General features: G+C 66.4%; 49 protein-coding genes. 28 read left to right on the forward strand and 21 right to left on the reverse strand.

The genetic code is table 11. The features are described 5' to 3' along the window. Positions 1 to 201: 201 nt before the first annotated feature. The 12 genes from CHU93_RS06505 to CHU93_RS17495 all read right to left on the reverse strand — a co-directional run bounded on the left by CHU93_RS06505 (position 202) and on the right by CHU93_RS17495 (position 4,568). Positions 202 to 639 carry a PaaI family thioesterase gene (locus CHU93_RS06505; RefSeq protein ID WP_086115605.1) on the reverse strand — a complete coding sequence of 146 codons (438 nt, stop codon included), beginning with the start codon at positions 637 to 639 and terminating at the stop codon, positions 202 to 204. Then, entirely contained in the window at positions 636 to 1,088 is a 453-nt protein-coding gene (locus tag CHU93_RS06510; RefSeq protein WP_094473304.1) for a PaaI family thioesterase, read from the reverse strand. Before CHU93_RS06510 ends, CHU93_RS06505 begins: the two co-directional genes overlap by 4 nt. Continuing rightward, positions 1,085 to 1,495, reverse strand: a complete 411-nt coding sequence (locus CHU93_RS06515) for a SufE family protein (protein WP_094473305.1) — start codon at positions 1,493 to 1,495, stop codon at positions 1,085 to 1,087. The genes CHU93_RS06510 and CHU93_RS06515 overlap by 4 nt, the downstream gene beginning before the upstream one ends. Positions 1,496 to 1,534: 39 nt before the next feature. Continuing rightward, the gene (locus CHU93_RS06520; protein WP_094473306.1) at positions 1,535 to 1,786 is read right to left on the reverse strand and encodes a hypothetical protein; all 252 of its coding nucleotides are present in this window, start codon (positions 1,784 to 1,786) and stop codon (positions 1,535 to 1,537) included. 21 nt (positions 1,787 to 1,807) lie between these two features. Next, on the reverse strand, positions 1,808 to 2,068 hold the full coding sequence (locus CHU93_RS06525) for a hypothetical protein (RefSeq protein ID WP_094473307.1): 261 nt from the start codon (positions 2,066 to 2,068) through the stop codon (positions 1,808 to 1,810). A 43-nt stretch (positions 2,069 to 2,111) separates the two neighbouring features. After that, positions 2,112 to 2,438, reverse strand: coding sequence for a hypothetical protein (locus CHU93_RS06530; RefSeq protein WP_207759241.1), 327 nt, complete (start codon positions 2,436 to 2,438; stop codon positions 2,112 to 2,114). Between the two features lie 11 nt (positions 2,439 to 2,449). Further along, a complete protein-coding gene (locus CHU93_RS06535) occupies positions 2,450 to 2,728 on the reverse strand; it encodes a hypothetical protein (RefSeq protein ID WP_094473308.1) in 279 nt (92 codons plus the stop codon). A gap of 10 nt (positions 2,729 to 2,738) precedes the next feature. Further along, positions 2,739 to 3,119, reverse strand: coding sequence for an envelope stress response membrane protein PspC (gene pspC / locus CHU93_RS06540; protein ID WP_094473309.1), 381 nt, complete (start codon positions 3,117 to 3,119; stop codon positions 2,739 to 2,741). 43 nt (positions 3,120 to 3,162) lie between these two features. Continuing rightward, a complete protein-coding gene (locus CHU93_RS06545; RefSeq protein ID WP_094473310.1) occupies positions 3,163 to 3,351 on the reverse strand; it encodes a PspC domain-containing protein in 189 nt (62 codons plus the stop codon). 24 nt (positions 3,352 to 3,375) lie between these two features. Further along, positions 3,376 to 3,639 (reverse strand): envelope stress response membrane protein PspB, encoded by a 264-nt coding sequence (pspB, locus tag CHU93_RS06550; RefSeq protein ID WP_094473311.1) that lies wholly within the window; start codon positions 3,637 to 3,639, stop codon positions 3,376 to 3,378. 3 nt (positions 3,640 to 3,642) lie between these two features. Continuing rightward, positions 3,643 to 4,320, reverse strand: coding sequence for a phage shock protein PspA (gene pspA, locus CHU93_RS06555; protein ID WP_094473337.1), 678 nt, complete (start codon positions 4,318 to 4,320; stop codon positions 3,643 to 3,645). 110 nt (positions 4,321 to 4,430) lie between these two features. Further along, positions 4,431 to 4,568, reverse strand: coding sequence for a hypothetical protein (locus tag CHU93_RS17495; RefSeq protein WP_165768631.1), 138 nt, complete (start codon positions 4,566 to 4,568; stop codon positions 4,431 to 4,433). Positions 4,569 to 4,748: 180 nt separating this feature from the next. Here CHU93_RS17495 and pspF point away from each other — a divergent pair, with 180 nt between their 5' ends. Continuing rightward, positions 4,749 to 5,786, forward strand: coding sequence for a phage shock protein operon transcriptional activator (gene pspF, locus CHU93_RS06560; protein WP_094473312.1), 1,038 nt, complete (start codon positions 4,749 to 4,751; stop codon positions 5,784 to 5,786). Between the two features lie 49 nt (positions 5,787 to 5,835). On the opposite strand, the gene CHU93_RS06565 is transcribed toward pspF, so the two are convergent. Next, complete coding sequence (locus CHU93_RS06565) at positions 5,836 to 6,459, reverse strand: inner membrane-spanning protein YciB (protein ID WP_165768632.1); 624 nt, start codon at positions 6,457 to 6,459, stop codon at positions 5,836 to 5,838. Positions 6,460 to 6,532: 73 nt separating this feature from the next. Here CHU93_RS06565 and ccmA point away from each other — a divergent pair, with 73 nt between their 5' ends. From ccmA to CHU93_RS06585, 4 genes are all read left to right on the forward strand, one after another. Further along, the gene (gene ccmA / locus CHU93_RS06570; protein ID WP_094473314.1) at positions 6,533 to 7,105 is read left to right on the forward strand and encodes a heme ABC exporter ATP-binding protein CcmA; all 573 of its coding nucleotides are present in this window, start codon (positions 6,533 to 6,535) and stop codon (positions 7,103 to 7,105) included. After that, positions 7,105 to 7,731: a heme exporter protein CcmB gene (gene ccmB / locus CHU93_RS06575; protein WP_086115619.1), complete on the forward strand. Its 627-nt coding sequence runs from the start codon at positions 7,105 to 7,107 to the stop codon at positions 7,729 to 7,731. The genes ccmA and ccmB overlap by 1 nt, the downstream gene beginning before the upstream one ends. A gap of 71 nt (positions 7,732 to 7,802) precedes the next feature. After that, entirely contained in the window at positions 7,803 to 8,306 is a 504-nt protein-coding gene (locus CHU93_RS06580) for a c-type cytochrome (protein WP_086116170.1), read from the forward strand. 4 nt (positions 8,307 to 8,310) lie between these two features. Beyond that, a complete protein-coding gene (locus CHU93_RS06585; RefSeq protein WP_094473315.1) occupies positions 8,311 to 8,661 on the forward strand; it encodes a hypothetical protein in 351 nt (116 codons plus the stop codon). On the opposite strand, the gene CHU93_RS06590 is transcribed toward CHU93_RS06585, so the two are convergent. The 6 genes from CHU93_RS06590 to CHU93_RS06615 form a co-directional block, all read right to left on the reverse strand. Then, positions 8,592 to 9,086 carry a TspO/MBR family protein gene (locus CHU93_RS06590; RefSeq protein WP_094473316.1) on the reverse strand — a complete coding sequence of 165 codons (495 nt, stop codon included), beginning with the start codon at positions 9,084 to 9,086 and terminating at the stop codon, positions 8,592 to 8,594. The genes CHU93_RS06585 and CHU93_RS06590 overlap by 70 nt on opposite strands. 36 nt (positions 9,087 to 9,122) lie before the next feature. Beyond that, positions 9,123 to 10,370 (reverse strand): geranylgeranyl diphosphate reductase, encoded by a 1,248-nt coding sequence (locus CHU93_RS06595; protein WP_165768633.1) that lies wholly within the window; start codon positions 10,368 to 10,370, stop codon positions 9,123 to 9,125. After that, the gene (locus tag CHU93_RS06600; RefSeq protein ID WP_094473317.1) at positions 10,367 to 11,674 is read right to left on the reverse strand and encodes a BCD family MFS transporter; all 1,308 of its coding nucleotides are present in this window, start codon (positions 11,672 to 11,674) and stop codon (positions 10,367 to 10,369) included. Before CHU93_RS06600 ends, CHU93_RS06595 begins: the two co-directional genes overlap by 4 nt. Continuing rightward, positions 11,674 to 12,591 (reverse strand): chlorophyll synthase ChlG, encoded by a 918-nt coding sequence (chlG, locus tag CHU93_RS06605; RefSeq protein WP_094473318.1) that lies wholly within the window; start codon positions 12,589 to 12,591, stop codon positions 11,674 to 11,676. Before chlG ends, CHU93_RS06600 begins: the two co-directional genes overlap by 1 nt. 84 nt (positions 12,592 to 12,675) lie before the next feature. Continuing rightward, positions 12,676 to 14,127 carry a transcriptional regulator PpsR gene (ppsR, locus tag CHU93_RS06610; protein ID WP_094473319.1) on the reverse strand — a complete coding sequence of 484 codons (1,452 nt, stop codon included), beginning with the start codon at positions 14,125 to 14,127 and terminating at the stop codon, positions 12,676 to 12,678. Between the two features lie 38 nt (positions 14,128 to 14,165). After that, the gene (locus CHU93_RS06615) at positions 14,166 to 15,068 is read right to left on the reverse strand and encodes a cobalamin B12-binding domain-containing protein (protein ID WP_094473320.1); all 903 of its coding nucleotides are present in this window, start codon (positions 15,066 to 15,068) and stop codon (positions 14,166 to 14,168) included. A gap of 327 nt (positions 15,069 to 15,395) precedes the next feature. Between CHU93_RS06615 and bchF the strand changes: the two genes are divergently transcribed. The 20 genes from bchF (at position 15,396) to bchO (ending at position 37,538) form a co-directional block, all read left to right on the forward strand. Further along, positions 15,396 to 15,935, forward strand: coding sequence for a 2-vinyl bacteriochlorophyllide hydratase (gene bchF / locus CHU93_RS06620; RefSeq protein ID WP_094473321.1), 540 nt, complete (start codon positions 15,396 to 15,398; stop codon positions 15,933 to 15,935). Further along, complete coding sequence (locus tag CHU93_RS06625) at positions 15,932 to 17,209, forward strand: ferredoxin:protochlorophyllide reductase (ATP-dependent) subunit N (protein ID WP_094473322.1); 1,278 nt, start codon at positions 15,932 to 15,934, stop codon at positions 17,207 to 17,209. Before bchF ends, CHU93_RS06625 begins: the two co-directional genes overlap by 4 nt. A gap of 3 nt (positions 17,210 to 17,212) precedes the next feature. Continuing rightward, positions 17,213 to 18,796, forward strand: a complete 1,584-nt coding sequence (bchB, locus tag CHU93_RS06630; protein WP_094473323.1) for a ferredoxin:protochlorophyllide reductase (ATP-dependent) subunit B — start codon at positions 17,213 to 17,215, stop codon at positions 18,794 to 18,796. Continuing rightward, on the forward strand, positions 18,786 to 22,478 hold the full coding sequence (locus CHU93_RS06635; protein ID WP_094473324.1) for a magnesium chelatase subunit H: 3,693 nt from the start codon (positions 18,786 to 18,788) through the stop codon (positions 22,476 to 22,478). Before bchB ends, CHU93_RS06635 begins: the two co-directional genes overlap by 11 nt. Before the next feature lie 14 nt (positions 22,479 to 22,492). Continuing rightward, positions 22,493 to 23,392 carry a ferredoxin:protochlorophyllide reductase (ATP-dependent) iron-sulfur ATP-binding protein gene (gene bchL / locus CHU93_RS06640; RefSeq protein WP_086115629.1) on the forward strand — a complete coding sequence of 300 codons (900 nt, stop codon included), beginning with the start codon at positions 22,493 to 22,495 and terminating at the stop codon, positions 23,390 to 23,392. After that, positions 23,389 to 24,099 (forward strand): magnesium protoporphyrin IX methyltransferase, encoded by a 711-nt coding sequence (gene bchM, locus CHU93_RS06645; RefSeq protein WP_086115630.1) that lies wholly within the window; start codon positions 23,389 to 23,391, stop codon positions 24,097 to 24,099. The genes bchL and bchM overlap by 4 nt, the downstream gene beginning before the upstream one ends. Beyond that, positions 24,096 to 24,362, forward strand: coding sequence for a hypothetical protein (locus CHU93_RS17295; protein ID WP_133064339.1), 267 nt, complete (start codon positions 24,096 to 24,098; stop codon positions 24,360 to 24,362). The genes bchM and CHU93_RS17295 overlap by 4 nt, the downstream gene beginning before the upstream one ends. Positions 24,363 to 24,377: 15 nt before the next feature. Then, positions 24,378 to 25,154, forward strand: a complete 777-nt coding sequence (gene puhA / locus CHU93_RS06650; protein ID WP_086115631.1) for a photosynthetic reaction center subunit H — start codon at positions 24,378 to 24,380, stop codon at positions 25,152 to 25,154. Positions 25,155 to 25,224: 70 nt separating this feature from the next. Beyond that, the gene (gene puhB / locus CHU93_RS06655; protein ID WP_094473325.1) at positions 25,225 to 25,839 is read left to right on the forward strand and encodes a photosynthetic complex putative assembly protein PuhB; all 615 of its coding nucleotides are present in this window, start codon (positions 25,225 to 25,227) and stop codon (positions 25,837 to 25,839) included. Beyond that, entirely contained in the window at positions 25,836 to 26,393 is a 558-nt protein-coding gene (gene puhC, locus CHU93_RS06660; protein WP_094473326.1) for a photosynthetic complex assembly protein PuhC, read from the forward strand. Before puhB ends, puhC begins: the two co-directional genes overlap by 4 nt. 3 nt (positions 26,394 to 26,396) lie before the next feature. Next, positions 26,397 to 26,690: a hypothetical protein gene (locus tag CHU93_RS06665; RefSeq protein WP_086115634.1), complete on the forward strand. Its 294-nt coding sequence runs from the start codon at positions 26,397 to 26,399 to the stop codon at positions 26,688 to 26,690. Further along, on the forward strand, positions 26,690 to 27,775 hold the full coding sequence (gene acsF, locus CHU93_RS06670) for a magnesium-protoporphyrin IX monomethyl ester (oxidative) cyclase (RefSeq protein ID WP_094473327.1): 1,086 nt from the start codon (positions 26,690 to 26,692) through the stop codon (positions 27,773 to 27,775). Before CHU93_RS06665 ends, acsF begins: the two co-directional genes overlap by 1 nt. A 16-nt stretch (positions 27,776 to 27,791) precedes the next feature. After that, positions 27,792 to 28,652: a putative photosynthetic complex assembly protein PuhE gene (puhE, locus tag CHU93_RS06675; RefSeq protein WP_243375339.1), complete on the forward strand. Its 861-nt coding sequence runs from the start codon at positions 27,792 to 27,794 to the stop codon at positions 28,650 to 28,652. Between the two features lie 20 nt (positions 28,653 to 28,672). Beyond that, the gene (gene hemA, locus CHU93_RS06680; protein WP_086115636.1) at positions 28,673 to 29,896 is read left to right on the forward strand and encodes a 5-aminolevulinate synthase; all 1,224 of its coding nucleotides are present in this window, start codon (positions 28,673 to 28,675) and stop codon (positions 29,894 to 29,896) included. A gap of 134 nt (positions 29,897 to 30,030) precedes the next feature. Next, positions 30,031 to 30,999: a sodium-dependent bicarbonate transport family permease gene (locus tag CHU93_RS06685; protein WP_094473328.1), complete on the forward strand. Its 969-nt coding sequence runs from the start codon at positions 30,031 to 30,033 to the stop codon at positions 30,997 to 30,999. 10 nt (positions 31,000 to 31,009) lie between these two features. Next, a complete protein-coding gene (locus CHU93_RS06690; protein WP_086115638.1) occupies positions 31,010 to 31,324 on the forward strand; it encodes a P-II family nitrogen regulator in 315 nt (104 codons plus the stop codon). 126 nt (positions 31,325 to 31,450) lie between these two features. Beyond that, the gene (locus CHU93_RS06695) at positions 31,451 to 33,763 is read left to right on the forward strand and encodes a TonB-dependent receptor (protein ID WP_094473329.1); all 2,313 of its coding nucleotides are present in this window, start codon (positions 31,451 to 31,453) and stop codon (positions 33,761 to 33,763) included. A 96-nt stretch (positions 33,764 to 33,859) separates the two neighbouring features. Continuing rightward, the gene (bchI, locus tag CHU93_RS06700; RefSeq protein WP_094473330.1) at positions 33,860 to 34,885 is read left to right on the forward strand and encodes a magnesium chelatase ATPase subunit I; all 1,026 of its coding nucleotides are present in this window, start codon (positions 33,860 to 33,862) and stop codon (positions 34,883 to 34,885) included. Further along, positions 34,882 to 36,651 (forward strand): magnesium chelatase subunit D, encoded by a 1,770-nt coding sequence (locus tag CHU93_RS06705; RefSeq protein WP_094473331.1) that lies wholly within the window; start codon positions 34,882 to 34,884, stop codon positions 36,649 to 36,651. The genes bchI and CHU93_RS06705 overlap by 4 nt, the downstream gene beginning before the upstream one ends. Beyond that, positions 36,651 to 37,538, forward strand: coding sequence for an alpha/beta fold hydrolase BchO (bchO, locus tag CHU93_RS06710; RefSeq protein WP_094473332.1), 888 nt, complete (start codon positions 36,651 to 36,653; stop codon positions 37,536 to 37,538). Before CHU93_RS06705 ends, bchO begins: the two co-directional genes overlap by 1 nt. Here the strand turns inward: bchO and CHU93_RS06715 are convergent. After that, positions 37,525 to 38,361 (reverse strand): enoyl-CoA hydratase-related protein, encoded by an 837-nt coding sequence (locus CHU93_RS06715; RefSeq protein WP_094473333.1) that lies wholly within the window; start codon positions 38,359 to 38,361, stop codon positions 37,525 to 37,527. The genes bchO and CHU93_RS06715 overlap by 14 nt on opposite strands. Then, the gene (locus tag CHU93_RS06720; RefSeq protein ID WP_165768634.1) at positions 38,361 to 39,080 is read right to left on the reverse strand and encodes a VOC family protein; all 720 of its coding nucleotides are present in this window, start codon (positions 39,078 to 39,080) and stop codon (positions 38,361 to 38,363) included. The genes CHU93_RS06715 and CHU93_RS06720 overlap by 1 nt, the downstream gene beginning before the upstream one ends. An 80-nt stretch (positions 39,081 to 39,160) precedes the next feature. Here CHU93_RS06720 and CHU93_RS06725 point away from each other — a divergent pair, with 80 nt between their 5' ends. Genes CHU93_RS06725 through CHU93_RS17500 form a run of 3 tightly spaced genes read left to right on the forward strand, consistent with a single transcriptional unit; the run spans position 39,161 to position 43,551 of the window. Next, the gene (locus CHU93_RS06725) at positions 39,161 to 40,009 is read left to right on the forward strand and encodes an enoyl-CoA hydratase-related protein (RefSeq protein ID WP_094473340.1); all 849 of its coding nucleotides are present in this window, start codon (positions 39,161 to 39,163) and stop codon (positions 40,007 to 40,009) included. A 31-nt stretch (positions 40,010 to 40,040) separates the two neighbouring features. Next, a complete protein-coding gene (locus tag CHU93_RS06730) occupies positions 40,041 to 43,397 on the forward strand; it encodes a S41 family peptidase (protein ID WP_165768635.1) in 3,357 nt (1,118 codons plus the stop codon). Between the two features lies 1 nt (position 43,398). Further along, positions 43,399 to 43,551: a hypothetical protein gene (locus CHU93_RS17500; RefSeq protein WP_165768636.1), complete on the forward strand. Its 153-nt coding sequence runs from the start codon at positions 43,399 to 43,401 to the stop codon at positions 43,549 to 43,551. Positions 43,552 to 44,066: the final 515 nt, after the last annotated feature.

The following is a 44,066-nucleotide window of genomic DNA, read 5'->3' on the forward strand; positions in this document are numbered from 1 at the left end:
AGCGCCGTTGCAAGGCCGAGTTTTTCAACACAATCGGGGCGTAACCGGACTCACCTGCCAACAGCGCACCCGAAAACGAACGGGTGCAGGGGCCTCGCCCCTGCCCGCCGGAGGCTCTCTTGCCTTTCTTCAAAGGCCTGATGGGCCCAACTTCAATCATTGTCCCGGACGACGGGCTTTTGGACCGGAACGCAGCCGCGCTTACCGATCCGGCCAGTCCAGCACGAAGTTGATGTGCGCCGCGGTGATCGGTTTGGCGCGGTCACCCTGCCAGGCGCTGGCGTGGACGTTGACGACGCGGCGGCCGAGCTTGGCGATGCTGGCGGCGGCGCGGGTTTCCACCGGGGCGCCTTCGCGCATGAAATCCACCGTGACGGTGACCGGGCGGACGCGCGGCAGCGCCTCCCCTTCCGGCTGGGCGGCGATGACGGTGAGCAGGCCGGCGAGTTCGAGCAGGCCGGAGATGGAGCCGCCGTGGAGCCGGCCGGGCGAGCCAATCAGCGTGTCGGCAAAGGGCATGATCAGCTGCAGTTCGCCGCCAACCCGTTCGAACGAAAGATCAAGCAGGGCGGCATAGGGCAGAAGATCAAGCCGGCCCGACGGCTGGCGCAGCAGGGTGGCGAGCGCGGGGTTGGTCATTGCCAGCCTCCCGCCAGTTTGGACGCGGCAAACATGAAGGTGCCGGCGACATGGGCGATGGGATCGGCCGGATCACCATCATGGGCGAGGCCGCGCACGAAGGCGATCTGGCGCGTCATCCGATAGCATTCGCCGCGCGCCGTCACCGTGGCCTGCGGCTTGGGGCTGCGGACATAATCGGTTCTGAGATCGAGCGTGGCATGGGGTTCGAAGGCGCCGCGGGCCAGCATGGAGGCCATGCCGACACAGGTGTCCATCAGGGTGATGATGGGCCCCGAGGCCCAGATGCCGTGATCGGGATCAACCAGGAACTCGGGCCTGAACGGCAGTTGCAGTTCCACCCAGCGGTCGCCGGCCTGGATGAAGCGCAGGCCCAATTGCTTGTTGTGCGGCACGCGGCCAACGAAGGGCCCCATGAATGCACCCACCTGATCGGCAAAGCTGGTCATGCGCCTTCCCGTGCCAGCGCATCGATGCGGGCGATCATGGAGGCCAGCCCCTGCGTGCGGTTGGAGGAGAGATGCTTCGACAGGCCGAGGCCATCAAGCCGGGCCTTGATGCTGGCGCCATCGATGGCGCTGGCCGGCTGGCCATCGGCGAGCATGAGCACGAGGGCGACGAGGCCCTTGACGATGGCGGCATCACTGTCGGCCGCGAAGTGCAGCACGTCGCCAGCGCGGGTGGGGTGCAGCCAGACCTGGGATGCGCAGCCGCGCACCTTGTTGGCGTCGGTTTTCAGGGCCGGATCCATCGGCGGCAGGGCGGCGCCCAGCGCGATGATCAGGCGATATTTGTCGTCCCAATCGTCGAAGGCTTCGAATTCGGCTTCGACGTCATCGAAAGTGGTGATGGCCATGACCGCAGCCCTTGGGGGCTGGGAAGGGCTGCGGTCAAGTCAGATATCAACACCCGCGGCGATGGCTTCCAGCTTGCGGATGCGTTCCTTGAGGTCGGCCAGGTCGATGCGCTGGCCGATGGCCGGCAGATCGGAATTTTTGGCGGCCGGGCGGGCCTCGATCTCGCGGGTCTTCAGCTTCAGCCAGCCAGACCAGGCCCAGGCAGCCAGGCTGCCGATCATCGCCAGCCCGATGAGGGATGCGGTCGACAGGATCATCAGGCTTTCAGCGGGAGGCACTGACGGGGGCATCTTCAGTCTCCTTGTCTTGGCTTACTTGTCTTTGAGGGATTCGATTTCGTCGGCCAGGCGCTTGGCCGGATCGGTGGCCAGGCGTTCCAGCACGCGGATGCGGTCGTTCAGGCGGGCAACCTCGGCCTGCAGGCGCTGGTTTTCGGCATTGTCTTCGCCGGCGCCGGCCAGTTGCCGCAGCTTGTCCAGCTTACGGTTGTCGCGGTTGCCCATGCGGCCGGACAGCACCCGGCCAATGGTGACGATCAACACGATCATCACCACCATCTCGAACGGATTCATCGTTGGTCCCTCCCATCACCGGCCGGGGGCTGGCCGGTGGTCATCAGTTCAATTGCTTGGTGGCGAGCGCGTCGATTTCGGCGGCCAGCCGGCTGGGTTGATCGGTGGCGATGCGTTCCAGCACGGCCATGCGGTCCTTCAGGCTGCCCAGTTCGGCCTGCAGCTGGGCATTTTCCTCGGAAATCAGCTTGATGCGTTCCATCGCTTCACCGCCGCCGTTGGGATAGAGCGGCTTGCCCCAGCTGTTTTCCAGCGGATAGCCGTTCTTCACCTTCAGCCAGGTGGTGGCCACCCAGCCGACCATGCCGGTGAAAACGGCAATTGCGCCAACGGGGGCAATGGAATTGACGATTTCCGGGTTCAAGGCCATGGATAAGTCCTTCAATTCAATTTCTTGGGTTGATCGCGCAGCGATTCGATCTGCACGGCCAAGCCTTCGTTGCGATCGGTGACGATGCGGTTGAGCACCGCCACACGTTCTTCCAGCACCGCGATGCGATTGGCATATTGGGCGGCCTGTTCGGCGGTTTGCGTGGCGGTGAGCGCCAGCTGTTTTTCCTTCAGATCGGCCCAGCGCCGGAAGCCGGTGAGCAGGATGCCGAAGATCGGGATCGAAACGCCCAGGATCGGGATCAGGGCAAAGATGGCGTTCTCGCTCATGGTCAGCCCCTCAGCGCAGCTTTTCGATTTCGTCGGCCAGTTGGCGGCTCTCGCTGGTCAGGTGATATTCCAGATCGCGCAGGCGGCGATCGGCATCACGGAACTGGGCGTTCACATCGCGCAGCGTGCGCTTGGGGGCGACGCGGACATCGCGCCAGAATTCCACCCGTTCGGGGGCTTCGTCATAGAGCGAATTGGGCTTGGCGTTGGCGATCCAGGCCACCACGAAGTAGGCGGGGATGAGGGCGCCGCCACCCATGACAATGCCGACGGCGAGCGCGGCGCGGACCAGCGTGACATCCCAGCCGAAAAAATCGGCGATGCCAGCGCAGACGCCCAGAAACTTGCCGTTACGCTTGTCGAGATAGAAGCGGGTGCGGCTTTCAGACATGGTGGTGATCCCTGTTGGCCGGAGACGAGGCCGGCGGTTGGATTCAATAGGTGGAGGGCGCGATCAGGCCGATCAGCAGATAGAGGATGATCGGCGACCCGACGCCGAACACGGCAGCGGCGACGAAGGCGATGCGCACCAGGCTGACATCCCAGCCCATGTAGTTGGCGATGCCGGCGCAGACGCCCATCACCTTGCCTTCGGTCTTGTTGACGAGAAACTGGCGGCTCATCTCTTGGCCTCCTTTGGGCCGGGTTCAGCGCAGCTGGCGGCGCTGTTCGGACAGATCAGCGATGCGGCTGTCTTTCCAGTTGGGGTTGTCGGCGGCGACGATGCGCTCGACGGTTTCGATGCGCTGGTCGAGCCGGCGGGCGAGGTCGTGCAGTTCGTCGAGCAGGGCTTCATCCTGGCGGCTGATGCCGGTCTGGCTTTTCCACTTGGTGACATAGTGAAGGATCATGCCGAGCAGGCCGATGAACAGCATGCCGACGACTGCGACGGGAACGATGATATCTTCCACGGATCAACCCTCCGACTTGCCAAGGCGGGCCTTCATGGCTTCAAGCTCGGCATCCACTTCATCATTGCCCTGGAGGGCGGCGAACTCATCGGCGAGGCTGCGGGTGCCGCCGGGGCCGGCGAGGCCCAGCGCATCGGCGCGGCCTTCGGCCATGTCGGCGCGGCGTTCCAGCACCTCGAAGCGGCTGAAGGCTTCCTCCACACGCGGGCCGCGGATCATGTCGCGCAGCTTGGAGCGCTGGGTGGCGCTTTCGATGCGGTTCAGCAGCGCGTTCTGGCGGCTACGGGCTTCGCGCAGCTTGCCTTCCAGCTTGGCGATGTCGGCCTCGTTCAGGGCGAGCGTTTCGTTGAGGAGATCAACCTCGGCCTGGGTAGTGTCGATGAAGGCCTTGGCCTTGTTCTTTTCGACGAGCGCGGCCTTGGCGAGATCCTCGCGGCCCTTCGACAGGGCGAGCTCGGCCTTGTCCTGCCAATCCTGCACGGCCTGTTCGGCCTTGATGATGGCGCGCTTCATTTCCTTCTGATCAGCGATGGTCCGGGCCGCGGACGCGCGCACCTCAACCAGCGTTTCTTCCATCTCCATGATGATCATGCGGATCATCTTGGCCGGGTCTTCGGCCCGGTCGAGAAGGTCGGTCACGTTGGCGGCGATGATGTCGCGGGTTCGCGAAAAAATGCCCATCGGCTTGATCTCCAGAAATTCGAACTTGGCAGCGGTCAGGGTGGCTGGGGCTGGTTCCGGGTTGAGGGGGCGAATCATCGGAACCAGGCTCCCAGCCACCGTATCGAGGCTCACGCCACGATATCGCTGTTCGTGGTCGGCGTCACCATGGCCGGGCCGGTGGCGGCGGCGATGAAGGTGGTGCCGATCAGGAGGGCGGCAAACAGGGCCGTGACGGTGCGGCCGATCTGGGTGAAGTTGGTGGTCATCTTTGGTCTCCTTCGATCTGGTGGGCGGCGGGGGGTGCCGCTCATGCCAGATGTACTGCATGGCCCGTGCCAACTGGATGGCGTGATCCAAGATATTGAAAGAAAACGATTTTAAATTTTACCCGCGTGCAGCATTCCGAAAGACTTGCCAAAACTTGGGAAAAATGCCCAACTCCTCGCATGGCTGCTCCCGCCCAGATGATCGGTTCCAGTTTCAGCTTCCTCGACGCGGTCGAGCAGGCTTCGGCGGCGGCGGCGCTGAACCGGCCGGTGCTGGTGATTGGCGAGCGCGGGACCGGCAAGGAGTTGATCGCCGACCGTCTGCACCGCCTCAGCCCGCGCTGGTCGCAACCGCTGGTGTCGTTGAACTGCGCGGCACTGCCGGAAAATCTGATCGATGCCGAATTGTTCGGTTATGAACCTGGCGCCTTTACCGGGGCGCAGCGGGCGCGGGCCGGGCGGTTCGAGGATGCCGATGGCGGCACACTGTTCCTGGACGAGATCGGCACCTTGTCATCCCAGGCGCAGGAGCGGCTGCTGCGCGTTGTCGAATATGGCGAGCTGTCGCGGCTGGGATCGAACAAGACGGTGAAGGTGGATGTGCGGCTGGTGGGCGCCACCAACGAGGATCTGCCGGCGCTGGTGATGCGCGGGCGGTTCCGGGCCGATTTGCTGGACCGGTTGAGTTTCGAGGTGATCACCCTGCCGCCCTTGCGCGAGAGGGCGGAGGATATCGAGTTGCTGGCCACCCATTTCGCCCGGCGCATGGCCGCCGAACTGGGCTGGCCGCGCTTTCCCGGCTTTTCGCCGCGCGTGCTGGAACAACTGCAGAGCTGGCACTGGCCGGGCAATGTGCGCGAGTTGAAGAATGTGGTGGAGCGGGCGCTGTATCGCTGGGGCGATGCCGAGCGGCCGGTGGGGCAGCTGGTGGTGGACCCGTTCGAATCGCCGTGGCGGCCGGCACCAATGCCCGGCAGCGGTGGAGCGGCCGTGGCGGCACCTGCGCCGGTTGCCGCGCCAGCCGCCGCTGCACCGGCAACGCCACCCGTTGAGGCGGTCAATGATCTGCGCGGCGCGGTGATGGCCTATGAGAAGCAGTTGCTGGAAGCCGCGCTGGAGCGCAACCGTCACAACCAGCGGCGGACGGCGGCGGCGCTGGGCCTGAGCTATGACCAGTTGCGCCATGCCCTGAAGCGGCATGGCCTGATGGGGGAATGAATTTTCCCACCCCCCAGCCCCTCCCGCAAGCGGGAGGGGAGCAGAGCCCTCAATCCAGCTTCAGGCCATGCCTGGTCAGAAGCGGGGTCTGGGCGATGGTGAAGGCGAAGATGGCGACGGTGACGCCCCACACCTTGAAGCTGAGCCAGTCATCATAGGACAGGAACCGGCGCGCGGCTTCGTTGGCGGCAAGCAGGGTGAGGAAGAACAGGGCCCAGTTGCGGGTGAGCAGGCGCCAGCCGCGATCCGTGAGGCCGGGCAGCGCATCGCCCATCACCAGCTGCAGGGTGGGCCGGCCGGTGAGCAGGCCGCCGAACAGCAGCGCCGAGAACACGCCATAGATGATGGTGGGCTTCAGCTGGATGAACGCCTTGTCCTGCAGCCAGATGGTGAGGCCACCGAACAGCACGACGATCACCGTGGTGAAGATCATCGCGGGGGGCAGATGGCGGGTCTTGGCCCAGTGCCACAGCGCCGCCACCAGGCTGGCGATGATGAACACGCCGGTGCCGATCATGGCGCTCGCCATGTCGGCATCGCGCAAACCCGCCAGTTCGCCGCGTTCAAACATCGCCTTGCCAGCCTTGCTGCCGGCAAAGAACAGCAGCAGCGGGCCAAAGTTCACGGCCAGATTGCTGGAGGTGGACAGTTGCGGACGATCGGCAGGGGGCATGTTCCGCGCCATAGCCTGAATTGCCGGGCTTGCCCAGTTGCGGGCGGCAGGGCCGGCGGTTAAGCCTGAACGGGTGAGCGAAGCGCTTGAAATCACCAATCTGGCCTGCCGGCGTGGCGGGCGGATGTTGTTTGAGGGGGTTTCGGCCCGCGTGGCGCCCGGCGGCGCGCTGCTGCTGGTGGGGCCCAATGGCACCGGCAAGTCATCGCTGTTGCGGTTGCTGGCCGGGCTGTTGCCGGCGGCGGCCGGCAGTGTGGCCTTTGCTGGCCGCCGCGCCTTTGCCGGGCACGAGGTGGCGTTGAAACCGCGCCAGAGCCTGGGTGCGGAACTCAGCCACTGGGCGCGGCTGGATGGCGGGCTGGCGCGGCTGCCGGCGGCGCTGGAGGCGATGAACCTGGCGGCGCTGGTGGATGTGCCGTGCCGCATGCTGTCTTCCGGGCAGAAGCGGCGGGCGGCAATTGCCCGGGTGATCGCGGCGGGCGCAGAGCTGTGGCTGCTGGACGAACCGACGGCGGGGCTGGACACGGCGTCGGCCGGGCTGCTGGCGCGCGCGATGGCCGCGCACCGGGCGGCGGGTGGCCTGGTGGTGGCGGCGGTGCACGGCGATATCGGGCTTGATGGCGCTGGTAGCCTGAGGCTGGGCTGATGCTGTGGGCGCTGTTCCGCCGCGATCTGCTGCTGATCGCCCGTTCCCCGGCGATCTGGCTGCCGGTGATGTTCTTCGTGCTGGTGGCGGCGCTGTTCCCCTTTGCCGTGGGGCCGGATGCGCGGCTGCTGGCCCGCATCGCGCCGGGCATCATCTGGGTGGCGGCGCTGCTGGCCAGCCTGTTGCCGGTGGAGACCTTGCTGGCCCCCGATGTGGAGGATGGCAGCATCGATCAGCTGATCGCGCGCGGCATCGCGCTGGAACTGGTGTGCGCCGCCCGCATCGCCGCGCACTGGCTGGGCTTTGCCGTGCCGTTGCTGGCGGCGTTGCCGGTGGCCGGCGTGTTGCTGGGGCTGGATGCGGCGACCGGCCTGCGGCTGGGGTTGGCCTTGCTGCTTGGCACGCCGGCGCTGGCCAGCCTGGCGGTGGTGGCCGCCGCACTGACCGCCGGCCTGAAGGGCGGCGGGGCGCTGGCCGGGCTGATCGTGCTGCCGCTGGCGCTGCCGGTGCTGATCTTTGGGGTGGGCAGCGATGTGGCCGGCGCGTTTCGCTTGTTGGGCGCGGCCAGCCTGGTGGCGCTGGCGGTGGGGCCCTTCGCGGCGGCGGCGGCGTTGAAGCCGGAGTGACCGCCGTTCATTGCCGATCAACATGACATCGTGTTAATGAAACGCAATTTGTTCGCCAGGGAGCCTTGAAGATGCGTGTTCAGACCGTTGCCAGCCTGATCAGCCTGGGCTTGTTGACCGCAGCCTGTGGTGGTGGCGACAAGCCGGCCGAAGCGCCAGCGGCGCCCGCGCCAACGGCCGCAGCGCCGGCGGCCCCTGAAGCGCCTGTTGCACCTGTTGCGCCTGCGGCACCCGCCTCACCGGCGGAGACGGTCAGCCTTGCCAGCCTGACGGGGGATGTTGCCAGGGGCGAGAAGATCTTCGCGCAGTGCAAGGCCTGCCACGTGGCGGAGCCGGGGGTGAACCGGGTGGGGCCGTCGCTGCACGCGGTGGTTGGCCGCAAATCCGGCTCGGTCGCCGGCTTCAACTATAGCCAGGCGAACAGGAACAGCGGCGTCATCTGGAACGAGGAGGTGCTGTTCACCTATCTGGAAGCGCCGCAGAAGTTCATGCCCGGCACCCGCATGGCCTTTGCCGGCCTGAAGCAGCCGCAGGATCGCGCCGACGTCATCGCCTTCCTGAAGACCAAGGCGTGAGGTGATGCGGCGTGCTGCTGTGTCTGGATCGGCCGTGGCTGTGCCGGTGGTGATCCGCCGCCTGTTGCCGATGCTGGCGCCGTTTGTGCTGGCCGCCTGCCAGGAGGTGCGCAAGCCGGCGATTGAAGTGGAGGACACGCCGGCCGAAAATCAGGGGCTGGGCCGGCTGCCCGAAGCCAATGCGCGCTTTACCGATCTGCCGCCGTTGCGCCACCCGACACGGGGTCGTCCGCAAGCGAGACGCCAGCGCCGCCGCCCAAGCGCTGAGCTGGCGTTCGGATCGGCTCAGAATGGGCCGTTCAGTTCGACGATGGCGCGGTTGAGCATGGCGGCGAAGCTGACCCAGGCCCAATAGGGCAACAGCAGCAGCGCCGCCGGGCGCGAGAAGCGCCAGAGCACGAAGCACAAGATGCCGATGCTGCTCCACAGCACGCCCACTTCCAGCGCGGCATAATCCGGCCGGTGCAGGCGGAAGAACAGGAAGCTCCAGAGCAGGTTGAGAAAGCCGTTGAGCGCAAACAGGCCGATGACCGATTCGGCCTGGGACCGGGTGCGTGCCGCCAGCCAGGCGGTGGCGCCCGACATGGTGCACAGGCCGAAGATCAGCGTCCACGCCGGGCCGAACAACCAGGTGGGCGGCGCCCAGTCCGGCTGTTTCAGCGCCATGTACCAGGGGCCGATATCGGTGATGGTGGCGCCAACCGCGGCGGTGAAGCTGGCCGCCACTGCCGCAACCGCGGCGGGCAGCACCCACGCCTGTTCCGACAATCGCGCCATCATGCCTCCCCCTTTTGCCGGCGGGGCGCGGCCGGGGTGTCAGACCTGCGCGCGCTTGCCGGCGGTGTTGCCTTCGCGGATGCCGCCACCCGACAGGATGCCCGTCACCAACTGCACCGAATCCTTCAGGAAGATGCGGACATGGGCAAGCGGTTTCCGCTTGACCAGTTCCTTGTTCATATAGGCTTCCCAGGTCAATTCCTGGATGTCCTTGTCCATGCACAGCTTGACGAATTTCTCGCGCATGGTGTCGGACCGGTACCACCACCATTGCATGATGCCGAGCACGGTGAACACGGTGCCATGGCCCTTCAGGAAGCGCTTGCGGGCCAGCGCCAGTTTGGAGGCATCGCCGGTCTTCAGCGCTTCGGCGGCGGCACGGGCGGCCTCACGCCCGGCGGTCATGGCATAGAAAATGCCTTCGCCGCTGGCAGGCGCCACGGTGCCCGCCGCGTCGCCGGCCACCACGACATCCTTGCCATTGTCCCACTTCTTGCGCGGGCGCAGCGGGATGGGGGCGCCTTCGACCCGCACGGTCTTGCAGGTGTCTTCAGCCATGCCCAGTTCGTCGCGCAGCTTGGCGACGGCCTTTCTGAGTTCAAAGCCCTGCACGGCGCTGCCGGTGCCGATGCTGGTCTTGGAACCGTGCGGGAACACCCAGGCATAGAAATCCGGGCTGTGCTTGCCCTGGTAGAAGACATCGCAGCGATTGCCTTCAAAGCCCTTGAAGCCTTCCGGCGGGCTTTCGACCACCTCGTGATAGGCGGCGACGAAGGGCAGTTTCTCATCGGGCAGGGCGGCGCGGGCAACGGCCGAGTTGCAGCCGTCGCAGCCGATCAGAATCCTGGTCTTCACCTTCACCGGGTCGCTGCCGCGCGGGGCGCCCTTGGGCCGGTAGCAGACGATGGCGGTGCCATCGGCATCACGTTCCAGCGCCTCGAACGTGCCGTCGCGGCGATCGGCGCCGTTCTTCGCGGCACGCGCGCGCAGCCATTCATCGAACACGTCGCGATCGACCATGCCGACCCAGCCGCCTTCGCCCACCGGCATGTCGACCTTGTTGTCCTTGGGGCTGATCATGCGGGCGCTGTTGGCCGTGGTGCAGAGCAGATCCAGCGGAACGTCGAAATCCTTGAGCAGGCGCGGCGGCACGGCGCCGCCGCACGGCTTGATGCGGCCCATGCGATCGAGCAGCATGACCTTGAAACCCTGCAAGGCCAGATCGTTGGCCGCCGTGGCGCCCGACGGGCCGCCGCCCACCACCACCATGTCGAACATCTCGGTCATGCCATTGCCTCCTTCGTGTTCGGCCTGCCCGCCTGGTTTGCCATGCTGTCGTTGAGTTTCAGGGCGATGAGCGCTGCGATGATGAACAGCCCGCCTTCGACCCAGAACACCAGTTCAAAGGCCTGGCCGGTGCTGGCCACCAGCCGGCGCAACGTGTCCACCGCCAGTGCGCCGACAAAGCCGCCAATGCCGAAGGCGGCGGCCTGCGACGCGCCCCACAGGCCCATGCGGATGCCTTCATGGCCCGGCCCGCCGCGCCCGGCGAGTTCCAGCATCGAACCGATGGCGGCGACCGCGAACATGCCGTTTGCAAAGCCGAGCAGGCCGACATTGAGGCTGAGCGGCCAGCCGGGGCCGGCGCGGGCGGCGAGCGCCAGGCTGGCCAGCGCCAGGCCGGAGGCGAGGCAGCCGGCCACGATCCAGCGCTTGAGTTTCAGGCCCTGGCGGCCGCCAAAGGCATGGCCGCCGACGCCGACCAGGATCATGCCGGCCAGCACGCCCTGGTGCTGGACGCCCGACAGGCTGGTGGATTGGCCGGGCGTCATGTTGAAGACGAGGCCGGCGAAGGGCTCGAGGATGAGATCCTGCATCGAATAGGCCAGCATCGAAAAGAAGACGAAGATGCTGAACAGGCGGGTGAGGGGATCGCCCCAGATGGCGGCGATGGCCTCGCCAAAGGGGGCAGCCTCGCGCTTTTCCTCAGCCATCGGCGTGCCTTCGACGCCCCAGACGGCAAGGCAGGTGAGGGTGAAGGCGACCGCCACAACGCCGGCCGCGACCGTCAGCAGCCGTTCCGGTGTGAACGGATCGAGCAGCGCACCGGCGGTGCCGGCCGAAATGACGATGCCGATGATCATCATGATCCAGGTGAGGCTGGCAGCGGCGGGGCGGCGCGCTTCGGCGGTGCGGGTGGCGAGCAGGGCGAGCAGCGAGGTGCCGGCCGCACCGACGCCGATGCCGATCATGGCGTAGGCGAGCACCAGGGCGGCCAGTGCCGGCCCGAACGGGCCACCAAGCTGGGTGGTGGTGAAGGTGGCGAGGAGGCCGCCAGCGCCCAACACCGCCATGCCGCCGATGATCCACGGCGTGCGGCGCCAGCCGGCATCGCTGCCATGGCCCCATTTCGGGCGAGACAGCTGCACGCCATAATGGAAGGCGACCAGTCCGGCCGGCAGCGCGGCGGCGGTGGCATATTCCACCACCATGATGCGGTTGAGCAGGCTGGAGGCCAGCATGACGATGGCGCCCAGCGCGCTCTGGACGAGGCCGAGGCGGGCGATGCCGGCCCAGGAAAGCGGTTGCATCACACGATCACCGACAGACCGAAGGCGGATGTAAGCATGCCCAGCACATAAAGCGTGGTGCCGGTGGCGTTGTAGAAGGGGGCGTTGGCGGCCGGCGCGGCGAGCACGCGCTGCATCAGCACCACCTGCATGCTGAGCGAGAAGGCGACCATGGCGGCGGGCCAGGCGAGGCCCCAGCGGGCGAGCAGGATGATCACCACCACCTGCGGCAGCGCCATGGTCCAGCAGGCGATCTCGGCGGCATTGCGCTCGCCAAGCTGCACCGGCAGGCTGTTGACGCCGGATTGGGCGTCACCCTTCACCGCCTTGAAATCATTCAACACCATGATGCCGTGGGCGCCGAGCGCATACATGCACAGCACCCAGATGATGCGGCTGTCGGGTACGCCGCCGGCCATCACGGCGGCCCCTGTGAACCAGCTGACGCCTTCATAAGCGGCGGCGCAGACGAGGGGGCCGAGCCAGCCTTCGGCCTTGAAGCGCAGCGGCGGCGCCGAATAGGCCCAGGCCATGGCGATGCCGACGATGGTGGCGATGCCGACCACCGGGCCGATGATGAAGCCGATGGCGAGGCTGATGATGCTGCCCATGACAGCGATGTAGAGGCCCCAGCGGCCGGGGATGCGGCCCGACGGGATCGGGCGCTGCGGTTCGTTGATGGCATCGACGTGGCGATCGAACCAGTCGTTGATGGCCTGGCTGTTGCCGCAGACCAGCGGGCCGGCGAGCAGCATGCCGGCGATCAGAAAGCCAACGCGGTCGGCCAGAGGCACGCCCGAGGAGACGACGCCGCACATGAAGGCCCACATTGGCGGAAACCAGGTGACGGGTTTCAACAGCTCGAGCACGGCGCGCGGGCGCGGAAACCCGGTGGCGGGCAGCACGGCTTCGACGCGCGGCGGAGGGACATGTTCCATGCTGTAAACTAGTCTTGACGCCGCCGGGGCGTCAACGCCGCGAGACACTTGGCCCGGCGCGCGCCACCTTTTGCCGCGCCGGGATCAGCTGCCCGAACTGTCGTTGTTGTCGTTGCTGCTGTCGTTGTCGCCCAGGTTGCCGAGGCCGTGGCGGTGCAGCTTGGAATAGAGGCTTTGCCGCGACAGGCCGAGGATTTCGGCGGCCGAGGCGCGGTTGTCGTCGGTGTAGTTGAGCGCCGCCTCGATGCAGAGCCGTTCGATGAGATCGGTGGATTCGCGCACGATGTCCTTCAAGGAGACGCGGCCGACCAGATCGGTGAGCTGGCTCATCGGCAGGGACGCGCCGGCGGCCTGGGCGGCATCGCGGCTGGCCGGGCGGATCGAGAAGCCGTGGCGCAGCTGGCCGATCTCGCCGGAAGACACGGCGGAGACCTCCACCGCCTCGCCATCGCTGCTGGCAGGATCACCGGCACCCGAACGCACGATGGTGGCAAAGCCGCGCACGGTGCCATGATCGCGCAATGCCGTGGTGAGCACGCCCAGATCGATGCCGGGGCGGCCGAGATAGCGGCTGATCGGCTGGCCGACGAGATCGGCGGCGCGGGCGAGGCCAACCAGATCGAGGAAGGCGCCGTTGCCGGCGATGATGTCGAAATTGTCGTCGGTCAGCACGAAGGCATCGGGCATCCGCTCCATGGCGTCGGCCAGCGGCTCACTGGCGGCCGGCGCGGCAAGGTCGAGCGGGGTCAGCCGGATGAGCAGCCGGTTGTCGCGGTCCTGCCGGAACAGGCTGGCGCTCATGGCAAAGCTCTGGCCGCCGGCGAGGCGCAGGCGGGCGGGGTGGCGCTGCTCGCTGGCGGTGAGCGCGCCGAGGACCGCGATGGTGCCATCATGATCGTCCGGGTGGACGAGGGCAGCGAAATTCTGGCCGTCCAGCGCGTGGGCGGTGAGGCCGGTGGCGCGGCGGGCGGCGGCATTGGCCTCCAGCACACGGCGGCTGGCGGCGTCGATGATGAAGATCGGCTCGGCCGCGGTGTCGAACAGCAGGCGGTGGCGGGTTTCCAGCTGGCGCAGGCGCATCGAGTCGCGTTCCATCGCCTGCTGGGCGCGCACCAGGCGCTGCTGCAGGCTGGCGGCGACGCGCTGGTCCCGGGCGATGGCGAGACGGCGGTTGCCGGGCAGCGGCAGGGTGAGCCACTTCATCGGCAGTTCGCCTCCGCTGCCGTGATGATTGGCCTCGCGCCAGCGCGGCGCGATGGCATCGTTCATCAGGGCATCGATCTTGCCCTGGCTGTCGGGCAGGGCGGTGGCGCGCCAATCATCGCCTTCCCAGCCAGCCACTTCGGCCGGATCAATATCGCCGCTGCCAACATGCACCTGATCGATGCGGCCGGCAGCGTTGATCACCAGCACTAGATCGGCGGCAGCGAGCAGGGCAGCCAGCGCACTGTCAGGCCGGCTGGCGACCAGGGCCGCCAGATCAATCGCCCCATCGCTGGGCAGGGCACTGATATTGTTATAATTTCTTGCATCCATGCCGTTTTACTCTGGCCCCCCGTTCATCCCTGCCGCCCTCATGCCGTCGTCACCGCCGCGCGCACTGGCGGTTGGCCCGCCAGATGCAGTTCCGCCAGTGCCACCGCGTGCGCCGCATCGCGGGCGGCGCCATCCGCCCCGATCCGGCGCGCCACCGCCGCTTCGCCTGCCACCGCCGGGCCGCCGACCAGCACCAGGATCGGCCGCCCGGCCGCCCGCCGCAGCGCCGCGATGGTGCGCGGCAGGCCGGCGAGCACGCGCTGGCTGCCCGCCGACAGGCCAATCAGGTCAAACCCCTCGCGCGCCACCAGGCTGACCAGCGCATCCTCATCCAGCGCCGGGCCGGAGTGGGTGGCCCAGCCGGCACGGCGGAAGGCGTCCTCGACGATCATGGCGCCCAGCACATGCTGTTCGCCCGGCGCCGGCAGGATCAGGGCATGGCGCTGCATTGCGGCCGGCACCGCGCCGCCGGGGTGGCGGGCCGACAGGGCGTGCACCAGCATCTGGCAGCGCCACAGGCCCATGGTGACGTCCACGAAATCAATGTCATCGGCCAGCCACCAATCGCCGAGCAGGCGGGCGGCGGGGCCGATCAGGTCTTCCATCAGCGCCTGCGGGGCATGGCCCTTGGCTTCCAGCGCCTCGATCTCCTCCACCAGCACGGCGGCATCATCATCCAGCAGGGCCCGCGCCAGCCGCGCCACCAGCCCGGCCGGCAGGCGCATGCTGTCACTATTGGGTTGTGCCTGGCCGTGGCCGGCGAGCAGGCGGGGAATGATGTCCGCCTCGATCAGGCGGGCGAGGGCGGAAGCATCGGGCTGGGCGGTGCCGGGCGCAGCGGAATCGCCGCCGTTGCCGCCAAATGCAGCACGCCGGGCGCGATTCCAGCCCTTGGTGGCGGCGCTGGTCGCGTCCGCCACAATGTCCATCATGGACGTCATCACCTGTTCCCGTCGCCCTAGAGGCGGCGGCTCCCACGTCTGCCGGTTGGTTTTGTTCCACCTGTCGCGACAGACTGACACAGGCTAGGCCACTCCTGACCGGCTGGCAACCGCCTGATGTGGGCATTTCACGATGATTTTGCAGCCGCGTTGCTGCGGCGCAACGCAAGCCGGGTTGACGGGGCCTGTCGCACCCGTCGCGGCATCGGCGCTGACAAGCCGGCATGACAGAAGGGGTGCAATCCCGGTTGACACCTAGGGGGGTGGTGATAGGGAAAATTGCGTAGCATTTGAGGGGTAAGGGGTTTGTCAGCAGCAGCGTCAGACGTGGTGTCGGCGACCGGGGAGCGGCCGCTTTACACGCCTGAAGAACGCGTCCGCCGTGACAGCACGAAATGGACCTTGGTGCAGGGCTTGCTGGCTCCGGTGCAATTCCTGATCTTCGGTGTCAGCCTGTATCTGGTGATTGACTACCTCAACACCGGCAACAATTATGAATGGGCGATCTGGTCGGTGGTGATCAAGACGATCGCGCTCTACACGATCATGGTCACCGGCGCGATCTGGGAAAAGGTCGTGTTTGGCCAGTATCTTTTTCACGAGAGCTTCTTCTGGGAAGATGTGTTCTCGATGCTGGTGATCATCCTGCACACGCTGTATTTGGTGGGACTGTTCACGGGCATTGCCGATGATGGCGTGCTGTTCGGGACGGCGCTGGCCGCCTATGTTGCCTATGTCATCAACGCCGCCCAGTTCGTGTGGAAATTGCGGCAGGCCCGGCTGTCGTCGCAGCCGGCCGCGCAGGCTGTGCACGCCGCCGACTCGGATGTGATGGCCGGCGCCCATCCGGTGGCCCAGGCGGCATGAGCGGGGCTGGCCCCAACGCCTGTGCCGCGCCCCCCGTGGGGGCCGACGGCATTTTGCGCGAACGGGGCCAGCGCGAGGTGTTCTGCGGGTTGACCGGGATCATCTGGCTGCACCGCAAGATTCAGGACGCGTTTTTCCTGGTGGTGGGCAGCCGCACCTGTGCCCATCTGCTGCAATCGGCGGCGGGCGTCATGGTGTTTGCCGAGCCGCGCTTTGGCACGGCGATCATCGAAGAGAAGGATCTGGCCGGCCTGGCCGATGCCAATGAGGAACTGGACCGGGTCGTCACCCGCCTGCTCGCCCGCCGGCCCGACATCCGCATGCTGTTCCTGGTCGGCTCCTGCCCGTCGGAGGTGATCAAGCTGGACCTGAGCCGCGCGGCGCAGCGGCTGAACCAGCGTTTTGCGCCCAATTGCCATGTACTGAACTATTCCGGTTCGGGCATCGAGACGACCTTCACGCAGGGCGAGGATGCCTGCCTCGCCGCGCTGGTGCCGGAATTGCCGTTCAGCGACGCCAGGCAGCTGATGGTGGTGGGCAGCCTGCCCGATGTGGTGGAAGACCAGTTCCTGCGGCTGTTCGCCGATCTGGGCATCGAGAAGGTGGTGAGCTTGCCGGCCCGCCGCGCCGGGGCGATGCCGGGCGTGGGGCCCAACACCCGTTATCTGCTGGCGCAGCCGTTCCTGGCCGAAACCGGCACCGCGCTCGACAAGCGGGGGGCGGTGCATCTGTCGGCGCTGTTCCCGTTTGGCGCCGAAGGCACCACGGCCTGGCTGCACGCCGCGGCCCAGGCCTTTGGCGTGAGCGAGGACCGGTTCGAGATGGTGACGGCGCCGCCGCGCGAGCGGGCGCGCAAGGCGCTGGCGGCGCACCGGGACAAGTTGGCCGGCAAGCGCATCTTCTTCCTGCCCGACAGTCAGCTGGAGGTGCCGCTGGCGCGGTTTCTGGCTGGCGAGCTGGGCATGGGGCTGGTCGAAGTGGGCACCCCCTATCTTCACAAGGGCCATTTGATCGATGAACTGGCGGCCTTGCCGCCGGGCACGTTGATTTCGGAAGGCCAGGATGTGGAAAAGCAGCTTGACCGCGTGCAGGCGAGCCGGCCGGATCTGACCGTGTGCGGGCTGGGCCTGGCCAATCCGCTGGAAAAGACCGGGCTTTCGACCAAGTGGGCGATCGAGCTCGTGTTCTCGCCGATCCATGGCTATGAACAGGCGGGCGATCTGGCCGAGCTGTTTGCCCGGCCGCTGAACCGCCGTGATCTGCTGAGGGTTTAGGCCATGCAGCTGACCGTCTGGACCTATGAAGGCCCGCCCCATGTCGGGGCGATGCGGGTCGCAACCGGCATGAAGGGGTTGCATTATGTGCTGCATGCCCCGCAGGGCGACACCTATGCCGATCTGCTGTTCACCATGATCGAGCGGCGGGATCATCGCCCGCCGGTGACTTATACCACCTTCCAGGCCCGCGATCTGGGCAAGGACACGGCCGAGCTGTTCAAGACGGCGGCACGCGAAGCCTATGACCGGTTCCAGCCGCAGGCGATGATCGTCGGCGCCAGCTGCACCGCCGAGCTGATCCAGGATGATCCGGCCGGGCTGGCCGAGACCATGGGCCTGGCCTGCCCGGTGATTCCGCTGGAGCTGCCGAGTTACAGCCGCAAGGAAAACTGGGGCGCGTCGGAAACCTTCTATCAGCTGGTGCGCGGCCTGGCGGACAAGGAGCGGCGGCCGCCGCCGGCGGTGGGCGAGGCTGGACCGCGCCGGCCGCGCGCCAATATCCTGGGCCCCACCGCGCTGGGCTTCCGCCACCGCGATGATGTGGTGGAAATCAGCCGGCTGCTGGGCCAGCTGGGCATTGATGTGAATGTGGTGGCGCCGATGGGCGCGACGCCGGCGGATCTGGTGCGGCTGGGCGAGGCGGATTTCAACATCTGCCTTTATCCCGAAATCGCTGCCCAGGCCTGCAGCTGGCTGGAGCGGACGTTCCGCCAGAAGACGGTAAAGACCGTGCCGATCGGCGTGAACGCCACGCGCGAATTTGTCTCCGAAGTCTGCCAGGTGGCCGGGGTGATGATGCCGGGCGCGGTGGACCAGGGCCGTATGGGCTGGTGGTCGCGGTCGGTGGACTCCACCTATCTGACCGGCAAACGCGTGTTCATCTTTGGCGATGCCACCCATGCCGTCGCCGCCGCCCGCGTGGCCAGCGAGGAGCTGGGCTTCAAGGTGGTGGGCCTGGGGTGTTACAACCGCGAATTCGCCCGCGAGATCCGCGCCGCCGCCGAGAAATATGGCGTCGATCCACTGATCACCGATGATTATCTGGTGGTGGAGGAGGCGATCGAGGCCGCCGCCCCGGAACTGGTGCTGGGCACGCAGATGGAGCGGCATATTGCCAAGCGCCTGCGCCTGCCGTGCGCGGTGATTTCGGCCCCGGTGCATGTGCAGGATTTCCCGGCGCGTTACAGCCCGCAGATGGGATTTGAAGGCGCCAATGTGCTGTTCGACACCTGGGTGCATCCGCTGGTGATGGGCCTGGAGGAGCATCTGTTGACGATGTTCCGCGAGGATTTCGAATTTTCCGATGCGGCCGGGCCCAGCCATCTTGGCCATGCATCGGCCGCGCATGCGCCGGTGCCGGCCATGGCCGAAGCGGCGGCCCCGGCTGTTGCGGTGGCAGAGACGGCCCCTGCGACACCGCAGCCCGGCGGCTGGACCGACGAAGCCCTTGCCGAACTGGGCAAAATCCCGTTTTTCGTGCGCGGCAAAGCCCGCCGCAACACCGAACGCTATGCCGCCGAGCATGGCGTTGCCACCATCACCCGCGAGACCTTGTACGAGGCCAAAGCCCATTATGCGCGCTGATACCCCGCCTTCCAAGCAGGACCGGCCCGATCATTGCCATGTCGTGATCGTCACGCTCGACAACCATCTGTCGGGCGCGATCGATCGGGCGCGGGCACGTTTCCAGAAGCTGGGGCTGCCGGTGTCCATCGGGTTCCACGCCGCGGCCGATTGGGACAAGCCGGGCAAGCTGGAGATGACCCGCGCCGACATCGCCCGGGCCGACATCGTGGTTGTCACCATGCTGTTCCTTGATGAGCAGATCCGCATGATCAAGGACGCGCTGACGGCGCGCCGCGAGGAATGCGACGCGATGGTGTGCCTGATGAGCCAATCCGACGTCGTGAAGATGACGCGGATGGGCGATTATCGCATGGATGTGCCGCCCAAGGGCCCGCTGGGCTGGCTCAAGAAGCTGCGCGGCAGTTCCAAGGATGGTGCGGCCAACAGCGGTGCGGCCCAGCTGGCGGTGCTGCGCCGTCTGCCCAAGCTGTTGAAGTTCGTGCCGGGCACGGCGCAGGATGTGCGCGCCTATTTCCTGACGCTGCAATATTGGCTGTCGGGCAGCGACGACAATGCCTTCCAGATGGTGCAGGCGCTGGTGGACCGTTATGCCGACGGCCCGCGCAAGGCGTTGCGCGGCAAGGCGAAGATCGAGCCGCCGCAGGAATATCCGGACGTGGGGGTGTATCACCCTGATTTGCCGCAGCGCATGTCGGAAAAGCTGACCGACCTGCCGTGGAAGAAGGACGCCGTGGGCACGGTCGGCGTGCTGATGCTGCGCTCTTACGTGCTGGGCAAGGATGCCAATCATTATGATGGCGTGATCCGGGCGCTGGAAGCGCGCGGGTTGAACGTGATTCCGGCCTTTGCCGGCGGGCTGGATCAGCGCCCGGCGATCGAGGCGTTGATGATGAAGGACGGCAAGGCAACCGTTGATGCCGTCATCAACCTGACCGGCTTCAGCCTGGTTGGCGGCCCAGCCTATAGCGATGCCAAGGCGGCCGAGGAAATCCTGACCAAGCTGGACCGGCCTTATATTGCGGCGCATCCGGTGGAGTTCCAGACGCTGCAGCAATGGGGCGCCAACCGCCAGGGCCTGCTGCCGCTGGAAGCCACGATCATGATCGCCATTCCGGAACTGGATGGCGGCACGCAGCCGATGGTGTTTGGCGGCCGCAGCGATGCCAATGGCGAGGCCTGCACCGGCTGTGAGCGCAAGTGCAGCTGGGCGCCGTCGGACGGGGTGCGCGCCATGCAGTCCTGCCCGGAACGGGCCGAGGCGCTGGCCGACAAGATGTTGAAGCTGGTGCAGCTGCGCCGGGCGGCCAACAAGGATCGCAAGCTGGCCGTTGTGCTGTTCAACTTCCCGCCAAACGGCGGCGCGGCCGGCACGGCGCAGTTCCTGGCGGTGTTCGATTCGCTGCACCGCACGCTGAAGCGGCTGAAGGCCGAAGGTTATGACGTCGAGGTGCCGGCCGATGCCGATGCGGTGCGCGAGCGCGTGCTGAACGGCAATGCCATGCAATATGGCCAGGAAGCCAATGTGCACGCCTTTGTGCCGGCCGACCGCATTGTCGCGACCGAGCCCTATCTGAAGGACATCGAGGCGGAGTGGGGCCCGGCGCCGGGCAAGTTCCAGTCCGACGGCCGCAACGTGCTGATCACCGGCGCGCAGTTCGGCAATGTCTTTGTCGGCATCCAGCCGGCCAATGGTTATGAGAGCGACCCGATGCGGTTGCTGTTCGATGGCCGCTTTGCGCCGACCCACGCCTTCATGGCATTCTATCGCTGGATCCGGAATGATTTCGGCGCCCATGCCGTGGTCCATTGGGGCACGCACGGCAGCCTGGAGTTCATGCCCGGCAAGCAGACCGGCATGACCATGAGCTGCTGGCCGGAGCGGATCATCCAGGACCTGCCCAACATCTATCTTTATGCCGCCAACAACCCGTCGGAAGGCGTGTTGGCCAAGCGGCGTTCGGGCGCGACCCTGGTTTCGTATCTCACCCCGGCGCTGACCAATTCCGGCCTGTACAAGGGGCTTTCGGACATCAAGGCCAGCGTGGACCGCTGGCGCTCGACCGAGCCGGGCAGCCCGGAGCTGCCCGGTCTGGAGGAGATCATCCGCGAGCAGGCCGAGGCGATGGACCTGGATGGCAGCGATGTGTCGAAGCTGGCGGCCAAGCTGTATGAGATCGAGCAGGAGCTGATCCCGCAGGGCCTGCACGTGTTTGGCGAGGCCGAAAGCGAGGAGGCCCGCATCGACATGCTGTTCGCCTGTGCCAGCGCGCGCGGCGAGAGCATTGATCGCGACACGATCGAGAAACTGATCAAGGGCCGCATCGTGCCCAACACGCCGGTGCTCCGCGAACTGGCCAACATCAACGCGGCGTTGATGACCAACCACGAGATGGATGGCCTGATCCGCGCGCTCGACGGCCGCTATATCCAGCCGGTGGCGGGTGGCGACATCCTGCGCGATCCGGAAATCCTGCCCACCGGGCGCAACATCCACGGCTTTGACCCGTTCCGCCTGCCGTCGGCCTATGCCTGCAAGGATGGCGCGGCGCAGGCGCAGCGCATCCTGGACCGCGCCATGGAAGATGCCGGCAAGCTGCCGGAAACCGTGGCCATGGTGCTGTGGGGCACGGACAATCTGAAGAGCGAGGGCGCCCAGGTGGCGCAGGCCATGGCGCTGATGGGCGCCAAGCCCCGGTTTGACAGCTACAACCGCCTTTCGGGCGCGGAACTGATCCCGCTGGAGCAGCTGGGCCGGCCGCGCATCGACGTGCTGGTGACCATGTCGGGCGTGTTCCGCGATCTGCTGCCGCTGCAGACCAAGATGCTGGCCGAAGCTGCGCTGCTCGCCTCCGAAGCGGATGAGCCGCTGGAGATGAACTATATCCGCAAGCACAGCCTCGCTTATCTGGAAGAGCATGGCTGTGACATGGCGACGGCGTCGTTGCGCGTCTATTCCAACGCGGAAGGGGCCTATGGCGCCAACGTCAACCTGCTGATCGACAGCGCCAACTGGACCGACCCCAACGAGCTGGCCGACTGTTATGAAAAGCAGAAGAGCTATGCCTATGGCGTCGATGGCAAGCCCAAGCGCCAGCCCGGCCTGCTGGCCAGCGCGCTGAAGACGGTGGATTGCGCCTATCAGAACCTGGAATCGGTTGAGCTGGGCATCACCACCATCGACCAATATGTCGACACGCTGGGCGGCATCAGTCGCGCCGTGACGCGCGCCAAGGGTGAGGCGGCGCCGGTCTATATCGGCGACCAGACGCAAGGCAGCGGCAAGGTGCGCAGTCTGCAGGAACAGGTGGCGCTGGAAACCCGCACCCGCACGCTGAATCCGGTATGGATCGAGGCGCAGCTGAAATATGGCTATGAAGGCGTGCGCCAGGTCGAAGCGGCGGTGACGACGACGACCGGCTGGTCGGCCACCACTGGCCAGGTTGATCCCTGGGTCTATCAGCGCATCACCGAAACCTATGTGCTGGATGACGCCATGCGCCAGCGCATCGCCGAAATGAACCCGCGCGCTGCGGCCAAGATCGCCAACCGGCTGATCGAGGCGGCCGACCGCCAGTTCTGGCAGCCGGATGCGGAAACGCTGGCTGCGCTCTATGCCGCCACTGATGCCATCGAGGATCAGCTGGAAGGTGTCGCCCCGGCCGGATCCATGGCCGCCTGAAGGAGTCTGCCCACATGACCCTCATCATCGACAAGACCAAGCGCCCCGGACCCGGTGACGGCGAAGGCAGCGTGCAGGTCAGGCTCGACCCGAGCCAGAAGATCGAGGGCGCCAAGGTGTTCGCCGTCTATGGCAAGGGCGGCATCGGCAAGTCCACCACCTCGTCCAACCTGTCCGCGGCCTTCTCGCTGCTGGGCAAGCGGGTGCTGCAGATTGGCTGCGATCCTAAGCATGACAGCACCTTCACGCTGACCAAGAAGCTGATGCCCACCGTGATCGACGTGCTGGAACAGCACGAGTTCCATCATGAGGAGCTGCGGCCCGAGGACTATATGTTCGAAGGCTATAACGGCGTGATGTGCGTGGAGGCGGGCGGCCCGCCGGCCGGCACCGGCTGTGGCGGCTATGTCGTGGGCCAGACGGTGAAGCTGTTGAAGCAGCATCATCTGCTGGAAGACACGGATGTGGTGATCTTTGACGTGCTGGGCGACGTGGTGTGCGGTGGCTTTGCCGCCCCGCTGCAGCATGCCGAACGCGCCATTGTGGTGACGGCCAATGATTTCGACAGCATCTTCGCGATGAACCGCATCATGGCCGCGATCCAGGCCAAGGCGAAGAATTACGAGGTGCGGCTGGCCGGCTGTATTGCCAACCGTTCGGCCAACACCGACGAGATTGACCGTTTCTGCGGCGCCACCGGCATCGAACGCCTGGCGCATCTGCCCGATCTGGATGCCATCCGCCGCAGCCGGCTGAAGAAGTGCACCATCTTCGAGATGGGTGACGAGCCGGAGATCATCGCGGCGCAGAATGAGTACAAGCGGCTGGCCGCCCTGTTGTGGGCTGGTGTGGAGCCGTGCAACGCGCATCCGATGAAGGATCGCGACATTTTCGATTTCCTGGGTTTCGAATGAACGCACACACGCCGAAGCATGCCCCCGGTTGGGAAACCAAGCGGGCGAAGCTGGAACATTATTTCGACCGCACCGCACTGGATGCCTGGGCGGCGATGACCAGCGACGCGCCGGTTTCGAAGATCCGTGCCACGGTGCGGGCCGGGCGCGACGAGATGCGCAATACGCTGCTGGATTGGCTGCCGCAGGATTTGCACGGCCGGCGCATTCTGGATGCCGGGTGCGGCACCGGCATGCTGGCCATCGAAGCGGCGCGCCGCGGTGCCGAGGTGGTTGGCATTGATGTGTCGCCGCAGCTGATCGAGATTGGCAAGCAGCGGCTGCCCGAGGATGTGAAGGGCCGCATCAGCCTGCACGCCGGCGACATGCTCGACCCATCGTACGGCCAGTTCGATCATATCGTGTCGATGGACGTGCTGATCCACTATGAGAGCGACCAGATCGCGGCGGCCACGGCCCGGCTGGCCGAACGCGCCAATCATTCGCTGCTGTTCACCTTTGCGCCGGGCACGCCACTGCTGCGCACCGCGCGCGCCATCGGGCAGTTTTTCCCGAAGAGCGACCGGTCGCCCAGCATCATTCCGGTGGCGCATGATCTGTTGAAATCGCGCCTGTCGCGCAGCGTGCCGCATGCCAAATTGGGCCGCGACCGCCGGGTCAGCCGGGGTTTTTACACCAGCCACGCCCAGGAGGTGCTGCTGGGATGAGCCGCTCTGCCGCCTGCGGCATCTGGCCACAGGGTGTGGCCAAGGGCCGGGCACAGGCGCAGGGCAGCAGGGGGAAATTGCCGAGACTGACAAGAAACATTGCGTTTCTGTCATGCTCCGCACTAACAGGTCTGGCGAAGCGCATGTTATGGGCTTTGTCAGGGAATCGCAGGGCCATCCCGCAGGCGCGGCGGGTGCTGGCCATGATGATCGCGCCGGTTCGCCGCGGCCATGCGCCGGTCGTGGCGGGCTTTGGTTCTTGAGGGGAGACGCCTCGCATGTCGAATGTTCACCTGGTTGGCGGCCTGGATATCGCCGAACTGACCTTCTTTGCCTTCTTCCTCTTCTTCCTGGGCCTGGTGTGGTACCTGCGCGGGGAAGATCGCCGCGAAGGCTACCCGGTTGAGGATGATCTGACCGGCGCTGCCCATGGCGGCGTGGAAACCGATGCGCTGTTCTTCAAGCCGGCAAAGACCTTCAAGCTGCCGCACGGCCTGGGCGAGGTGACCACCCCGACCGCCAATGCCCGCGATCCGCTGCCGACGAATGTGCTGCCGCGCGCCTGGGCCGGTGAACCGCTGGACGTGACCGGCGACAAGCTGACCTCCGGCGTGGGCCCGGCCTCGATCGCGCAGCGCGCCGATCGGCCTGACCTCGACATGCACGGCCAGCCGCGCATCGTGCCGACCCGCGTGATCAGCCACCCGGTGACCGTGCACGAGAATGACGTGAACCCTGTGGGCTTGGTGGTTTATGGCCTCGACGGCGCTGCGGCCGGCACGGTGAAGGACCTGTGGATGGACCGCGCTGAATCCTGCCTGCGCTATATGGAAGTGGAGCTGACCGCTGGCGGCACCATCCTGATGCCGATCACCATGTCGCGCGTGACCCGCGCTGGCGTGATGACCGATGCCATCACTGCCGCGCAGATCGCCGGCGTGCCGCGCACCAAGAGCGCCGACCAGGTGACCCTGCTCGAGGAAGAGAAGATCACCGCCTATTTCGGCGCTGGTTATCTGTGGGCGACCCCCGATCGGGCCGAACCGCTGATCTGATCCGGTTTCCGGCTGCGATAAGGGTCTCGCGGCCGGCACGGAACGGAAACGGACGGAGCTGCTTGTGTCGATGGAGTATGAAGACGAACCGATCCCCGGCCTGCCGGGACGGTTGCCGCCGGGGGAGGACATCCTTTGGCAAGGCACGCCGGATTGGCGGGGCGTGGCGCGTGGCGTCTTCCACACGCGCCTGGTTGCCGCCTGGTTCGTGTTTGTCGCCAGCCTGGCGTTTCTGGCCGGAGGTACCGGCCTGAAGGGTGCGGGCATCACGCTGGCTGTGGCGGTGCTGGGCCTCGCCATATTGGGTGTGCTGGCGCGGGCGCAGGCAATGTCCACCATCTACACGCTGACCAACAAGCGCGTTGTGCTGCGCTTTGGCGTGGCGCTGCCCAAGTGCGTGAACGTGCCGCTGTCGCTGGTGGGCAAGGCCGATGTGAAGCCGGCCGGCAACGGCCTTGTGGACGTGTCGCTCACGCCCACCGTGCGTTTCCCGCTCGCCTATCTGCAGATGTGGCCGCATGTGCGGCCGTGGAAGTTCGGATCGCCGCAGCCGATGCTGCGCGCCGTGCCGGATGCCTTCCTGCCGCTGCTGGCCGATGCCCTCGCCAAGGCCGATCCCGCCCGCGCCACCGGGGTTAACCCGGATGCCGCCAATGCTGGCGCCATGCTAGGGGCTGCGGCATGAGCGGGGAGTTCACCAACGAGCGTTTTCCCAAGTCGGCCCTCTATGCGGCCGGGGCGCTGATCGGTGTGTCGATCCTGACCGTGGGCAGCATCCGCGCCGGGTTTCTGCCGGCGCCGGAAACCGCGCCGCAATCGCGGGAACGCCTGCAGGTGGCGACCGTGGCGACCCGGGATTTCCGGTTCGAGGATCGGGCCGATGGCGCGCTGCTGGTCTATGACATCGCCGCCAACAGGCTGGTCTTCGTGTTCCCGGCCGGCAGCAACACCGGCTTCATCCGCGGCGTGATGCGCGGCCTGATGCGGGAACGCCGCCTGCACGAAGTGGCACGCACCGGCCCGGTGACCGTGACCCAGTGGGCCGATGGCGCGCTGACGCTGACCGACCAATTGACCGGCCGCATCATCGAGCTGGGCAGCTTTGGCCACACCAACCGGGCCGCCTTTGCCCAGTTGCTGGTGCCTTATGCCCCCGGTGGGCCCGGTGTGCCGCAGCAGCCGATCGTGGCGGCCATTCCGGCGGCCAATTCGGCATCGCCGTTCTTCGGTGGGGCCTGAGCCATGGGTCTTTTCACCCGCGACCGGTTTGACACCAAGTGCACGATCGAGATCGAGCACACGTTCGACAATCTGCATGCGCATGTCGAACTGGATGGTGACATCGAACTGGGACCGGGTGACCAGGTGAAGGTGCATGGTGCCGCCGTGAAGCTGCCTTTTGGCGAGCGGTTGACCCTGCGCCGCGATGTGACCGTGTGGAAAGCCACCCCCTTTGAACGGCTGTGGACCAAGTTGAAGGCCCAGCTGGAACTGACCGAATTGTACGAAATCACCTTCAGCTCGGAGAAGCCGTGATGAACGCCGTGACCCCAATCAGCGCCGGTGGCGCCGTGGAGATCACCAAGGAAGACGCGATGGCCATCGCCCGTCAGGAGACGGTGCTGAGCCCGCGTTTTTATACGACCGATTATGAAGCGATGGACCGTATCGACGTGTCGCGCGTGCGCGCCGAGTGGGACAGCCTTATCGCCGAGATGCAGGCCGATCCCAACAAGAAGCATTTCAAGCGGACGCCGGAGTTTGATGGCGTGATCGCGGCGATGGACCCGGAGTTGAAGCCGGAGTTCATCGATTTCCTGGTGTCGTCGATGACGTCGGAATTTTCCGGCTGCATTCTTTATGCCGAAATCACCAAGCGCATGAAGAACCCGGATGCCAAGGCGCTGTTCAAGCTGATGGCCCGCGATGAGAGCCGCCATGCCGGCTTCATCAACGACAGCCTGAAGGATGCCGGCATCGGCATCGATCTGGGCTTTCTGACCAAGACCAAGAAATACACCTATTTCCGGCCGAAGTTCATCTTCTACGCCACCTATCTGTCGGAGAAGATTGGCTACGCCCGTTATATTACCATCCACCGCCACCTGGAGCAGCATCCGGAGCGGCGGTTCCACCCGATCTTCAAGTGGTTCCAGGAATGGTGCAACGACGAGTTCCGCCATGGCGAAGCGTTCGCGCTGCTGATGCGGTCTGACCCCAAGCTCACCTCGGGGCTCAACGTGCTGTGGATCCGCTTCTTCCTGAACGCGGTCTATGCCACCATGTATGTGCGCGATCACAAGCGGCCGGCGCTGTACAAGCATTTCGGCATCAACCCGACCGATTTCGGCTTCAAGGTGTTCCGCATCACCACCGATATCACCCAGCAGGTGTTTCCGATCGGCCTGCAGACCGATGCACCGAGCTATCGCGCGCTGTTGGAAACCATGCGCACCACCAGCGACGCCATCGACGCGGCGGTGACTCAGGGTGGCGTGGTTGGCACCATCAAGCGCATCGGCCTGTCGCTGAAAGCGGCGGTGACCTTCGCCCGTCTCTATCTCCACCCGGTGGACAAGATGGCGGTGACCCCCAACGTGCGCATGGCGCCGGTTTGGTAAGCCAGCGGGCGTAGCCGTGAGCGAGTTTGCACTGCCTCTGCTGTTTGCGACCGTGCTGTGGTTTGTCGCCACCGGCTTCGTGCTGTGGCTCGACAAATTGCCCAGCCACACCTGGCCGGTGAGCATCACCATGGCCACGGTGGCATCAGGCTTTGCCATGGGCGGCATCATTGCGACGGCCGAAGAGACCAGCCCGTGGGCGGCTTATGTCGCCTTTGCCTGTGCGCTGGTGCTTTGGGGCTGGCACGAATTGTCGTTCCTGATGGGCTTTGTGACCGGCCCGAACCGTGAGCCGTGCCCCCCGGGTGCGCGCGGCTGGCAGCGGTTCCGGTTGGCTGCAGCGACGCTGATCTATCACGAAGTGGCGATGTTCCTGTGCCTGATCGCTTTGGTCGCAGCGACGTGGGGCAAGGCGAACCAGACGGCAACGCTGACCTTCCTGTTGCTGTTCGTCATGCGCCTGTCGGCCAAGTTCAACATCTTTGCCGGGGTTCCGCATCTTTCGACCGAGATGATGCCGGATCACATGCGCTATCTCGCCAGCTATTTCCGCATCGCGCCGCCACGCTGGTTCTTTGTCGCCTCGGTGTCGGGCATTGCCGTGCTGGCGGCCTGGCTGGCCGATCAGGCGTTGAGCAGCCGCGATGGCATTGCCACCGGCTATGCGCTGGCCTTTGCCCTGGTGGCGTTGGCGTTCCTCGAGCATGGGTTCCTGGTGGTGCCCTGGCAGGATACGGCCATGTTCCGCTGGGCCATCCCCGAACATCTGCGCCAGCCGGCGCGGCCGACTGTCAGCCCAGCGATGACAGAATCCAGCAATGTGTCAGGCCAGACTGACACGAATCCGCTTGCGGTGCGACAAAACGCCGTGCCATGAACGGCGCCGGGAGAAGATGAATGAACTTTGAAGCTCATTTCCAGGCGGCGCTGGACGGCTTGAAAGAACGCGGAAACTACCGCGTGTTTGCCGAGCTGCAGCGGCGGCGGGGCGACTATCCCCACGCCACGCGCTACCTGCCCGATGGCAGCACCCAGGATGTCACCGTGTGGTGCTCCAACGATTATCTCGGCATGGGCCAGCACCCGGATGTGCTGACCGCCATGCATGAGGAGCTGGATCGTTCCGGCGCCGGTTCGGGCGGCACCCGCAATATTTCTGGCACCATGCACGTGCATCGCCTGCTCGAAAGCGAACTGGCCGATTTGCACGGCAAGGAAGCCGCGCTGCTGTTCAACTCCGGCTACATGTCGAACTGGGCGGCGCTGTCGACCCTGGCCAGCAAGATCCCGGGCTGCGTGGTGTTTTCCGACGCGCTGAACCATGCCTCCATGATCGAAGGCATTCGCCACAGCCGCGCCAAGTTCCATGTCTTCAAGCACAATGACGTCGAGGATCTCGACCGGTTGCTGAGCCAATATGGCCCGGACGTGCCGAAGCTGGTGGCGTTCGAGAGCGTCTATTCGATGGATGGCGATATCGCCCCCATCAAGGAAATCTGCGACGTCGCCGACAAGCATGGCGCGATGACCTATATCGACGAAGTTCATGCCGTCGGCATGTATGGCCCGCGCGGTGGCGGCGTTGCCGAGCGTGAAGGACTGATGGGCCGGCTGACGGTGATCGAAGGCACGCTGGCCAAAGCCTATGGCGTGGTGGGCGGCTATATCGCCGGTTCGAAGGCGCTGTGCGATTTCGTGCGCAGCTTTGCCTCGGGCTTCATCTTCTCGACCGCGCTGCCGCCGGCCATTGCCGCTGGTGCGCTGGCCTCGGTCAAGCATCTGAAAGAGAGCCCGTTCGAGCGCAAGCGCCAGCAGGAGCGGGTGCAGAAGGTGCGCGCCGCGCTGCGCGCCACCGGCATTCCGCAGATGGAAAACCCCAGCCACATCATCCCGGTGATGGTGGGCGATGCCAAGAAGGCCAAGATGATCAGCGACTGGCTGATGGAGCATCATGGCATCTATGTGCAGCCGATCAATTACCCGACCGTGCCGGTGGGCACCGAGCGGCTGCGCATCACGCCGGGCCCGGTGCACAGCGACGATGATATCGACCGGTTGGTGAAGGCGCTTTCCGACATCTGGGGCCAGTGCGCCCTGCATCGCGTGGAAGCAGCGGCCTGACACCAGTCCATCCGGTGACAAGAAACAGCCCGGCGGTGACACCGTCGGTCTTTTTCGTGGCGGCAATGCGCCGCTTGTCTGCCGCTCCGTGACAGGTTACGGCGCGTTCATGTTGACCCTGCAGGAGCGCCGCCTTGGCCCTTGATGCCCTGTTGCAGCCCGTGGTGCTGTTTTTCCTGCTTGGCGCGCTGGCGGCGTTTGCGCGGTCTGACCTGGCGATCCCGGAAGCCGTGGCCAAGGGCATCTCGCTCTATCTGATGATGTCGATTGGCCTGCGGGGCGGCGGCGAGGTGGCCGAAACCGGCTTCACCCACGACATGCTGCTCGCTGGTGGCGCCGGCCTTGCCTTGAGTTTTCTGCTGCCGCTGCCAGCCTTCTGGCTGCTGCGCACCGCCGGCAAGCTGGACCGCACCAACGCAGCGGCGGTGGCGGCGCATTATGGTTCGGTCAGTGTCGTCACCTTTGCCACGGGCAGCGAGATTCTGCGCCACGCCGGCATGGCGCCGGCCGGGTTCATGGTCGCGGTGCTGGCGGTGATGGAAACGCCGGCGATCATCACCGGCCTGCTGCTGGCCCGCGCGCAGGGCAAGGACAGTCTGGCCCCGCGCGGCGGCCTTCTGCACGAAACCTTCCTCAACGGATCGGTGATCCTGCTGCTCGGCAGTTTCCTCATTGGTCTGGTGGCGGGCAAGGGCGGCATGGCGCCGATTGCGCCGGTGTTCGATGTGCCATTCCGCGGTATGTTGTGCATCTTCCTGCTCGACATGGGCCTGATCGCCGCCCGGCGCCTGATGGACCGGCGGGCGCTGACCGTCCGCACGGCTGCGCTGGCGCTGCTGCTGCCGCTGCTGAACGGCACGCTGGGCGTGGTGCTGGGGGTGGAACTTGGCCTTGATGCCGGCTCCTCGGCCGCGCTGGGCATCCTGGCAGGTTCGGCCTCCTACATCGCCGTGCCGGCGGTGATGCGCCTGGCGCTGCCCGCGGCCGATCCCGGCCTCTATCTTGGCATGAGCCTCGCGGTCACCTTTCCGTTCAACCTCACCATCGGCATCGGCTATTATGGCTGGGTGGCCGCCCATGTCTGGCCGCTGATCCGGGGATAAGAGAGCAGGGATGACCACCACCACCCATCGCCGCCGCATCGAGGTGCTGGCCGACGAGCCGCTGATCCCGGTGATCATCCGCCTCGCGGCCGAGGCCGGGATCATCCATTACACCTTGCTGCCCACGTTGGGCGGGGCCGGCGCGCATGGCCGCTGGCGGGATGACCAATTGTCGGGCGCGACCGCCAAGGTGATGTTTCTGGCCGTCACCGGCCCGGAGCATGCCGATGCCTTCATCGACCGGCTGGCGCCGCTGCTGGAAAGCCATCACCTGATGCTGATGAGCAGCGATGTCGAAGTGGTGCGCAGCCGCAAGTTTGATTGATGCGGTGTTGCCATCCGGCAACGTCTTGAAAGTGCAAAACATCTGACATGGCTGTGCCATCGTGGCGGCATCAGCCTGCAACATTCTCCTGTGAAGGGGCAGCGTCCTTTCCATTGGAGACTGTCCATGAATTTGTCTGCCCTGCGCCTGGCCCTGCTGGCCAGCACCCTTGTCGCCGCGCCGGCCCTTGCCGCCATGCCGACCGATGCCGCCGCCGATGCTGCAGCCGACGTTGCCGCCACCGAAGACGCCGAGATCGTGGTCTATGGCAAGGGAGAGGTGCGGCAGGTCACCGAGATCAAGGCGGACGACATCCGCCTGACGGTGCCCGGCGCCAGCCCGTTCATCGCCATCCAGAAGCTGCCGGGCGTCAATTTCCAGTCGGCCGATCCGTTCGGCGTCTATGAATGGTCCACCCGCATCACCCTGCGCGGCTTCAACCAGAATCAGCTCGGCTTCACGCTGGATGGTGTGCCGCTGGGCGACATGAGCTATGGCAACACCAACGGCCTGCACATCAGCCGCGCCATCATTGCCGACAATATCGGCCGCACCCGGGTGAGCCAGGGCGCCGGTGCGCTGGGCACCGCCTCCACCTCCAACCTGGGTGGCACCATCGAGTTCTTCAGCCGCGCGCCGCAGGATGAACTGGGCATCGCTGCCAACGCCACCTATGGCGACAACGACACGCTGCGCCTGTTCGGCACGCTGGACACCGGTGATCTGGGTGGCTTCAAGGCCTATCTCAGCGCTGCGTATCTGACGGCGGACAAGTGGAAGGGCGTGGGCGTGCAGCGCGCCACGCAGGTGAACGCCAAGGCGGTGGCGACGCTGGCCGATGATGTGACCTTCACCGCATTCGTGAACTTCACCGACCGCAAGGAAAATGACTATCAGGATTTCAGCCAGGAGATGCTGGGCCGGCTGGGCTATTTCGCTGACAATATCTCCGACAACTGGCCGTTGGCGGTGCGGCTGGCCTTCATCGGCGCCAATCGCGGCAACACGGGCGTGGCCGTGGGCCCCAACAGCTTTGGCACCGTGTTTCCGGCGCCCTATACCAGCGTTGACGATGCCTATTTCGATGCCGCCGGCCTGCGCCGCGACTGGCTGGCCGGTGGCCGCCTGGAAGGCAAGTTGACGGACCAGGTGACCGCCGGCGTGCAGCTTTATTATCACAGCAACAAGGGCCAGGGCTCGTGGATCACGCCGTACAGGGCCAGCCCTGGTGGCCTGCCGCTGAGCTTCCGCACCACCGAGTATGAGATCAGCCGCATCGGCGTGCTGGGTGACGTGACGGCGACGTTGGGTGCCAACACGCTGCGCCTCAATGTCTGGTACGAGAATGTTGATTTCGAACAGGCCCGCCGCTTCTACGACATGGGCACCAGCCAGACCACGCCGTTGACCAGCGCACTGACTTATCAGTCCAACCCGTTCTTCACCCAGTGGAACAATGATTACAACACCCGCACCTTCCAGTTTGCCGTGCAGGATCAATGGGATGTCAGCGACGCGTTCTCGATCAGCGTCGGTGTGAAGGGCCAGAGCGTCAAGCTGCGTGCCGCGGCCATCAACCCGGTGCCGGGTCCGCTCGCGCTGGGCCGCATCAAATCGGAAGACCTGTTCATGCCGCAGGTCGGCCTGCTGTACAAACTGGGTGGCGGCAACGAGCTGTTCGCGAACTTCACCGAGAATCAGCGGGCGTTCACGGCGGCGGCCACCACGGGCCCCTTTGCCACTTCGGCTGCCGGGTTTGCGGTGATCGCCAGCCAATTGCGCCCGGAAAAGACCAACACCTTCGAAGGCGGTTTCCGCTTTGGCGAAGGCAGGTTGAGCGGTGTTGTCGCGGCCTATCTGGTGAATTTCTCCAACCGCCTGCTGTCGATCCCGCAGGGGCCGGGTATTGTCGGTAACGCCTCGTTGCTCTCCAACGTCGGTGATGTCCGCTCGATCGGGGCGGAAATCGGCCTGCAGTGGCAGCCGGTGAAGGCGTTCACCGCCACCGCATCCTATGCCTACAACGAAAACACCTATCGCGATGATGTGCGCAATGCCGCCGGCACCGTGATCCAGGCCATTCGCGGCCGCACCGTCGTCGACAGCCCGCGCAGCATCGCCAACCTGGAGCTGGCTTATGACGACGGCCATTTCTATGGCCGTGCCAATGCCAACGCCATGTCGGGCCGCTTCTTCACCTTCTCCAACGACCGCGAGGTTGGCGGCCGCGTGGTGGTGGATGGCAAGATCGGCTATCGGGTCACCAGCGACAACCGCTGGCTGAACGGGCTGGCCATTGAAGCCTCGGCCAGCAACCTGTTTGACCGTCGCTATGTCGCCACCATCGGCTCCAACGGCTTTGGCTTCAGCGGTGACAACCAGACGCTGCTGCCGGCGGCACCGCGCCAGTTCTTCCTGACGCTGCGCAAGGATTTCTAAGCCCGGCGCGATCGCGAGGCGCCGCAGGCCCTTTGGCCTGCGGCGTTTTGCGTGGCCCGCTTGATGCTTTTGCAGCGGGCCCCTAAGGCAGCGCGCATGGCAAGCGCACGCATCCCTTTCCCGTTCACCGCCATCGTTGGCCAGGCCGAAATGAAGCAGGCCCTGTTGCTGGCGGCCGTGGAGCCGCGGCTGGGCGGCGTGATGGTGTTTGGCGATCGCGGCACTGGCAAATCCACCGCCGTGCGCGCGCTCGCCGGCCTGTTGCCGCCGATGAAGGTGGTGCCGGGCTGCCGCTATTTCTGCGCGCCGGATGATCGCAGCCCCTGCATCGAGGGCTGCCGCGACAAGGCCGGCAAGCGCACGGAAGAGGCGAGCGTGCCGTTCGTCGATCTGCCGCTGGGCGCGACCGAGGACCGGGTGGTGGGCAGCCTTGATCTGGAGCGCGCGCTGGCGACCGGCGAGAAGCGCTTCGAGCCCGGCCTGCTGGCCAAGGCCAATCGCGGTTTCCTTTATATCGACGAGATCAACCTGCTGGAGGATCATCTGGTTGATCTGCTGCTCGACGTTGCCGTGTCGGGCACCAATATCGTCGAGCGCGAGGGCCTGTCGATCCGCCACCCGGCGCGCTTCATCCTGGTGGGCAGCGGCAACCCGGAAGAGGGTGAACTGCGCCCGCAGCTGCTCGACCGCTTTGGCCTGTCGGTTGACGTGCGCACGCCGACCGACATGGGCGACCGCATCGAGATCGTGAAGCGCTGTGACCGGTTTGACCGTGATCCGGCCGCCTTTGTCGCCGAGTTTCAGGACAGCGAGCAGGCCACGCTGGAGGCCATTGCCAAGGCGCGCAAACTTCTGCCCAAGGTGCAGGTCGCCGACGAGATGCTGGGCCTGGGTGCGCAGCTGTGCTCGGCGGTGGGGGCTGATGGCCTGCGCGGGGAATTGACCCTGCTGCGCGCCGCCCGCGCCCAGGCCGCGCTGGCCGGCAAGAAGGAGGTGAAGCGAACCCATGTTGCCGAAGTGGCGACCATGGCGCTGCGCCACCGCCTGCGCCGCAACGTGCTGGATGACACCGGTTCGACCAGCCGCATCGCCCGTGCCATCGCGGAGCTGATCCCGGCATGACGCCCGATGGGGCGGCGGCAGAAGAAGCGTCGGGCGAGCGCTGGGCGCTGGCGCTGAGCGCCATCGACATATTGGTCGCGGCCGGCAATGCGATTGGCGGCATATTGCTGCGCGCCCGGCCCGGCCCGGTGCGCGATGCCTGGTCCGACGCGCTGAATCTGGTGATCCCCACCCGGCGGCTGCCGGCCAGCGCCGATGCCGAGGCGCTGGATGGCGGGTTGGACCTGACGGCGACGCTGGCCAGCGGCAAGCCGGTGCAGCGCGCCGGCATCCTGGCCGATGCGGCCGGCAAGATATTGGTGGTGCCGATGGCGGAGCGGCTGAATCCGGCGCTCGCCGCCCGGCTGGCGACCGCGATTGACGAAGGCTGCCCGCCGCTGGTGCTGTTTGACGAAGGCGATCCCGACGATCCGGAGCGGGAGCGGGTGCCGCAGGGGCTGGCCGAGCGGCTGGCCATCCACATCGATCTTACAGCCGTGCGCCTGCCGATGGCGGCGCTGGTGGCGGGCGAGGCACCGCCGCCGCCGCTGGAAATGCTGGCCGAGCCCGGCGCCATCGCCAAGGACCCGGAAACCGCGCTGGCGGTGGGCGCAGCGGCGCTTGGCATCGCCTCCATCCGCGCGCCCATCATGGCGGTGCGGGTGGCGCGCGCCCATGCCCGGGCCGATGAACGGCCAGACGCCATCGAACAGCTGCGTGAGGCCGACATGGCCGCTGCCGGCGCACTGGTGCTGGGGCCGCGCGCCACCCGCCTGCCGCCGCCCCCGCCGGACGAGGAAGACCCGCCCCCGCCCGAAGAGCAGCCGCCGGACGAGCCGCCGCCCGAAGACCCGCCACCGCCGCCGCCGCCATCGGATGACACGCCCGGCGACGATCAGGAGCAGCCGGAACCGCCACCCGTGGACCCGACTGACATGATCCTGGATGCGGCGCAGACGGCGCTGCCGCCGGGCCTTTTGGATGCATTGGCGGCTGGCACCATCAACAAGGCGCCCAAGGCCAGTGGATCATCCGGCGCCAAGCAGAAGAGCATCACCAGCGGCAGGCCTGCGGGTGTGCGGCCCGGCATGCCGGGGCGCGGCGCACGGCTGGCGCTGATTGAGACCATCAAGACCGCCGCGCCCTGGCAGAAGATCCGGCCGGTGCGCGACGATGGCCGGCTGGCCATCCGGGTGGAGGATCTGCGCATCCGCCGCTTCATCGCGCAGACGCAATCGACCACCATCTTCGCCGTGGATGCCAGCGGGTCCGCCGCGTTCGCGCGCCTGGCCGAAGCCAAGGGGGCTGTCGAACTGCTGCTGGCCGAAGCCTATGTGAAGCGGGCCGAAGTGGCGCTGGTGGCGTTCCGCGGCAGCGAGGCGGCGCTGGCGCTGCCGCCCACCCGCAGCCTGCCGCGCGCCAAGAAGGAGCTGGCAGGCCTGGCTGGCGGTGGCGGCACGCCGATTGCCTCGGGCCTCGATCTCGCCCGCAAGGTGGCAGAAGGCGAGAAGGGCCGGGGCCGCAGCCCGCTGGTGGTGGTGTTGACCGATGGCCGCGCCAATGTGGGCGGCGGCGATGGCGTGAGCCCGCAGGAGGCGGCGCTGGCCAGCGCCCGCGCCTATCGCGCCAATGCCATCCCGGCGGTGTTCATCGATTGCTCGCCGCGCCCGCGGCCGCAGGGGGCCGAACTGGCGGCAGCGATGGGCGCGCGGCTGGTGACCCTGCCGCGGGTGGATGCAAAATCGGTGGTGGCGGCGGTGAAGGCCGCATCGGCAGGGACGATCTGATGCGTTGGGATGTTGATTCGGCCCATGTGCCGCACCGCGACTGGAGCCGTTTTGTGACGGCCGGCGGGTTGAAGTGGCATGTGCAGGAAGCTGGCCCGGCCGATGCACCGGTGCTGCTGCTGATCCATGGCACCGGGGCAACCACGCACAGCTTTGCCGGGCTGGCGCCGCTGCTGGCCGAGCGTTTTCGCGTGATCATTCCCGATCTGCCCGGCCATGGCTTTACCCAGAAGCTGAACGCGCCCGATCCTGATGCGGTGGCCAAGGCCATGGCGGCGCTGGTGACCGAACTGGGGGTGCGGCCGGCGATCATCCTGGGCCATAGCGTGGGCGCGGCAATTGCCTTCATGATGGTGGCGCGCGGATTGGTGGCGCCGCAGGCGGTGGTGTCGCTGGGCGGGGCGCTGCTGCCCTTTGCCGGTGTGGGCAAGGTGTATCCGGGCCTGGCCAAGGCGCTGTTCGTCAATCCGTTCATGCCGGCCTTCTTCAGTTTCACGACGCGCTTCCAATCGATGACCGACCTTTTGGCGCGCTGGACCGGCTCCCGCTCCACCCGCGAACAGGTGGCGCATTATGAGCGGCTGTTCCGCAATTCGTCCCACACCGGCGGGGCGCTGGCGCTGATGGCGCATTGGGATCTGGACACGATCGAGCGCAGCATTGCCCATGTGAAATGCCCGGTGCTGCTGCTGCATGGCGAACGCGACCAGACGGTGCCGCCATCGACCAGCCACACGGTGGAGCGGCGGCTGGCCAGCCATGGCGTGACGGTCGTGCACCGCGCGCTGCCGGGCCTGGGCCATCTGGCGCATGAAGAATCGCCCGGCGTGCATGCCCAGGCGGTGATCGAGTTCGCGCTGGGGCTGGGCGTGCTCAGCGCCCCCTGAACACGGGGCTGCGCTTTTCAACGAAGGCCTTGGCGGCATCCTTGTGATCTTCGGTCAGGCCGCAATGGACATGGTGGGTGGCTTCGAGATCGAGGCAATCATCCATGTCGCTGCCGGAAAAGGCGCGGTTGAGATTTTCCTTCATATAGGCCAGCGCCACCCGTGGGCCGTTGGCGAGGCGGGTGGCCAGTGCCTGGGCCTCGGCCAGCAGGACATCGGCGGGTACCACCTTGTTGGCCAGCCCCAGCCGCTGTGCTTCGGCGGCATCCACCCGGTCTGACAGGAAATAGAGTTCGCGCGCCTTGGCGGCGCCAACCAGCCGCGTGAGGAAATAGGTGCCGCCATAATCGCCCGAAAAGCCGACCTTGGCGAAGGCGGTGGTGAGGAAGGCCGTATCGGCCATCACCCGGAGGTCGCAAGCCAGCGCGATGGACAGGCCGGCGCCGGCCGCCGCGCCGGGAATGGCGGCGATGGTGGGCTTGGGCATGGCGTGCAGCCGGCCGGAAATGGCGCGCTGGTTGCGGCGCTGGCGGGCAATCTGTTGGTCAATTGGGGCCTGATCGATGGGCTCAGGCTCGCCACTTTCATTGCGGGCGGCCATGCCCTTCACGTCGCCACCGGCGCAAAAGGCCCCGCCGGCCCCGGTGATGACGATGGCGCCTATGGCGGGATCAGCCTCGGCCTGCTCCAGCAGGCGGGCCAGCGCATCGAGCATGGCACGTGACAGGGCGTTGCGGGCGGCGGGCCGGTTGAGGGTGAGGGTGAGAACACCCCCCTCCACCGCTGCGATCAGATCATCGGTGTCGGGGGCATAGGCGCTCATCAGCCATCCTCGGGCAACAGGTCGATGCCGCAAGCATGCGCTGGCGCAGCAAGGCCCGCAACCCTGATTGCCGACAGGCCTTCGCCGCGGCCATCGCGCACCGGCACCACGTCGATCTGGCCATGATCGAGGCGGATGCGCCAGGTGTCGCCCCGTTGCTCCCACGGCCGGGCCAGGATGGCGCCCCACCGCCCGATCAGGTCCATCGGCTGATCGGCTGCCAGCACCACGCCGGTGATGGCCCGATCAGGGCGGCAGGCGCGCTGCCAATCCGGCCCGGCCCAAGCATAGCTGCCCATCAGGGCCGGGTTCGGGCCGTGGCGATCGATGGAGAGCAGGCAGCCGCCGGTGTCGCGCGGGTGGAGATGGAGGGCGGTGGCCTGCTGGCCGTGAAGGTCCACCGTCAGATCCTCGACGATGCGCATGCCCAGCATGGTCATGCGCAGGCGGACGGCGGCGATATCATCGGTGTCGAGGATCAACATATAGCCGGTGGGGCCACCACGGCGATCCAGATAGCGGCCGGCGGTGGTGTCGGGGCGGGTGGGGGCCAATGCCTCCAGAAAGGTGCCACCGAGCGCCCAGAGCGCATTTTCCAGGCCATATTTGCCCACGCCAGGATCCCGGTAGCAAACCTCTGCCCCCAATATCCGCGTGAAATCCGCCACTTGCGGGGCCAATTCATCGGCCACCACGGCAATCTGGCGCAAGCGCAGCACGACCCTCTCCAATCCGGTAATTGTTTCCCTCGCAACGCACCTTACGCATGGGGGCGATAGCGCCCTCATGGGGGATGATCATGGGCCTTGATGGCATTGATGTCAGCCGTTTGAATGGCAATTTGCTGATTCGGTTGAACCGGCCAGAGCGGCTCAACGCCTATACGGATGCCATGGGCCGGGCGCTGGCGCGGGCGGTGCGCGCCGCCAGCCAGGATGATGATGTGCGCGTCATCATCATCACCGGGGCAGGCCGTGCCTTTTGCGCCGGTGCTGATGTGTCGGCCGGCGCCGACAGTTTTGACATGGCGGGGGATGGCGCCGGCAATTTCGGCTCTGGTCGCGGCGGCCGGCACGACAGTTTCATCCATGCCCTGTTTGACAGCACCAAGCCGGTGATTGCCGCCATCAATGGGCCGGCCGTGGGCGTGGGCATCACCCTCACCCTGCCGTGTGACGTGCGCATCGCCGCCGACGGGGCGAAGATCGGCTTTGTCTTTGCCCGGCGCGGGCTGGTGCCGGAAGCCGGCAGCGCCTGGTTCCTGCCGCGTCTGGTGGGCTTGCCCCAGGCGCTGCGCTGGTGCCTGTCGGGCCGGCTGATCAGCGCCGAAGAGGCCTTGGCCGGCGGGCTTGTGAGCGAGGTAGTGCCGGCCGACCAGTTGCTGGAACGGGCGCTGGCCATTGCCGCAGAGATGACCGAGGGCACGGCGCCGGTAGCCGTTGCCATGGCGCGGGCCATGTTGTGGCGGCTTGGCAGCACGGCCAGCCCGGATGATGCGCTGAAGGTGGATGCCGCGTTCAACATGGCGCTGGGCGGCGGGCCGGATGTGAAGGAGGGCGTGGCTGCCTTTCTGGCAAAGCGCCCGCCTGATTTTCCCGGCCGGGTGAGCCGCGATCTGCCGCCGGGTTTCCCGTGGTGGGATGATTGACGCCGCCCGGCGCTGCTGCCACGCTTTGGGCATGAAATCTTTGGGGAATGATCGCATGAAGACCATCCGTTGGGCCGGTGCCGGCCTGCTTGCGCTTGCCAGTGCCGCTGCCTCGGCGAGCCCGCAGCGCCTGCTGCAAGCGCCTGTGATGAGCGCCACGCATCTGGCCTTTGTGTCGGGCGGCGATATCTGGGTGGCACCCAAGGCTGGCGGCAAGGCGGTGCGCATCACCACCGGCATCGGCATCGAACAGGCGCCGAGCTTCTCGCCCGATGGCCAGACGATTGCCTTCACCGGCGAATATGATGGCAACACCGATGTGTTCACCGTGCCGGTGGCCGGCGGCGTGCCCAGGCGCATGACCTTTCACCCCGCGGTTGATGCTGCCGTGGGCTGGAGCCCGGATGGCGCGAAACTGATCTTCCGGTCCAACCGCGATTCGGCCAGCCGTTACACAAGGCTGTGGCAGGTGAACGCCAGTGGCGGCGCGGCCACTGCGCTGCCGTTGCCGATGGCGGCGGCCGGCATGATGGCGCCCGATGGCAAGTCCATCGCCTACAACCCGCTGGAGCCGGGCTTTTCCTTCAACCACACCCGCTACACCGCCTGGGGCAATTATCGCGGTGGCCTCACCGGGGCGGTGTGGATCACCCAGCTGGATGGCCTGAAGACCCGGAAGGTGCCGCAGGATGGCGGCGCCGATTTCTCGCCGGTGTGGCTGGGTGGCCAGGTCTATTTCCTGTCGGGCCGCAAGGGGCCGGTGAGCGTGTATCGCTTTGATCCGGCCTCGGGCCAGACGACGCTCGTTTGGCAGAACCGCGGGCCCGATATTCGCAGCCTTTCGACCGACGGCAAGGCGCTGGTGTTTGACCGGCTGGGCACCATCTTCACGCTGGTGCCGGGCGAGGAGCCCAAGGCGATCAGCATCGATCTGGATGGCGACATGCCCGATGTGCGGCCGCGGGTTGCCAATGTGGGCAGCGAGGTGCGCGCCGCTGCCATTTCCCCCACCGGCCTCAGGGTGGCGGTGGAGGCGCATGGCGAGATCATGACGCTGCCGGTGAAGGAGGGCATCACCCGCACCATCACCGCCACCGCCGGCACCATGGAGCGCACCCCGGTGTGGAGCCCCGATGGCCAGTCCATTGCCTATTTCAGCGATGAAGGCGGGCTCTATGCCCTCCACGTCGCCAGCCAGCAGGGCGCCGGCAAGGCGGTGAAGAAATATGCCCTGGCCGCAGAGCCCGCCTATTATTTCAACCCGAAATGGTCGCCCGACGGCAAGCGCATCGCCATGCAGGACAACCGGTTGAACACCTGGATCCTGGAGCTGGCGACCGGCAAGCTGACGGCAGCTGGCCCGCCGGATGAATTTGGCGGCTTTGCGACATCGTCCAGCGGCATGGCCTGGTCGCCCGATTCGGCCTGGTTCGTCTATGCCCGCACCAGCGGCAATCATTTCCCGGTGCTGATGCTGCACGAGGTGGCGACCGGCAAAACGACCCAGATCACCGATGCCATGGCGATGGCCAGCGAGCCGGCGTTCGACCGCGATGGCAAATATCTTTATTTCCTCGCCAGCAACAATGCCGGCGGCACCATCTATCCGCTTGATATGTCGAGCGATGTCTATCAGCCGACGCGCAGTGTGTGGGCGATTGCCCTGAACGCCGGCACGCCATCGCCGCTGGCGCCGGAGCTGGGCGACGAGAAGGCGCCGCCGCCGCCGCCCGCGCCGGAAAAGGCCGATGCGAAAAAGCCGGCCAAGCCTGCCGCCGCTCCGGCCACCCCGGCCATCAAGATCGATCTGGCCGGCCTGACGCTGGATCAGATCGCCCGGCGCATGGTGGCACTGCCGCTGCCGGCCGCCGATTATCGCAATCTCGAAGCCGGCAAGGGCGGCGTGCTCTGGCTGCTCAAGGCCAATGAAGCGCTCGACATCGATGCCGATGAGGCGCCCGGCGCGTCGCTGATCCGCTGGACGCTGGAGGGCAAGAAGAGCGAGACGCTGTTCGACAAGGCGCAGGGCTTCACGCTGTCGGCCGATGGCAACAAGCTGCTGGTGCGCACCACGGGGGCGAATGCCAGCTGGCTGGTTGCCGATGCCACCAAGCCGATCAAGCCCAGCGACCCGGATGTGAAGCTGAAGACCGAAGGCCTGATGGCCCGCATCGATCCGGCCGCCGAATGGGCCCAGATGTATCGCGAGATCTGGCGGGTGCAGCGCGCCTATTTCTATGATCCCAATTTCCACGGCTATGATGTGAACGGCGCGGAAAAGGCGCTCAGCGCCTGGCTGCCCGGCATCCAGTCGCGCGGCGATCTCAACTATCTGTTCCACGAAGCGCTCACCGGCTTTTCCATCGGCCACCTGCGCGGCGGCGGCGGCGCGATCCCGGCGGCGAAGCGCGTGCCGGGCGGCCTGCTGGGCGCGGATTACACCAGCAAGGATGGCCGCTGGTGCCTGGCGCGCATCCACGATGGCGGCACCTGGACGCCGGACATCAAGGCCCCGCTCGCCCGCCCCGGCCTGGATGTGAAGGTGGGTGATTGCATCACCGCCATCAATGGCGCCGAGGTGCGCGGCGACGAGGATATCCAGCGCCACCTGGAAGGCACCGCCGACAGCGCGGTGATCCTCACCATCGCCCGCGCTGGCCAGCCAGCCCGCGAAGTGACCGTGGTGCCGATCGCCAGCGAGGCGCGGCTGCGGAACCTCACCTGGATCGAGGACAACCGCCGCCGGGTGGACCAGTTGTCGGGCGGCAAGCTCGGCTATGTCTATCTGCCCAACACCGGCGGCGGCGGCTTCACCAGCTTCAACCGCTATTATTTCGCGCAGACCGACCGGCAGGGCATGGTGATCGATGATCGCTTCAACGGCGGCGGCCAGGCGGCGGATTACATGATCGAGGTGATGAACCGCCGCCTGATCAGCTGGTGGCAACCGCGCTATGGCCGGATCGACCGCACGCCATCGGCCGCCGTGCTGGGGCCCAAGGTGATGCTGATCAACGAAGGCTCGGCCAGCGGGGGGGACATGCTGCCCTGGATGTTCCGTGATTTCAAACTGGGGCCGCTCGTTGGCAAGCGCACCTGGGGCGGCCTTGTCGGCATCGGCGGCATCCCGCCGTTGATGGACGGCGGCCAGCTCACCAGCCCTTCCGTCGGCTTCTTCTCGCCCCAGGGCGAATGGGCGGTGGAAAATATCGGCGTGCCGCCCGACGTGGAGGTGGACCAGGATCCGGACAAGGTGATGGCCGGCGGCGACCCGCAGCTGGAAAAGGCCGTCGCCCTGGCGCTGGACGCCCTGGCCAAGAACCCGCCGCCGCAGCCGAAACGCCCGCCCTTCCCGCTCTATGGGCCGGACGGCCCGATCCGGCGGTAAGATGGAGATCCCGGTTGAATATTACGGCCTGATCGAAGGCGGGGTCAGCCTGTTCGCCGTCCTCGCCTTCGCCGGCTGGCAATTGTGGTCCCTGCGGGAAAAACCGGGCGACAAACCGGACGCGGGGGACGACGACGCGTCCAAGGGCCGTTGAGTTTTGACACTTTTGACGGATTCGCCGGGATTCCGGATTGTTTTTGCTGGCCTTTGCGGCGGCCGGGGCGCGATTCCCCATGCCCCGCCTGTCATGATGCGACACACGTGACGCATCGCACACATGCGGCGCGGCTGTGGGTGGTGCTTGCGGTGGAAAGAGCGGGGCCAGCATAACCCCATTTGCCCTGTGTAGGACAGAGCGGCGTGCCGAGGGCGGTGGAAGACGGAGAAGCCTCCGGCGGCAAGGGGCGAGGCCCCTTGACCCGTTCGTGTCAGCGCGGCCCTGGCCGATGCGCGCGGTCTTCATCCCGCCACTCACCACGTCATGCTGAACTTGGTTCAGCATCCATGGGAGTACGCCCCCCAACGCGCGCCTTTCGGGGCACTTGGACCATGGATGCTGAGCCGAAGACCGGCGCAGCCAACCAAGTTCAGCATGACCAGCGCTTGCACGCCAGGGCGCGTCCCCAACCCCACGTCACCCCGGACTTGTGTGGGCGGGTTGGAGTAGCG

This window comes from Sandarakinorhabdus cyanobacteriorum, from assembly GCF_002251755.1.
In the GTDB taxonomy this organism is placed as follows: Bacteria; Pseudomonadota; Alphaproteobacteria; order Sphingomonadales; family Sphingomonadaceae; genus Sandarakinorhabdus; species Sandarakinorhabdus cyanobacteriorum.

Excerpts from the sequence above, each read along its gene's own strand:
- CHU93_RS06690 (WP_086115638.1), top strand. The coding sequence starts at position 31,010 with ATGACCACCACCACCCATCGCCGCCGCATCGAGGTGCTGGCCGACGAG.
- CHU93_RS06635 (WP_094473324.1), top strand. The coding sequence starts at position 18,786 with ATGCGCGCTGATACCCCGCCTTCCAAGCAGGACCGGCCCGATCATTGC.
- pspA (WP_094473337.1), bottom strand. The coding sequence starts at position 4,320 with ATGGGCATTTTTTCGCGAACCCGCGACATCATCGCCGCCAACGTGACC.
- CHU93_RS17295 (WP_133064339.1), top strand. The coding sequence starts at position 24,096 with ATGAGCCGCTCTGCCGCCTGCGGCATCTGGCCACAGGGTGTGGCCAAG.
- CHU93_RS17495 (WP_165768631.1), bottom strand. The coding sequence starts at position 4,568 with ATGACCACCAACTTCACCCAGATCGGCCGCACCGTCACGGCCCTGTTT.
- bchL (WP_086115629.1), top strand. The coding sequence starts at position 22,493 with ATGACCCTCATCATCGACAAGACCAAGCGCCCCGGACCCGGTGACGGC.
- bchM (WP_086115630.1), top strand. The coding sequence starts at position 23,389 with ATGAACGCACACACGCCGAAGCATGCCCCCGGTTGGGAAACCAAGCGG.
- CHU93_RS06590 (WP_094473316.1), bottom strand. The coding sequence starts at position 9,086 with ATGATGGCGCGATTGTCGGAACAGGCGTGGGTGCTGCCCGCCGCGGTT.
- CHU93_RS06615 (WP_094473320.1), bottom strand. The coding sequence starts at position 15,068 with ATGACGTCCATGATGGACATTGTGGCGGACGCGACCAGCGCCGCCACC.
- CHU93_RS06715 (WP_094473333.1), bottom strand. The coding sequence starts at position 38,361 with ATGAGCGCCTATGCCCCCGACACCGATGATCTGATCGCAGCGGTGGAG.
- puhC (WP_094473326.1), top strand. The coding sequence starts at position 25,836 with ATGAGCGGGGAGTTCACCAACGAGCGTTTTCCCAAGTCGGCCCTCTAT.
- CHU93_RS06595 (WP_165768633.1), bottom strand. The coding sequence starts at position 10,370 with ATGACCGAGATGTTCGACATGGTGGTGGTGGGCGGCGGCCCGTCGGGC.
- bchB (WP_094473323.1), top strand. The coding sequence starts at position 17,213 with ATGCAGCTGACCGTCTGGACCTATGAAGGCCCGCCCCATGTCGGGGCG.
- CHU93_RS06580 (WP_086116170.1), top strand. The coding sequence starts at position 7,803 with ATGCGTGTTCAGACCGTTGCCAGCCTGATCAGCCTGGGCTTGTTGACC.
- bchI (WP_094473330.1), top strand. The coding sequence starts at position 33,860 with ATGGCAAGCGCACGCATCCCTTTCCCGTTCACCGCCATCGTTGGCCAG.
- ccmB (WP_086115619.1), top strand. The coding sequence starts at position 7,105 with ATGCTGTGGGCGCTGTTCCGCCGCGATCTGCTGCTGATCGCCCGTTCC.
- bchO (WP_094473332.1), top strand. The coding sequence starts at position 36,651 with ATGCGTTGGGATGTTGATTCGGCCCATGTGCCGCACCGCGACTGGAGC.
- CHU93_RS06510 (WP_094473304.1), bottom strand. The coding sequence starts at position 1,088 with ATGACCAGCTTTGCCGATCAGGTGGGTGCATTCATGGGGCCCTTCGTT.
- CHU93_RS06730 (WP_165768635.1), top strand. The coding sequence starts at position 40,041 with ATGAAATCTTTGGGGAATGATCGCATGAAGACCATCCGTTGGGCCGGT.
- CHU93_RS06545 (WP_094473310.1), bottom strand. The coding sequence starts at position 3,351 with ATGAGCCGCCAGTTTCTCGTCAACAAGACCGAAGGCAAGGTGATGGGC.
- CHU93_RS06725 (WP_094473340.1), top strand. The coding sequence starts at position 39,161 with ATGGGCCTTGATGGCATTGATGTCAGCCGTTTGAATGGCAATTTGCTG.
- pspC (WP_094473309.1), bottom strand. The coding sequence starts at position 3,119 with ATGTCTGAAAGCCGCACCCGCTTCTATCTCGACAAGCGTAACGGCAAG.
- CHU93_RS06585 (WP_094473315.1), top strand. The coding sequence starts at position 8,311 with ATGCGGCGTGCTGCTGTGTCTGGATCGGCCGTGGCTGTGCCGGTGGTG.
- CHU93_RS06565 (WP_165768632.1), bottom strand. The coding sequence starts at position 6,459 with ATGCCCCCTGCCGATCGTCCGCAACTGTCCACCTCCAGCAATCTGGCC.
- CHU93_RS06705 (WP_094473331.1), top strand. The coding sequence starts at position 34,882 with ATGACGCCCGATGGGGCGGCGGCAGAAGAAGCGTCGGGCGAGCGCTGG.
- pspF (WP_094473312.1), top strand. The coding sequence starts at position 4,749 with ATGGCTGCTCCCGCCCAGATGATCGGTTCCAGTTTCAGCTTCCTCGAC.
- ppsR (WP_094473319.1), bottom strand. The coding sequence starts at position 14,127 with ATGGATGCAAGAAATTATAACAATATCAGTGCCCTGCCCAGCGATGGG.
- hemA (WP_086115636.1), top strand. The coding sequence starts at position 28,673 with ATGAACTTTGAAGCTCATTTCCAGGCGGCGCTGGACGGCTTGAAAGAA.
- CHU93_RS17500 (WP_165768636.1), top strand. The coding sequence starts at position 43,399 with ATGGAGATCCCGGTTGAATATTACGGCCTGATCGAAGGCGGGGTCAGC.
- CHU93_RS06525 (WP_094473307.1), bottom strand. The coding sequence starts at position 2,068 with ATGAATCCGTTCGAGATGGTGGTGATGATCGTGTTGATCGTCACCATT.
- acsF (WP_094473327.1), top strand. The coding sequence starts at position 26,690 with ATGAACGCCGTGACCCCAATCAGCGCCGGTGGCGCCGTGGAGATCACC.
- puhB (WP_094473325.1), top strand. The coding sequence starts at position 25,225 with ATGGAGTATGAAGACGAACCGATCCCCGGCCTGCCGGGACGGTTGCCG.
- CHU93_RS06665 (WP_086115634.1), top strand. The coding sequence starts at position 26,397 with ATGGGTCTTTTCACCCGCGACCGGTTTGACACCAAGTGCACGATCGAG.
- chlG (WP_094473318.1), bottom strand. The coding sequence starts at position 12,591 with ATGGAACATGTCCCTCCGCCGCGCGTCGAAGCCGTGCTGCCCGCCACC.
- CHU93_RS06530 (WP_207759241.1), bottom strand. The coding sequence starts at position 2,438 with ATGGCCTTGAACCCGGAAATCGTCAATTCCATTGCCCCCGTTGGCGCA.
- CHU93_RS06505 (WP_086115605.1), bottom strand. The coding sequence starts at position 639 with ATGACCAACCCCGCGCTCGCCACCCTGCTGCGCCAGCCGTCGGGCCGG.
- CHU93_RS06695 (WP_094473329.1), top strand. The coding sequence starts at position 31,451 with ATGAATTTGTCTGCCCTGCGCCTGGCCCTGCTGGCCAGCACCCTTGTC.
- CHU93_RS06520 (WP_094473306.1), bottom strand. The coding sequence starts at position 1,786 with ATGCCCCCGTCAGTGCCTCCCGCTGAAAGCCTGATGATCCTGTCGACC.
- puhA (WP_086115631.1), top strand. The coding sequence starts at position 24,378 with ATGTCGAATGTTCACCTGGTTGGCGGCCTGGATATCGCCGAACTGACC.
- CHU93_RS06535 (WP_094473308.1), bottom strand. The coding sequence starts at position 2,728 with ATGAGCGAGAACGCCATCTTTGCCCTGATCCCGATCCTGGGCGTTTCG.
- CHU93_RS06625 (WP_094473322.1), top strand. The coding sequence starts at position 15,932 with ATGAGCGGGGCTGGCCCCAACGCCTGTGCCGCGCCCCCCGTGGGGGCC.
- CHU93_RS06515 (WP_094473305.1), bottom strand. The coding sequence starts at position 1,495 with ATGGCCATCACCACTTTCGATGACGTCGAAGCCGAATTCGAAGCCTTC.
- CHU93_RS06600 (WP_094473317.1), bottom strand. The coding sequence starts at position 11,674 with ATGCAACCGCTTTCCTGGGCCGGCATCGCCCGCCTCGGCCTCGTCCAG.